We start from the raw sequence: 55189 nt of genomic DNA on the forward strand, positions 1-55189 counted from the left end.
TATCAGCACGCGCACCAGGTTGGCCTGCAACTGGCTCATGGCAGCTCGCTGATGGTCCAGTACAGATTAATGGAGCGCACCACTTCCACGAACTGGCGGTAATCCACGGGCTTGGTCATGTAGCCGGCCACGCCCAGGTCGAAGCTGCGCATCTTGTCCTGCTGCTCTTCGGAGGTGGTCAGCACGATCACGGGTATGCGGCGCAGCACCGGGTCCTGCTTGACGTTCTGCAGGAACTCGATGCCGTTCATGATCGGCATATTCAGGTCCAGCAGGATGATGCAGGGCTGCTCGCTGCCCGGTTCGCGCAGGTACTCCAGCGCGGCTTCCCCGTTTTCCATCGCCACCACGCGGTTGCTGACATGGACTTCCTTCAGCGCGCGCAGGATGGTCATCACATCGACCTGGTCGTCCTCGACCAGCAGGATTGGCTTGCTCGTGTTGTTCATCAGCTCTCTTTCTTCTTCGGCAGGGTGAAGTAGAAGGTCGTGCCCTGGCCCAGTTCGGACTCCAGCCACACCCTGCCCTGGTACATTTCCACAATCTTCTTCACCAACGCCAGGCCGACGCCGGTGCTTTCCACACGGTCGCGCGGCGCCAGCGTCTGGAACAGCTGGAAGATCCGTTCAAAATGGCGTTCCGCGATGCCGGGGCCGTTGTCGCGCACGTGGAAGCGCCACTGGCTGCCATCGTCGCGCCAGCCGACTTCGATTTCGCCCTGCGGCTTGTCCATATACTTGATCGCGTTCGACACCAGGTTGTGGAACAGCTGCTGGATGCGGGTCGGCTCGCCCGAAACCACCGGCATGCCGGGCATCACGCTGACCTGGATATGGGGTGGCACCGCCAGCAGGTCCACCACCTCGGCCACCAGTTGGTCCAGCCGGACCGGCACCACCGCTTCCTTGATGCGCCCCACGCGCGAATACTGCAGGATGCCGTCGATCAGCGCGCCCATGCGGTGCACGCGGTTGATCAGCAGGCGCATATGTTCCTTGCCTTCGTCGTTGAACTTGTCGGCGTAGTCGTGCGCCAGCCAGTCGGCCAGCGAACCGATGCCGCGCAGCGGCGCCTTCAGGTCGTGCGACACGACGTAGGCGAAATTGGTCAGTTCCTCGTTGGCGCTGGTCAGCTCCTGCAGCAGTTGCTGCGCCTTCTCTTCCGCCGCCTTGCGCTCGGTAATGTCGCGCACCAGGCCGGTGAACATGCGGCGCCCGCCCAGCCACATTTCGGTGACTGCCAGGTCCATCGGGAATATGCTGCCGTCGCGCCGCAGGCCCTGCACTTCGCGCCCCTTGCCGATGATGCGTTTTTCGCCGGTGGTGATGTAGTGGTGCAGGTAGCCGTCGTGCGCGTCGCGGTGCGGGTTGGGCATCAGGACCGAGACATTGCGGCCCAGGACTTCGGCTTCCGGGTAGCCGAACATGCGTTCGGCCGCCGGATTCACGCGCTCGATGATGCCATGCTCGTCGATGGTGATGATGGCGTCCACCGCCGTTTCGAAGATGGCGCGCATGCGCGCTTCGCTTTCCTGCAGCGCGCGTTCGGCCTGTTTGCGGGCGCTGATGTCGTGGATGGTGGCCATCACCATCGGCTGCGTTTCCTCGTCCTGCAGCGGCGACAGGCTGACTTCGACCGGGAATTCGGTGCCGTCCTTGCGGGTGGCGAACAGCTCGAAGCCGGCGCCCATGGCGCGCGGGTGCGGGCTTTCAAAATAGCTGCCACGCAGGCTGACGTGGCCCTGGCGGAAGCGTTCCGGGATCAGGCTCTCCAGCGTCTTGCCCTGCAATTCGCCGGGGCCATAGCCAAACAGGGTTTCCAGCGCCGGGTTCACCAGCAGCAGCACGCCGTCCTTGTCGATGATCAGCATGGCATCGGTGGCTGATGCCAGCAGCCACTGCAGGCTGCGTTCCGCAATCGTTGATTGAGTCAAAGCCGGGTCCTGGTGATTGTTAAATCCTGTCATCCTATGATTGTAGCGTCACTGGCGGCAAGGGGCCAAATACATGCCAATCAGAATAAATCCGGCAAACTTGACTTAGGTCAAGCGGTACTGGTGACGGGGCGCAGCTTGCCCGCTAAAGTGGCACTAAAAGCGGAGACGAACCATGCTACCTGAAGAAATTGACCGTTGGGCCACCGTCCTGCGCCAGCGGCGCGAGGTACTGTCGGGCCGCGACATCGCCGAAAGCGCTGCGATCGATGCCGCCCTGGAACGCCTGCAGGCGGGGACGTTCGGCCAATGCCTGCGCTGCGGCGCGGCGATTTCCGCCGGCCGGCTGCAGGCGCAGCCCAGCGCCGCTACCTGCCTGGCCTGCCAGGAACTGCAGGAACGCCAGCGCGCCTTCGTCTCCTTCACGGCGGTCTAACGCCATTTGCCGCGATACGGCTTGCAGGCCGGCCCCTGGCGTTCCGCCCCATTGCAGACGTGGCGGCGGCATTCCACCGCCCCCGGCTCGCCCGGCAGCGGGCAGCGTTTGAACACTTCCCAGTACAACGATTTTTCCGCGGCAGCCCGGCGCTGGCCGGCGCGCGGCTTGGACACCCTGGCCGTCTTGCCAGCCCTGGCCACCTGCGGCGCCCGTTGCGCGGTTTGCCGGCCGGCTTTGCGCCCCTCCACGCCGCGCTTCACTTTCGCTGTCTTCAACGCGGGCGGTGGCGGCGGCGCGGCGGCGCTGGCTGCGGTTGACGGCCCGGCCAGGACATCCGCTGGCACGGTGTGGGCCGGACTGCCGGCGGCCGCTTCCTGGCCCGGCGGCGCAGCGGGCGCGCCGGCTGCCGCGGGCGGCGGTGGCAGCAGCGTGGCGACGGCGGCCAAATCGCGCTCGACACCGATGCGCTGCGCCACCAGGACCGCGCCCCCAGCCAGGCACGCCAGCAAAGCGCCGCACGCCATCCAGAACACCGGCGCGCGCCATGCGCCTGGCTGGGGCGTGGCGGAATGCGCCGCAACAGGCTGCTCCTGGCTTTCTGTCTGTTCATTCATGCGCCGAAGATAGCAACAATTGCCGCGTCACGGCGCATGCTAAGATAGTTACTCGATTGCAAATGGGAACCACCCGGCATGAAAAGCTTTCGAAGCTTCTTCCGCGATCTCGGACTCCAGCGCAAGCTTCTGCTGGTGTCGGTCTTTACGACAATCGCGGCAATGCTGGTGGCCCTGCTGGCACTGGCCAGCTACGACGTCCTGGTCGCCCGCCCGCGCCTGGTGCAAGACCTGGCCGGACGCAGCGAACTGCTGGCCCTGAACCTGGACGCCGACCTGAATTTCGGCGACCGCAACGGCGCCACCCGCAAGCTGGACGCCCTGCGCAGCAGCCCCGACATCGCGCGCGCCTGCCTGTTCACGGCCGACCTGCGCCTGTTCGCCTCCTTCAACCGCTACGCGAGCGGCAGCCGGTGCAGCTGGCGCCCGGAATTTGACCGCCCCGGCCACCGCTTCGACGGCAATACGCTGTCGATGCTGTCGCACGTGCGCTTTGAGCGCGAAGTGGTCGGCCACCTCGTCATCGACTACGAGCTGGCCTCCATCTTCGTGCGCCTGCGGCAGTATGGCCTGGTGCTCGGCGTGGTATTCCTGGCACTTTTTTCCGGCGGCGTCCTGTACGCAACCGGGGTCCGGCGCCTGGTCACGCAGCCGCTGCTAGCACTGTCCGGCGTCGCCGACCAGGTCACGCGCGAGCAGCGCTACGACCTGCGCTCGCCGGTCGCCAGCCAGGACGAAGTGGGCCGCCTGGCCTCCGCCTTCAACACCATGCTGGCCACTGTCGCCGCGCGCGACGCCGCGCTGCGCCGCAGCCAGGCCTTGCTGAACAATATCGTCGAAAAGTCGTCGGCCGTGATCTACGTCAAGGACCTGGACGGGCGCTACCTGATGGTCAACCACAGCTTCCGCATGATCCTCCCGCCCGGCGCGCCGGAGCCGCTAGGCAATACCGACGAAGCCCTGTTCAGCGCGGAGATGGCGCACATGATGCGGCAAAGCGACCGCGCCGTACTGGCCAGCGGACGCGCTTCCAGCCACGAGGAAACCGCGCCCGGCATGGGTGACGGCGCGCGCACCTACATTTCCGAGAAGTTCCCCCTGATCGATGAATTCGGCCATATCTGGGCCCTGGGCGGCGTCTCCACCGACATCACCGAGCGCAAGCGCAGCGAGCTGGAACTGGAAGAGCTGGTCAACGTCCGCACGCGCCAGATCGCCGAAACCAACCGCGAACTGGCCGACTCCCTCGGCACCCTGCAACGCGCGCAGGACGAACTGGTGCGCAGCGAAAAGCTGGCCGCGCTCGGGTCGCTGGTGGCCGGCGTGGCGCACGAGCTGAATACCCCGATCGGCAACAGCCTGCTGGCGGTGAGCACCCTGCTCGACCAGAGCGCGTCCTTCGCCAATGCGGTGGAAAGCGGGGTCAAACGCTCCGAGCTGAACGCCTACATCGCAGACGTCAACAACGGCAGCCAGATTGTGCTGCGCAACCTGCACCGCGCCGTGGACCTGGTGGCCAGCTTCAAACAGGTGGCTGTCGACCGCGCCACCTCGCAGTGCCGCGAATTCCAGCTGGATGAACTGGTGTCCGAAATCCTGCTGGTGCTGATGCCAACGTTCAAAAAGTCCGGCATCCGTGTCAGCCACGACATCCCGCCTGGCATTGTGATGGCCAGCTATCCCGGTCCCTTCGGCCAGGTGCTGATCAACCTGGTGAACAATGGCCTGATCCACGCTTTCGAAGGCCAGGACGACGGCGAAATCACCATCACCGCCCAGGCCAGCGGCCCGGGCGCGGTGGCCATCACGGTGCGCGACAACGGAGTGGGCATTGCCCCGGAAAACATGGGCAGGATTTACGATCCCTTCTTCACCACCAAACTGGGGCGTGGCGGCTCGGGCCTGGGCCTGAACATCGTCTACAACATTGTCTATGGCGTGCTGGGCGGTCGCATCGACGTAAAAAGTGCCCTCGGAGAGGGCACCAGTTTCATCCTCACCCTGCCGGTGAAGGTTTAGTGGATTTCCAGCTTGCGGCTGCCCTGCTGCGCCTTCTTGGGCAAGGTCAGCTCCAGCACGCCGCCTTCATATTTGGCGCTGGCCTGGGCATCGTCAATATCGTGCTCGAGCAGGAAACTGCGATACTGCTCGCCGTAATAGCGCTCACTGCGCACGACGTTGCCGCCCTGCTTGTGCTCTTCGCTGCGCTTGGTTTCGGCGGCAATACTGACGCGGTTGCCGCTGATATCGACCTTGATGTCTTCCCGGTTTACGCCCGGCAGGTCGGCCCGCACCGTGTACGAGGTTTCATTCTCATGCACGTCGATGCGGATAGGCTGCTGCCCTTCCCCCTCCCGCATGACGTTTCCTAGCCGGAAATCGCGGAACAAATCCTCAAAATTGCGGAAGGGATCGAAACGGGCCAGTTCTGTGATGGGATCATAACGTCTCAGGTTAGCCATGGCTTCCTCCTTTCTCTTTGCATCAAACATGATAGTGCGGCCCGCCCCGCCTTGCCAGCGAATGCGTCAATCGGACGGCCGCCGGCCTTTGGCGCCACCTATGGCTCACCAATAAGGCGATTACCTCTAATACAACGACTTTTCTCATGAATAAATAAATGCTAGGCTCTTAATTTGCAAAAATTACATCGGAGTAGCAATGATCGTCGGTATCGACCTTGGCACCACCAACAGCCTGGTATCAGTCTGGCAGGATGGCGCGCCGCGGTTAATTCCCAACAGCCTGGGGGATTTCCTCACCCCGTCCTGCGTCAGCGTGGATGAAGATGGCAGCATCCTGATCGGCAAAGCGGCGCGCGAGCGCCTGCAAACCCACCCCACCCAAAGCGCGGCGGTCTTCAAGCGCCATATGGGCAGCAATATGCAGTTCACCCTGGGCGAGCGCAAGTTCCGCGCCGAGGAACTGTCGGCCCTGATCCTGCGTGCCCTGAAGGAGGATGCCGAGGCGGCCCTGGGCCAGCCGGTCACCGAGGCCATCATCACCGTGCCCGCCTACTTCTCCGACGCCCAGCGCAAAGCGACGCGCGCCGCCGGCCAGCTGGCGGGCCTGAAGGTCGAGCGCCTGCTGAACGAACCGACTGCCGCAGCCCTGGCCTACGGCATCCACCAGCGCGACCAGGAGACCCAGTTTCTGGTGTTCGACCTGGGCGGCGGCACCTTCGACGTGTCGGTGCTGGACCTGTTCGAGGGTGTGATGGAGGTGCGCGCCTCGGCCGGCGACAACTTCCTGGGCGGCGAAGACTTCGTCAGCCTGCTGATCGATGAGTTTTTCAAGCAGGCTTCCATCCCGGTCGCATTGAAGAACGACGGCCGCTTCATGCAAAGCCTGGTGGCGCAGGCCGAACAAGCCAAACGCAAGCTGAGCGACGCGCCGGAGGCGCTGCTGCAGATCCATCACGCCGGCAGCACCTATTCGATGCCGGTGAACGAAGCCGCCCTGGAGCGCATCGCCGCGCCGCTGCTGGCGCGCCTGCGCTCGCCGGTCGAACGCGCCCTGCGCGACGCCAACCTGCATACGGCCAGCCTGGACGCCATCGTGCTGGCCGGCGGCGCCACCCGCATGCCGATCGTGCGCCGCATGGTGGCGCGCATGTTTGGCCGCTTCCCGTCCTGCGACATCAATCCGGACGAAGTGGTGGCGCTGGGCGCCGCCGTGCAGGCCGGCCTGAAGATGAACGACGCCGCGCTGGACGAGATCGTGATGACCGACGTCGCGCCCTATTCGCTGGGCGTGGAAGTGTCCATGCCGCTCGGCCGCGACCAGTTCTCGTTCGGCCATTTCGACCCTATCATCGAACGCAACACCGTGGTCCCGGTGAGCAAGGTGAAAAACTACCACCCGAACAGCGATAAGCAGACTTCCCTGCGCATCAACGTGTTCCAGGGCGAGGCGCGCATGGTGCGCGACAATATCGCGCTGGGTTCGATCGACGTCCCCATCGCCCAGGTGGCCGGCCAGGACAACGGCGTCGACGTGCGTTTCACCTACGACGCCAACGGCCTGCTGCAGGTGGAAGCCACGGTCACCCTGACCAAAAAGACGCATACCCTGGTCATCGAAGGCAACCCGGGCGTGCTGACGCAGGAGGAAATCAAAGCGCGTTTCGCCGCCCTCTCCGAACTCAAGATCCACCCGCGCGACCGCATCGAGTACCGCACCATGCTGGCGCGCGGCGAACGCCTGTACCAGCAGCTGCGCGGTGAAGCGCGCGAGGAGCTGGGCCGCCAGCTGATGCAGTTCGAGCGCGCGCTGGAAGCGCAGGACGACCGCACTTCGCGCCAGGCATCCCGCAGCTTCCAGGAAGTACTCGAGTACTTCGAGCAGCAGAGCTTCCTCAACCTGGACGAGTAGGCGGCCGGTGGCATCGGATCATCATGCCCTGGCCCGGCTGGGACTGGAGCCGGGCGCGGGCAAGGACGCCATCCGGCGCGCCTACGCCCGCGAGCTCAAACTGATCGACCTGGAAGCGGATCCCGCCGCCTTCCAGCAGCTGCGCGAAGCCTACGAACAGGCGCTTGGCATGCCGGCACCGCCCACGGCAGCGGCAGCGGCAGAGCCCTGGGTCGGCGCCGCCGAGGAGGAGGCACAGGAAGCCTATGACTGGATGGTGGCGGCGGTGACCGTGATCGCCAATGGCCGCCGCGTGGCCGACGAAACGATCTGGGTCGACGAGCTGCGCGAGCAGCTCATGGAGCAGCAACCCGCCAGCATCGATGGCGGCTCGCACCTGGAGCGGGCGATCGGACGCTTGCTGTCCCAGGGCTGGAAGCCCGGCCACGAAGCCCTGCTTATCGCCGCGACCCAGCACTTCGGCTGGGAGGACAAGGGCAACTGGCCCAACCTGCACATTGCCGAGGCCTGGTTCGAGCGCTATATCCTGCACCGCCAGAGCGAAGTGCTGCGCGGCCCCCTGCTGCGCGTCATCCGCGACCTGCGCCAGACCCATGATCCCGACCCGGGCCGCCTGCGGCGCGACCACGGCTACCTGCAACACTTCGCCCGCTACTACGCCAACCTGGCCCCGGTGATCGTCGACGAACAGCGCTTGCTGCGCTGGCAGGAACTGGCGCAGCCGCTCGGACCCGCGCCCGATGTTTCGTGGGCGCCACCTGCGGGTGAAGACGAAGAGTCGCCTGTTTCCACGTTTTTCCGCATAGCGCTCGCGTTCATCGCCTTCGTTATGTGGATCGCCTTATATAATCAATCGCCGAACCAATAATGCGAGACAGTTTCCCCTTCCTTACCCGCCTTGGCTTGCGGCCCGACGCCGACGCCAAAGACATCCGCCGCGCCTACGCGCGCGAACTGAAAAAAGTTGACCAGGAGGCCGATCCGACCGGGTTCCAGGAGCTGCGCGAAGCGTACGAAATTGCGCTGAACTGGCACGCCCACACGCTGCACGAAGCCGCGCAAGCCGCCACCGCATCCCCACTCGCCGACGCACCAGCAGCCGACGCCACGCCCGATGCCGAGCCCGAGCCGCCAGCGGCGCCCGAGCCGCTGCCCGACGACCCCTATCACCTGTCAGACCAGGTGTTCCAGAAATTCACCAGCGGCGTCGCCCTGCTAGCCGAGCGCCAGGAAGTGCGCCAGCCGCTGTGGAAATCGGTCCTCCAGCAAAGCCTGGACGACGAGCGCCTGCTGAACCTGACCGCGCGCACCATCTTCGAAGCCCGCATCGCGCACGAACTTGCCTCCGGCTGGAAACCGGGCCACGAGACCTTGTTCGTGGTCGCCAACGACGCCTTCGAATGGGAACGCGACCGCCGCCGCATCCTGCAATTCGGCGAAGCCGGCGCCATGGTGAATCGCGCCATCGATGAATGGAAGCTGTTCGAATCGCTCCCGCCCGAATCGGTCACCACTTTCACGCAGCTGATCAACTACGTGCGCGCCACACCCGAGCCGCAAGGCAAAGCGGGCCGCAACGACCTGCTGATGTTCCACCAGATGGCGAGCAACGTCTACACCTGGCTGGCCATCATCATCGAACGCCAGACCCTGGAAAACTGGGGCAATGCGGCGCAGGAGGAAGCCCAGCGCCCGGAACCCGAGCCGGCAGCGTCGATGGAACCGATGCGCGTGGCGCCGGAACCCGCCGATAAGTCCGGCTGGGCAAAACCCGCCACGCTCTGGCCGCTGTTCTTCATCCTGTTCCTGCTGCTGCGCGCCTGCTTCAACATGGTCGAAGACGACAACCGCGCCCGCCGCCACGACCAGCAATCGAGCCAGCTGAAGCAGCTGCCTGCGCCCGCCAACGCAGACCAGCCCCCGGCCAGGCAGCAGGTGGACGAGATCCGCTCGCGCATCGCCTACGTTTGGCCCGCCAGCACGCCCGTCGGCAATTATGTCGTTGAATACGAGGTCTTCATCGACGCCAAGGGCAAGGTGCTGGGCATGAACCTGCTCCGCGGTTCCGGCAACAGGGACTACGACGCCGCGGTGAAGACGGCGATCAGCGAGGCGCCACCGTTCCCACGCGGGACCAGCACGGTGTTCCGCCTTAGCTACGGCACGGAGCTAAACAAGGCGGAAACTAAAGGCAAGCGCGCCACCAAAGAGCAGCTGCAAGCGGTGCAGGACGAGATCTTTTACGTCCCCGGCGCTACCATTGAGGATGGCGAACTCAAAGTGCGCTACGACCTGAAGCTGGATGACAACGGCAGGGTGATTGCGTTGAAGAAGCTGAAAGCATCCCGCGATCCGCTGTTCGATGAAGTCGTTGCCGACGCCTTGAAAGCAACGCACGCTTTCCCGCCAAGCACGCTGCGCAATTTCTCCGTCGAGTACTCGCGCAACGTCCATCGCCAATAACGGCGCCAGCGAACGCCTAGCGTGACAGCCTGACCGGCGTGATCTTGCGGATAAAGAGCAGCACATCCCAATTCACGCCCAACTCAGCGCCCGGTTGCACCAGGTACTCATAGCTGAACTGCGGCTGGCTGATCCGCGTTCCAGCCGTGAGGCCCAGCAGTTCGTGCTTTTCGCGCGCCAGCGACGCCTCCAGGCTGTCGCCCGGAATAGCCGGCAGCGGCAAAGGATTCATTGTCGCAAAATCAAGGATCTCGCCACCGGCGCCGCTGAACTGCACCACCTTGTAGCCAGCGCCCCAGCGGCGATGCATCACCTCCCCCGCCTGCAGGTTGTAAGGCGTGCGCTGGAAGCCGCGCGCCACGTGCACGGTATGCGCCCAGATCACGACCTTGCGGCCCGGGTACATGCGCTCGGCGAGCCAGATCGCGTTATCGCCCATCTGGTTATCGCGCAGGTAATCGTGGTCCGCACTCCAATAGCTGGTCGCCTGGGCTTCCACGCTCTTCACCACCTTGCACCAGAACGCGTTGCCGGAGAACGTGACCGGCGCAGCATCGGCCTGGCACAGCGACGACTTCAACGCGTCGGAATGCTGGCGGAAGGCCACCTGCTGTGCCGCCGGCGGCGGCGTACGCTGCATCTCCAGCAGCGGCTGCGCCAGCGCGGCATACTGCTCCCAACCCGCACCGGCGCCGAGCGCCGGCACCGCCTGCCGCAAATGCTGCTGCAGACGCGGCAACAGCTCGGTCTTGCTCAGTTCACCCGTATGCTGCGCATCGATGCCGCCCAGTGCCAGCGGTTTGCCCAGAGCACGCTGGCGGTCGACATACTGCAGCATGCCGCGCCCTTCGGCCGTGCGTGCGTACATGAAGAAGACATTCCCGGGCGCGATGTCGTCCAGCTTCTCGCCGCGTTCCACACGCTCCGCCAGGCGGGCCATATCGTAAAAGCCGCTCTCCAGCAGCAGCACATCGAAACCCATCTTCTGGTGCAGGAACTTGAGCAGCCGGGTTTTCAGCAAATACTCCTCGCGGCTGCCATGGGTCTGCTCGCCCAGCGCCACCACGCGCGCCGAACCGATCGCTTCCGCCAGCGGCTGCAGGTCGCTGAAATCCTCAGCCGCAGGCTCCACGCTGGAGATGGGCCACATTTTGGCCGGCGCCGCAAAGCTGGGGGCCATCAGCAGCGACCATGCGCAGGCCGCGGCAAGCTTCCGAATGTGCATTGCAATTCCTTGATGTCAAAAAGATCACTTTAACACCAATTGCATACCAATTAAAAGCCCACGGGCGCTAGGCCACGTCCGCGACAGCGATTCGCTCGAGGCGCCTCCTGCGTTCCGCCAACGGAGGGTGGGTGTCGAAGACGCTGATTCGCGCCTCCACCTCCTGGGTCAGTAAGGACAGGGCCGCGATCATCTCTTGTGGCGATGTCATGGCCGCGCCATCCCTGTCGGCAGCGAACTCGCGCTCGCGGCTATAGGCAAAATAGGCACCCTTCAGCCCGTTCAACAACAGATACTGCGCGGCGATCAACCCCACGGGCCAGGCCGCGAGCGGCAGCAGGCGCGCCAGCCCGGCGCCGGCGCCCTCGAACCCGCCACGCGCTTCCGGGAAGACGATCACCAGCAGCAGGACAAGGCCCGCCAACAATCCCAGCGTCAACAATGCCCCCTTCAGGACACTTTTCGATAACTCTGAAATCAGATGGGGGTAAAAATAGAGCGCGTCACTGAAAGCCAGGATGAAGGCCTTGCTCTTGGCGTCACCACTCCTGAGGTGGGCAATCTCGTGCGCGGCGATTGCCGCCAGCTCCCGGTCGCTCGCCCGCTCGGTCAGCGCCGTCGAAAAGGCAATCAGCGTGCGCTTGCCGAACACATTCGAAATTGCAAAAGCGTTGGGTTCGCTGCTGGGATAGATACCGATTTGTACGCCGCCATCCAGGTACCTGGCGAGCGGTGCCAGACGCAGCCGCACCTCATCGCTTGTTAGCACCCCCTGTCGGTCAATCTCCCGGCTGACTGCGTCGTGGAAGTACCGAAAACTGACTGCGCAGGGAAAGGCAACCGCAATACACAAAAGGAGGGCCGGTGGCTGCCACGATACGGCAAAGCCAAGATTGTGGCTGAGCGCTAGGAAGGCGGACGTCAGGATAAAGATTGCCCACAGCGCGGCAATCCCATACTTCGCAAACTTTGCGTAATAGTTGACCATGCGGGACGGTTGAAGAATACACGGTGATGCCTCAACTATAACTCAGGCCCAAAGCGCGATTCGGGCAGGCCAACCGCATCGGTGATGGGTAGCGAGAATACGCCGCCGGCATAGCGTTCCGGCACCAGCAGGTCGACCAGTGCACTGGTAACGAACAGCTCATTCAGCTTCCTGCCGCCGAAGGCAGGACAGGTCGGCTGGCTGACCGGGACGGCAATGGCCCGTTCAACGCTGCCATCGGGCCGGTAGCGCACAATGCGCCCTGCGCCCCATTCGGCATTCCACAGGAAGCCGTCGGCGTCGATCAATGAACCATCAGGCTCGCCGCCGCCTGGGGGCAAGCGGGCGAACTCGCGCTCACCGCTCACCTGCTCGCCATAGTCGCAGCAGCATATGGCGCCGCCCAGCGAATCGCAGAAGTACATGGTGTTGCCGTCCGGGCTGAAGCAGATGCTGTTGGCGATGGCCACCGGCTGCAAAGGCAGCATTTCCAATTGCAGGTCATGGCCCAGGCGGTAAAAACGGCCAATCGGCGCGCGCCCTACGGCTTCGTTCATGGTGCCAAAGACAAAACGTCCCTGGCGGTCGCATCGTCCGTCGTTCAGGCGGATGCCATTGCCGGCCGCTTCCACCTCGACGATGGTCATGACTTCGGCTTCGGCGATGCTGAACCACGCCAGGCGGCTTTCCAGTCCCAGCAAAAGGCGGCCGTCGTTGCCCGTCAGGGCGAAGGACGCCAGCCGCTCCGGCATGTCCCACTGCTCGCAAGCGCCCGTTCCGGGTGCGAAGCGCCATAGTTTGCGGCCCAGGATATCGGTCCACCACAGGCGCTGGGTGCGGTCGCACCAGACGGCGCATTCGCCGAGCACGTTTTGGGCATCAACTATCAGTTCCACAACTACCTCCAGTTATCCAGTGCGTAAAGCGCCGACATGCTGCTCGGCACGCCGGGCCGGCAAACCAGCTGCGGGAAAGATGCGTGGTTGGGAGCGTCCGGGAACTGCTGCGGTTCCAGGCAGAGTCCCGCGTGCCGCTCGAAGACGCGGCCCTGCCCCGCCAGCGTGCCGTCCAGGTAATTCCCGCTGTAAAACTGCATTCCCGGGCTATCGGTATAGATTTCCAGCCGCCGCCCCGAGACCGGCTCCGTCAGGCTGGCATGCGGGCCGGGAATCCCGGCCAGCACGAAGTTATGGTCGTATCCTCCGGCCAGCACGAGCTGCGGATCATCGCAACACAAGCCGCTGCTGATACGGCGCGACAGGCGGAAGTCGAACGGCCCATTGGCCACGGGCGTCCTTGCCCCTGTCGGGATCAGGTCGGGCCGCACCGGCAGGTAATGCTCGGCATCGATGCAGAGCTCATGGCCCAGGACGTCGCCGTGGCCGGCCAGGTTGAAGTAGCTGTGCTGGCTGATGCTGAACAGTGTGGCCTGGTCCGCCACCGCCTGGTACATGCAGCGCAGCGCGCCCGACGCCAGCAATTCATAAGTCACCATCACCAGCAGGTTGCCCGGGTAGCCGCCCTCGCCGGCAGGGCTCAAACGATACAGGTTCAGGCGCGCCGAAGCGGCGGTTGCACCGCCATGTGCCTGCCAAAGCTGTTTGCTGAACCCCGCCGCGCCGCCGTGCAGGTGGTGCTCGCCTTCATTCTGGTCGAGCTGGAACCGCCGTCCATCCAGCGCAAAGCGGCCACCGTCGATGCGGTTCGTAAAGCGTCCGACCAAGGCGCCCATATAGGACCGGTCGCGCTCATAGTCCTGCAGCGTATCGAAGCCAAGCACGATGTCGATTTCCTTCCCATCCCCCGCCGCCAGCGTCCAGCGACGGATGATGCAACCGTAGTCCAGCACCTTCAACTGCATGCCGGCCCCGTTGTCCAGCGTGTACTCGTGGACGGGTGCGCCATGGGCCAGTTCACCAAAAACACGTCCGCAAACGGAGGGCCTCATCACGCTCGCCACGCGGCCAGCAGTTCCCGCGCCCGGCTCTCCAGCTCCGCCGGCGGCAAGCCCGGCTCGTACAGGCGGCCGCCAATGCCGACGCCATCGGCGCCGGCGCGCCGCCAATCGCCAAGATTGCCAGCGCTGACGCCGCCCACCGGCCACACACGCGCCTGCGGCGGCAATATCGTCTTCACGCTGCGCAAACCGAGCGGCCCCAGTGCTTCGGCCGGGAACCATTTCACGGCATCCGCGCCTGCCGCCAGCGCCGCCAGCGCCTCGGTCGGCGTGGCAACGCCCGGCATCGCCAGCATGCCGAGCTCCTTGGCCCGGCGTACCACGTCGGGATTGAAGTTCGGCGCGATCACCACGCGCCCGCCATGCTCGTACACGCTCTCTACCTCCTGCACCGAAAGGATGGTGCCGCCGCCCACCAGCGCATCCGCTGGCTTCATGCCGTCGATGATGCAGATGCATTCCAATGCACCGGGGCGGTTCAGCGGCACCTCAAGCAGGCGCAAGCCGCTCCGGAACAGGGCTTCCGCCACGGCCGGCGCCTCGGCCGGCGTCAGGCCGCGCAGTATTGCCACCAGGGGTGGCTGGAAATCGTCGATATTCATGGTGCTTGCACCTCCAGGAAGCGCGCCAAAGCGGCGCAGTATGCCTGCCCTGGGTCGATCAGTTGGGTTGAGTAGCCGAGCATTTGCGCCACTTGCAGGTAAGGCCCCTCCAGTCCCGGCGCAGCGATCAGCCGCAGCACGGGCAACGTATCGGCGCCGGTGCCCGCGCGCCGCGCGGCAAACTCGGTGCCGATCAGGAGCCCGCTCACGTAGGAGCGGGTGGAGGCTGCGGGGGCGTCGCCGCTGACAACCCGGGCACGCGCCTCGAACAGAGTGTGCGACAAGGCGTCCGCACGCTGCGCTCGCTCGGCGCCCGCGCGCAGCGCCTGGGCGTCTTCGCTTTCATCCATCAGCGGCGCCAGGGTCCCGCCGCTGCGCAGGGCGGCGAACAGCTCGCCGGTGATGAAGGTGGTCAGGCGCTGGATGACGCCTCCCGCCAGTTCCACCCACTTGCTGTGGGTGCCCGGCAGAACGTACAGGCCATCGCCATGGCGCAGTTCCAGCGCGCCAAACAGCTGGGTCTCTTCGCCGCGCATCACGTCCACGCTGCCATGGTCGCGGTAGCAATAGCCGGGGACGATGAAGCAGCCCGGCGCTCCGGCCACCGGTACCAGGGTTTCGGGCAGGCGCGGCAAGGGCACGCTATGGTCAAGGTAGGCTACCTCCTGCCATCCCAGCGCACTGCCCACCATGCCCGACATGACGACCGGGACCTGGGCATCCACGCCCATCTCCGCCCGCAGTTCCTGCAGCGCTTCGGCGAAACGGCCGCGCGCGGCCAGCGCGCCTTGTCCATCCTCATGCTGGCGCACTGCCTTGCCATCGGCGCCCACCAGGTAGGCGCGCCGGTTGCTGGTGCCCCAGTCGATTCCCAGCAGGAGGGACTGGGCTACCACTCCGCCACGCTGCCATCGGCATGCCGCCACAGCGGATTGCGCCAGTCCGGCGCGGCGCGGCTTGCCTCGATGACCCGTTCTTCGTTGATCTCCACACCCAGGCCCGGCAAGGGCAACGGTTCGATATAGCCCCCGTCCATGCGGAAGTCGGCGGCGTTGTGCACATAGTCCAGCAGCTCCGCACCCTGGTTGTAGTGGATACCCATGCTCTGTTCCTGCAGCACAGCGTTGTACGACACAAAGTCCACCTGCAGGCAGGCCGCCAGCGCCACCGGCCCCAAAGGACAGTGCGGCGCCAGCGTCACGTCGTAGGCCTCGGCCATGGCAGCGATGCGCAGGCACTCGCTGATGCCGCCGGCATGCGACAGGTCGGGCTGCAGGATCGCCAGCCCGCCCTGCTCCAGCACCCGTTTGAATTCGAAGCGCGAGTACATGCGCTCCCCGGCAGCGAGCGGGATGCTGGTCATATCCGACAGGCGGCGGTAATACTCCGCCTGCTCGGCCAGTACCGGTTCCTCCACGAACAAGGGACGGTAGGGTTCCAGCTCCCGCAGCAGCGGCTTGGCCATCGGCCAGGCCACCCGGCCATGGAAGTCGATGCCGAACTCGATCTCATAGCCGAACACCGAGCGGATGCCGGCGATGCGCTCCACCGCCGCATCCACCGCGCGCGCGCTGTCCAGCATCGCCAGCTCCTCGGTGCCATTCATCTTGAAGGTGTTCAGGCCCAGCGCCTGCAGGGTCTGGATGCCGGCCACGATGTCGGCCGGACGGTCGCCACCGACCCAGCTGTAGATCTTCATCCGGTCGCGCACCAGGCCGCCCAGCAACTGGTAGACCGGCACGCCCATGGCTTTGCCCTTGATGTCCCACAGCGCCTGGTCGATGCCGGCGATCGCACTCATGAACACGGCGCCGCCGCGATAAAAGCCGCCACGGTACATGGCTTGCCACAGGTCGTTGATGCGCGCCGGATCGCGCCCCAGCAGGAGTTCGCCCAGCTCGTGCACTGCGGCTTCCACTGTACGCGCACGGCCTTCGATGACCGGCTCGCCCCAGCCGCTGATCCCTTCATCGGTGTCAATCTTGAGGAACATCCAGCGTGGCGGCACGCGGAATGTCTGGATCTGTGTGATCTTCATGACCACCCCGCATCGACAATGTATTCCTGCCCGGTGCACATGGCGCCGTCGTCGGAAGTGAGGAACAGCACCAGCGCGGCCACGTCGGCCGGCATCAGGCTGGTCTGCAGGCACTGGTTGCGGCGGATATCCTCCTCCGCCGCGGCATCCACCCACAGGGCAAGCTGGCGCTCCGTCATGACCCAGCCCGGCGCCACGGTATTGATGCGGATGCCATCCCGCCCCAGTTCGCGCGCCAGGCCGCGCGTCAAGCCGGTGGCGGCCGCCTTGGCCATGGCATATGCCGGGTAGCCCGCGCTTTTGATGTGCCAGCCGATCGAGCCCATATTGATAATGGCGCCCCCGCCATGGCGCCGCATGGCCGGCACCACCGCCTGGCAGGCGAACAGCATGGAACGCTGGTTGATGGCGGTCAGCCGCTCCCACTCCGCCGGCGTGATGGCCTCCAGCTGGTGGCGCTGGTCATTCGCCGCATTGTTCACCAGCACATCAACATCGCCCATCTTGGCGGCGAAATAGGCGATGGTGGCCTCCAGCGAGGTCAGGTCGGTCAGGTCGCAATGGCGGAACAGCGGGGCCGCCAGTCCGGAGGCTTTCATGCGCGCGCATAACGCTTCCGCATCGTCGGCCGCGATATCGAGGAAGGCGACCTGCGCCTGCTGGCGCAAGAAGGCCAGCACCAGGGCCGCGCCAATCCCGGTGGCGCCGCCGGTGACCAGCACCCGCTTGCCGGCCAGGCTGGGGTAATGTGCCCATTTGCGTTCCATCGCCCCTCCCGTCATGAAGCGCGCGGCGCCACCCGGCTCGCCTTGTGCGCCACCTGTTCCGCCACCCGCTTGCCGGCGAGGAAGGCATGGTCGGAGTTGTAGTACTCCCACTCGCTGTAACGCCCGGCCAGGTAGATATCGTGCTGGGCCAGCCAATCGCGCACCGTAGCCACGTTCCGCGCCCGCTGGTGGTCGTACACCACATAGGCCACCGGCATATCGACCTGGTTGGCCACCAGGACGCGGTCGTCGGCCCGCATGAAGCCGACCTTGATCGCGTCGTCGATGCAGCGCTGGATCAGCGCCTCGCCGTCCAGCGGCAGCGGCTTCCAGGGCGAATAGGAAATCTCGCAAGTGAAGCCGAAGCCGCCGGGCGGGTTGCAGCCCGGGCTGGCATTGCCCTGCACGAAGATGCGGTGGAAAATGCTGTCCTCCGGATAATAGATCCAGTGCTTATCCGTCACATCACTGCGCGCAATGCCGATGTTCACGCAGCGGATCGAAATATGCCGCAACCCGCGCGCCGCTTCCCGCACTTCGGGCGGTGCCGCGACGCCGATCAGCTTCACCAGTTCCGGCAGCGGCATGGTGCTGACCAGCTTTTCATACTGGAAGCGGCGGCCATCGGCCAGGGTCACCACGTGTTCGTCCGGCAGCACCTGCGCCACTTCGGCCTTGAGTTCGACCTTGCCGCGGATCAGCGGCAGGAAGCCGTTCATCAGCGCCTGGAAGCCGCCCTGCTTGGGATAGCCGAAGCGCGCATTGGGCCCCATCGGGCGCGGTACTGGCTGCAGCGCACCGTCGATGATCTCAGCCAGGTCGGGCAGTGGCACCCGGCCACCGAGCCAGGAGGTTTCCATCTCGCTGAGCGGCACGGTCCACAGTTTGCGGTTGTAAGGAATGGCGAAGTGCTTGGCGATGCCCGCTCCCCATACCTTGTAAATGAACTCCTCGAAGCTCTGCGTGCGGCCCTCGCGTGCCACGGCGCTCGCCTGCGCCGCTTCGGCGCTGCCGTCGGCGCAGCAATCCTCAACGGGCGTGCTGGCGCAGGACCCGGCCGCCGGCTCGCCGTAGCGGGCATCGATGGCGCCCAGGATGCATTCCTTGATGACGTCCGGCGGCAAGCCGTACAGCGCACCCTGGAAGGGGTAGCGCGTGTATACGTTCTTGCTGTAGATCCAGGCCTCGCGCATCTGCCAGTGCTGGTTGTCGCCCAGCAGTTTGTCGTACAGCTCCAGCACGTATGGATCGTTGGAGAACATGATATGGCCGGCATGGTCGAAGGTGAATCCGCCGTCCTGGATCGAACGGCACCAGCCGCCGACCGTCGCGTTGCGCTCCAGCAGCAGGTTGTCCGGGCCGATGTGGTAGGCAGCGGACAGGCCCGTCGGGCCGCCGCCGATCACAATGCTGCCGTAACGCTGCCCGCTGGCGGCGGCACGCAGGGGATTAACCTTGGCGCCGGTGGCCGAGCCGCCGCCCGAAGCGCGTTCCGCCTCGCCCTGCGCTGGCGCATCATCCACAAGCGCGCCCTTCCCCGCCAGCCGCGCCGCCTTGCCGCCCGGCGGCGTGCGGTCGATCAGCTCGCGCATGCGGTCAGCGGTCGTATCCCAGGAGGTGCGCGCCACCACCTCGCGCATGGCCTGCGCCATGGCGGCGTCTTGGCCAGGCGTCTGGGCCAATGCTGCCTCGCAATGGGCGATGAACTCGTTGTGGTCATGGCCGATGGCGACGATGGCGCCGTACGGCTCCTCCACGTCGCGGATCGCCGTGCTGACGATCGGCAGTTCGGCTGCCATGTACTCCAGCACCTTGGTCGGGCTGATGTAGCGCGTCGCCTCGTTCAGCGCAAACGGCAGCAGGCAGACATCCCAGCCGGCCAGGAACTGCGGCAGCGCCTTATATGATTGCTGGCCCAGGTAGTGCACGTTCTGCCGCTGCGGCAGCGAGGCCGGATCGATCTTCACGATCGGCCCCACCAGCACCACCTGCCACTCCGGATGGGCATCGGCGATATCGGCGATCAGTCCGGCGTCGAAGCGCTCATCGATCACGCCGAAGAAGCCCAGGCGCGGACGCGGGATGCTGGTGTGCAGCGGATGGCCGTTGTTGCGGTCCAGCGCCTGTTCGAAATGCACCGCATCCACGCTACTCGGGAAGCAATGCGCATTGCCGTGGCGCGAACGCTTCGCTTCATACAGGCTGGGCCCACCGGTAAACACCAGGTCGGCGATATTCAGCAGCGCCGTCTCGCGCTGCAGCAATTGTTTGGGCGGATTCTTGAAGGCGCTCAGCTCGTCCATGCAGTCATAAATCACCAGCGAAGGACGCAAGCCTTGCAGCAGCGGCAGCGCCATCGGCGTATAGAACCACACCAGCACATCCTCGCCGTCCGGCGCCAGGGCCGACACCAGCGGTTGCAGCAGCGGGATCTGGTCGTCATGGAAGCCGACCGCCTGCACCGGCGTATGCGGCTGGCAGACCGTCAGGTTGGGCGCCGGCCGGGAAGTCACCATGCGTGCCTCCCCCTCCTCAAACACCGGCTCCTCGACAAACACCACCTTGTAATACTTGGCAAGGCGGGTGAGCAGGTGCTGGGGACGCTGGAAGACGAAGTCCCAGCGCAGGTGGCAAAAAACGATCAAGGTTTGCATAGTATTCTCCTCGGTTTGGCATAGTTGGTCGGTCAACCGTATCGATTGACGCAGAGCGGTGGCATACGGGGCAACAAGTACCCGGGCGAGCGGGTCCGGACCCTCGCGGTCCAGGTCCCACAAGCCGCTGCGATGCCAGTGGTCGGCGTTGTCCCAGTCCGGGCGGTCAATGGCGGGATAGACGCAGATGCCGCACACCTCAGCCCCCTGCTGGTGCGCCATGGCGACCTGCTCCGCCATTTCCCGGATCCACACGCCGCGGCCACTGCCGACGTGACTGGTTTCGGCCAATAGCACTGGCCGGCCGTAACGCTGGTGCAGTTCCAGCAGGATGTCGTGCAGGGGACGCCGGCGCGGATCGTCCAGGTGCCACCACAGGCGCAGGTTGGTGCCGCTCTCCCACTGGTTGCTGTGGTAGTAGTTGCCGCCGACAAGATCCAGGTAGCGCGGATGGCCGCCCAGTTCCGGCTCCACCCGCCCGCACAGCATGTCCAGAGCCTCGAACTGCGAAGCGCTCCAGCCGGCCGCCTGGGCCGCCCAGTCGGGCCGGTCCTGCGGGGCGATCACGTGGATCAAAGGGTCGCACTGGAAGAAGCGCGCGCCAGGCGAGATTTCGCGGATGGCGTCGATGGCCGCGACGGACGCGCGCACCAGCTGCCGCTTGCCCAGTTCGCCCGCATGTTCGTGGTACATATTCCGGCAGCGGAACATGTGCACCGACAGGCCCCATGCCGTGAACGACAGCTCGTTGATCGGCGAATACACAGGTTCATCGCCCAGCCAGGGCGCCAGAAAGCGCGCGCAGGCCTGGCAGAAGCGCACGAAGCGCGGCACGAAGTCGTCGCTGTAGATGTCGACATCGTCCGGCCAGCCATAGTGGCAGAAGGTCCAGCAGGTCTGCAGGCCCAGCTCGCGCGCCGCCTGCAGGCGGGGCAGCAAAGGCGAGAAGTCGAACTGGCCGTCGCGCTCCACCAGGCGCCAGCCTATCGACTCGCGCACGGTGCGGATGCCGAACTGCGCCAGCAGCGCATAGTCCTCGCGCGCGCACTGCAGGTGGCCGGTGACCAGGTTCATGTCCTGCGGCTGGCCCGCGTGGTTGACATGGTCCGCGCCCTCATACCCTACCTGCCAGAAGGTTTCGAAGGGATGGCAAGGTGGCTTCAGCACGGCACACCTACTGCACATTGCGGGTGGCGGCGCTGATCTGTTCCAGCGGGATCTTGGGCGTGCGGTCGGCGTTCAGGAGGCCGTTGGTCTCCTGGAAGGTATCGGCGAACTGGGTATAGCAGAAGCCGCTGAACATCACCGTCTCATTCACCACTTTCAGCAAGGAGCGATAGTGTTCAAGGAAAGCCTCCGCCGTGTTCTGGCGCGAGTAGCCCCAGGTGTGGTGGGCCGGCGCATTCGGGTCGAAGGCAATGCCGCCGAATTCGGTCAGCACGATGGGCTGGCCGCGGTGCGGGAAGCCGTCCAGCGTCAGGATGCGGCCGCCGGGGCGGCGCTGGTCGAACAGGGTGCGCACGGGGTCGGTGACCTCATAGCGCTGGCGGACTTTTTCCGGATCGGGATCATAGTCATGGATGCCGAGGATGTCGGTGGCCGACGCTTCCCAGCCATCGTTGCCTATCACCGGCCGGGTCGGGTCCAGCATGCGGGTCAGGTGGTACAGCGCCTCCACGGCATTGCGATGCGCCTGCACGGCCGTCAGGTTGGGTACGCCCCATGATTCGTTGAACGGCACCCAGACGATCAGGCTGGGATGGCTGTAATCGCGTTCGATCGCTTCCGTCCACTCGTGCAGCAGGCGCGTCATGGCGCGCGCCGTGAAGGCGTAGGCCGAGGGCATTTCCTCCCAGACCAGCAGGCCCAATCGGTCGGCCCAGTACAGGTAGCGCGGGTCTTCGATTTTCTGGTGCTTGCGCACGCCGTTGAAACCCATCGCCTTGGCCAGCTCGACGTCGCGCCGCAGGTCGTTGTCGGACGGCGCCGTCATCAGGCTTTCCTCCCAATAGCCCTGGTCCAGTACCAGCCGCAGGTGGTAGGGACGGCCATTCAGCATGAAGCGGTCGCGGTTGATCGAGACCGAGCGCATGGCGGTATAGGAACGTACCCGGTCCAGCACCTGGTCGCCGCAGTACAGCGTGAGTTCGGCATCCAGCAGGGTTGGGCGCTCCGGGCTCCAGAGGATTTCGTTGCGCGAGTCATCGATGCCGGGGTCCGACAGGGCGATCTTGCGGTTCGCCTCCTGTCCCACCAGCAGGTAGCTGTCGGCGGCCAGCAGTTTTTCGCCATGCCAGACACGCACCTCCACCGCCAGGCCCGGACACACGTCACCGCCCGCCAGCACCTCGCAGCCCAGCTCATAACCGTCGAAAATCGGGGTCCAGCGCAGGCGCCGGATATAGGTGGCTCCAACGTTTTCCAGCCACACGGACTGCCAGATGCCCGTGGTGCGCGGATACCAGATCGAGTGCGGCTCGCGCTGCCAGTCCTGCTTGCCGCGCGGCTTGGCCAGGTCGGCCGGGTCGTCTTCCACATACACCACCAGGGTCTGTTCGCCATCCACCAGTTCGTCGGTGATATCGGCCATGAACGACGTATGGCCGCCCTCATGTTCCGCCACCATATGGTTGTTGATCCATACCCGCGCCTGGTAATCGACGGCGCCGAAATGCAGCAGTGTGCGCTGGCCGCGCTCCTCCACCGTGAAGCGGCAGCGGTACCAGCAAGCGGAATGGAAGTCGGTGTCGCCGATGCCGCTTGCCGCCGACTCCGGTGCGAACGGTACGCGGATGCGGCGCGACCACGGGATCGGGTCACCAGGTAAGCTGAACTGGTGCTCGTCATCAAACTCAAACTCCCACTCGCCATTCAGTGACTGCCATTGTTCGCGCACCAGCTGCGGTCGCGGGTATTCAAAGTCGCCCATTGTCTCGCCTGCCCAAATTGAGTTTTCGTCGGGCCATCGTAGCAGCGCACCTGCTTCAGGGCGCTCACGATACGAACCGGAAAATGTTTGTGAAAATCGCATACACCCTTTAACTACCGAATGTATTCGAGGCGCAACTTCCACCGGTTAGCATGCAAGCCGCTCAGCGCGATTCCGGCGCCAGCCCGACCACACCAGCCTGGCGCTGCTCGCTGGGAGAAGCCATCACACGGCGGATGATCGCCAACGGCACGCGCCGCTGCAGCAGGAAGCGATAGGCCACGGACGGCCCGGCAATGCCCTGGACTGCCAGGCCGTGCTCGATCACGGCGGCAGTCTGGACATCAGTGCGAAGATTGGTTCTGGTCCACGTTGACATAAGGCCTCCACTTCGGGGCAACCTGGCCAGCAGGCATGGCATCGATCTCTTCCTTGCGCGCCTCCATCTGGCCGCCGAGCACAGCCAGGTCCAGCTTTGCTGCGCGCGCCAGCAGGAACATCCCACCCTCTTCTTCCCTCACATGATGGGCCACGTACTCGCCCAGCACCCTCACTTTGGCATCGTAAAGTTCGTCGCGCGAGTCCATCTGCCCAAGCTGCGACAACAGCGCCTTTACGGAGGCGTGTTCGACCTCAGCCTCGTCCAGCTGGCTTTCGCTGTCACTCACCGCTTCGCGCAGGGCCGGATAAAAGATCTCTTCCTCGATTGCAGCGTGGCGCTCAAGTTCCCGGAAAATGCGTTCGACCAGCTGCCGCTTGCCGGCGAAGGCGCGCGGCCCCAGCGCTTCATACTCCGTAAACATTGCCCTGGTGTAGGCGTGGTCCTGCATAAGTAGCTTAAGTGCATCCATAACTTCCTCCTCTGCCTGATTGCGATACAAGGATGCGCCGTGAATGCACACCGGGTATGTGCGCCTTGCCACACGCGCGCCATGAACGGCGGCGACTTCTTTTGCCGCCATGTGCTAACGTCGGCGCATCATGAAGGAACCCGACCAACCCACCCGGTTCGAGCGCCTGATGGCGCTGCAGGACGCGGTCTTCAGCGAATGGACTTCACGGGTGCGCAGCGATGTGCACCGCTCCGAAGCCGTGTCCACGGCCGTCCTGATCGATACACTGCCCATGTTCTACCGGCACCTTGCCGCGCTAGCGACCGGGGAAGCGTCCACCTACGACCGCTCGACGCTCGCGACCGAGCACGGCGGGGAACGTGCCCGGCTGACCGGCTTCGACGCCCACTCGGTGGCGCACGAGCTGCACCTGTTCCGCTCCGTGGTGCATACCATCTGGCGGCAAGCCAGTGTGCAACTGAGCGAAGTGGAAGTGGAGCGCGTCAATAATGCAATCGATGTCGCGACACGCGACACCATTGCCGGCTTCATGCTGGCACAGGCAAGCTTCCGCGAGCAGTTCTTCGCCGCGTTGACGCATGACCTGCGCACGCCGATCGGTACGGCCTCCATGGCGGTCGAACTGATTGGCGAAACGCGCGACGCCCACCGCGTCCGCGTTCTGGCCCAGATCATTGCCAAGCAACTGACGCTGATGCAGAAGATGGTGGATGACCTGCTCGATACGATGGTCGCCCACGCCGGCACGGCCAAGCGCTGGAATTCGCCGAGACCGACCTGCGCGCATTGAGCGAAGACGTAGTCGCCAACGCGGTCCTGACATCGGAACGCGAGATCACCCTGAGCGGCGAGCGGACGGTCGGCATGTGGAGCGAGCCGGCCCTGCGCCGCGCCATGGAAAACCTGCTGAACAATGCAATCAAGTACAGCCCGCCGGGCACGCCAATCCAGGTTGAGATCAGCTGTTTCGACGGCAGGGCCGCCTGGAAGGTCAGCAACCAGGGCAACGCCATCCCAAACGACCAGATAGAAGGTCTGTTCCAGCTGTTCCGCCGGGTCGAATTCAAACATCCGCAAGGCGTGACCGGCTGGGGGATTGGCCTGCCCTACGTGCGCAGCGTCGCCGAACGCCACGGCGGGAGCGTGATCGTGGCCAGCAATGAGCAGCAGACTTCCTTCGCCATCGACATTCCGCAAGATCCGCGCCCCGTCCTCGGCGCTGCCGCGGCGACAGGGAGCAACGGCCAGTCCGATCAAACCCAAAACCAAGGAGGCAGCAATGAATGACGCAATTGATGCAAGCGAGCACCTGACAGACTGGTTGCGCAACGCGCACGCCATGGAGCAGCAATCCGAAGCAATGCTGAAAACAATGGCCGACAGGCTTGAGCACTACCCCGACCTGCACGCGCGCACTGTCGAACACCTGAACGAAACCCGCTGGCAGCGCGAACAGCTGGAAGGCTGCCTGGAGCGGCTGGGCACCAGCCCATCCACCTTAAAGGACATCACCGGCAAGCTCATGGCGTTCGGCGAGAGCGCGGTCGCCATGATGTCCAGCGATGAAGTCGTTAAGGGAGCGATGGGGGCATATGTATTCGAGCACATGGAAATCGCCAGCTACACTGTGCTGATCCGCGCCGCCGAAGCGGTCGGCGACCAGCAGACCAAGCTCGTCTGCGAGCAGATCCTGCAGCAGGAGGTGGCGATGGCGGACTGGTTGCTGCAGCACTTGCCCAGCACAACCAGTCATTTCCTGTCGCGCTCAGCTCGGCCGGGAGTTAAGGCTAAGAACTAACATCCGGGCGGCGGGCAGCACGGTTGCCGGCGCCAGCGGCGGTGCCTCATCGGTTTCGGCTGGCCAGGTCCCGCATGAACTGATTGAATTTCGCCGGCTCCTCGAATGGAATGAAATGGCCGGAGCGTTCAAACATCAGCACCTCCTTATGCGGAGCCTCAATCTGGTCGAAGTATTTACGCGCCAGTTCCCATGGAGTGTTGTAATCGGACCGTCCAAGCAGGAAATAAACGGGGACAGCGAAGCTGCGTGCGGTACGCGGGAGGTCGAGGCCGAGCAGCTCTGGCCAGAGGATCGCCAGCGAAACCGCCTCCCCCTCCGCACCGTGGGCATTGCGATACAACGCTGCTTCCTCCGAACTGACCCCGGCAAACAGCTTCGCTGAGTTCATGTCGCCATAAAACACACCACCATAGTGGAGCAGCCAGGCACGCTGGGCTTTCAGGTCTTCCAGGCCCTTCTGTCCGGCGGACGGATAGTTGTGCCGAAGACGTTCCAGCTCACGAATCGCCTTGGCGTTTCGGTCCTTGTGCGCCTTATCGAGGACAAAAGCCAACGAGGCCCTTTCGTTCTCGACCGTATTGGTCATCTGGCCGACACCGACGTAGGCATAAAAGTCCCCCGGATAATCCCGCGCCAGAAGCGTTCCAAGCACTGTCCCCCACGAATGGCCGAGCAAGAAAATCTTGTTGCGCCCAAAGCGTTGTTTCAGCAGGCTCACCAACTCGTGCGCATCGGACGCGAGCTGGCTGATGCGCAGCGAAGAAGCTGGCATTTGGGGGTCGTATGAAAGCCCCGCCCCGCGCTGGTCCCAGTTCACAACGACAAAATCACGCTCCAGGTCGCGGTTATAGCTGCGGAACAAGAGAAGTTCGGAAAAGCCCGGACCGCCGTGCAGGATGAGCAGGAGCGGTTTGCTGGTGTCCGCCCCATGGATGCCGATCATCTGCTCCACCCCGCCAAGCCTGACTTTCTCCATCGACGAAATGCCACCTGCGGAAGCGAAGCTGGCCAGCATCAGCCCAATCAAAAGAACAATCGCACGCATGATCCATCCTTAACCGGAAATCGAACCAGCGCAGCTTAACGGGAAATCACAGGCATCCGCTTCCTGGAACGTGACCAACGGTAGAAATCGAGGACGAACGGAACAGGCATGCACACCCGCCGGCCACCCGCGCACGCTTGCGCAGTACGTCCGGGTAGACGGCGCCCGTCACGCGTGGCTCTCCAGCCGCGCCAATGTATGGCGCGCAATCATCAGCTCCTCATTGGCGGGCACCACCCACGCCGCCACCCGGCTCTCGGCCGTGCTGATGCGGAACGCGCCGCCGGCTTCCGCGCGTGCGCTCCCGGCGGCCGCGTTTAACGTTGCGTCCAGTTCCACGCCCAGCCATGCGGCGTCGCGGCAGATTGCAGCGCGCACGCGGGCACTGTTCTCGCCAATCCCGCCCGAGAAGACGAGCGCATCGAGTCCGCCCAACGCCGCGGCGAGCGAACCAAGCTCGCGGCCGGCGCGATACGTGAACAAATCAATCGCCAACTGCGCACGCGGATCAGCACTCGCCTCGAGGGTGCGCATGTCCGGCGAGATGCCCGACACGCCCAGCAAGCCCGATTCCTGGTACAGCAGCTTCTGCACCGCCGCCACATCCATGCCCAGTTGATCCACCAGGTACAGCACGACGCCGGGATCGAGCGCGCCGCAGCGGGTGCCCATGGGAAGGCCGTCGATGGCAGTAAAACCCATGGAACTGGCGACGCTGCGCCCACCCGCCATGGCGCACATGCTGGCGCCATTGCCCAGGTGTGCCGCCACCACCCTCGCACTGGCCAGCGCCGGATCGGCCAACGGCAAGCAGTACGCGATATGTTCATAGGACAAGCCGTGGAAGCCGTAGCGGCGCACACCCAGGCTGGTAATCGATTCCGGCAGCGCGAACGCCTGGGCCAGGGCTGGCTGGCCGACGTGGAAGGCGGTGTCGAAGCAGCCCACCTGCGGCACGCCCGGCGCCAGCGCCGCCACCGCGCGCACCGGCGCCAGGTTGTGCGGCAGGTGCAGGGGCGCCAACGGCGCAAGTGTTTCCAGATAGGACAGCGCCTCGTCATCCAGCAATTGCGGGCCACTGTAGCGCACCCCGCCATGCACGATGCGGTGCCCGATGCCGCGCACCCGCAGGCCCTGCAGGTGGCCGCCAGCGAAATCGATCAGGAAAGCCATGGCGGCGTGGTGGTCGAGCGGCGCGTCGGCCCAGCTGCGTTCGCCCACCACCGCACCCTGGAAGTCCTGTGCGCTGAACCGGGTGGTACCCCGGTACAGGTTCTCCACCTTGCCTTTCAAGCTGGGTAGCAATGCCGGCCCAACGAACAGCGTGAACTTGATACTCGATGAACCCGCGTTGATGACGATAATACAGTCGGCCGCCTCCAATACTCAGCCTCCCAGTATCCGCGCGCCGTCCAGTTTACGACGCGCCACCAGCACTGCCACCGCGCACGAGGCCAGCCGCGCCGCAACCGAGTCGGCGCGGCTGGTGAGGATGAGCGGCACGCGCGCGCCCAGCACAATGCCGGCCGCGGCCGCGCCAGCCATGAAGGTGAGGCTTTTGGCCAGCATATTGCCCGCTTCCAGGTCAGGCGCGACCAGTACATTGGCGCGGCCCGCCACGTCGGAAACAAGGTGCTTGATGGCGGCCGCGCCGGGGTCGATGGCATTGTCCATGGCGAGCGGTCCGTCCAATACGGCCCCGGTGATCTGGCCCCGGTCGGCCATCTTGCACAGCGCGGCCGCGTCGATGGTTGATGGCATCTTGGCGCTTACCGTCTCAACCGCTGCCAGGATCGCCACCCTTACTTCGCCGAATTCCAGTACGTGCGCCAGGTCGATCGCGTTTTGTACGATGTCGGCCTTCTCGTTCAGCGTGGGTGCGATATTGATGGCCGCATCGGTGATGATCAGGGGCGCGCTGCGGCCCGGGACTTCCATCACGAAGCAATGGCTCAGCCGGCGCGCTGTGCGCAGGCCAGTATCGGCCGCCACCACGGCGGCCATCAGTTCATCGGTGTGCAGGCTGCCCTTCATCAGGGCGGCAGCCTTCCCTTCCCGCACCAGCTGCACCGCGCGCGCCGCCGAGGCGTGGCTATGTTCGGTATCCACCAGTGGCAGCGCAGCGATATCCAGGCGCGCCGCCTCGGCCGCGCTGCGGATCCGCTCGCCCGGTCCGACCAGGATGGGCTCGATCAGACCAAGACGGGCCGCGTCCAGCGCCGCTTCCAGCGCATACGCATCGCAGGGGTGGGCCAGCGCCACCGCAACCGGGCCGGCCTTACGCGCGGCCGCAATCACGCTTTCATAATGCGGGTATTGATCCTGCCCAATTTCCACGGGAACTCCATGTGATTTTTGGCAATCTTAGCAGTAAAATTTGGTAAAAGTCATTAATCTCCTATCGCGCCGCAGAATGTCATATGACATCTAAAACGATTCGCACCCTGCTTGCTCTCGCCCTGCTGGCATTCAGCCAGCTTTGCTCCGCGTTGCAACCGCCTTCGCCGCCGTCCCAGGCTGCCGCACCTGCCGCCTCACTCGCATTGGGCGGACGGACGATATTTACCTTCCGCTCGACGCTAAGCGGCTATCCGCCACAGGAGCGCGCGGATGCAGCCGAGCGGCGCCTTGAACGTGCACTTGCGCAGAATGGCCCGCAACGCCCGAGCATCCGGTCGATCAGCGAAGGCACGCAGGTACTCCTGGATGGCTCGCTGCTGTTCCTGATCGCCCCGGGCGATGTCAATTCCCTTGCCGGCGACACGCCGGAGCTCCTGGCGCAAGAGAGTGCCGCCCAACTCGAGAAGGCGCTCCAGGAGCGCCGCGAGCAGCACAGTCCGCGCTATATCGCGCAGGCGCTTGGCCTTTGCGCCGCGGCGACCGTTGCACTCGCGCTGATGCTGTGGGCCCTGGCCGCGATCAGGCGTCACTCGAATCGGCGGCTGGAAGCAGTGCTCGGGCGCCGCCTCGCGCGGGTCAAGGTGCACAACGTGCGGGTGCTCGACGCGGCACACCTGATCCATTTCTCGCGCAGGACGTTGGACATCCTGGCCTGGCTGGCCGCGCTTCTCGGCGCCTATATCTGGCTGGCCTTCGTTTTAGCCAGAATCCCCTTTGCCCGGATCTGGGGAGAACGCCTGCAGCAATTCCTGTTCGACACGGCAATTGGCCTGGCGACCAGCGCCGCGAATGCGGTCCCCGGCCTGGTCATCGTAGTGATCATCGTGCTGCTGGCCCGGCTTGCCACCGCAACGCTCGCCTCTGTTTTCAAGCGGATTGAAAGTGGTGAACTTCAGTTTGGCTGGCTGGATTGTGATACGGCGGTCCCGACGCGCCGGCTGGCGGTGGTTGTGATCTGGCTGTTTGCCCTTGCAATGGCATATCCCTACCTTCCCGGCGCGCATACCGCCGCCTTCCAGGGTGTAACCGTGCTCGCGGGGCTGATGCTGTCGATTGGCGCATCGAGCATCGTCAGCCAGGGAGCATCCGGACTGATCCTGATGTACACGCGGGCCTTGCGCAAAGGCGACTATGTGAGCATCGGTGATGTGCAGGGGACCGTCGTCGAGCCGGGGATATTCGACACCCGCTTGCGTACCGGGATGGGAGTCGACGTGGCCATGCCAAACGCCTGGGTCTTATCGAATACGATCAAGAATTATTCTCGTGCCGTGCCGGGCGCCTTTGTGCTCGATACAACCGTGACGATCGGTTATGACACGCCCTGGCGGCAGGTGCACGCGATGCTTGAGGAGGCAGCCAGGCTGACGGACGGCATTGCAGCGGAGCCCCGCCCCTACGTGATCCAGTGCGCGCTGTCGGACTTCTACATCGAGTACAAGCTCATCTCGTGCTCCACCCTAAGTTCACCCGGCACGCGTGCCGAACTATTGAGCCGCCTGCATCAGAACGTGCTCGACGTCTTCAACCGCGAAGGCGTGCAGATCATGTCGCCGCATTTCATGCAAGAACCGCTGCATCCACAGACCGTACCGCCTGATCGCTGGTACCCGGCACATTCCCTTGCGTCCGGTACGCCATCGGAAGTCACGATGAAAGAGTAAATTCTTGGTAATATTGCAGAAAGACATTTCATTGCTAAAGGTATCCAATGCTCTCCAGATATGTCCTGGCGCTTAACGCCCTTCTCTTTTGCGGCACACTCAGCGCAGCGGCACCTTACGAGGGGCGCATAAAGGGCGCCCAGACGGCGGAGTACACCGTTCAAGCAAAAGCCGGCCAACAGCTGGGCGTTACACTGAAGTCCAGCAACCGTTCCGCGTACTTCAACGTGCAGGCGGCCGGGGCCGAAGAGGCTGAATTCATTGGCTCGATTAAAGGGAACCACTATGCAGCCACTGTCCCCTCTGATACCAGCTACCGCGTCACCGTCTACCTGATGCGAAGCGCGGCGCGCCGCAATGCCACCGCAGACTACCGACTCCAGATTGACCTCAAATGAAACTCTATCTTGGACTGATCTCGCTCGCGCTGGCGGGCTGTACTTCCATGCGCGCCAGCACGCCGCCGGCGCCACAGCTGTTGCGCGACGGAGTAGTGCTCGAGCGCTCCTTGCCTGCCGAACTGCCAGCGGAAAGTACGCCCTTCCCCGGCAGCCAGATGGTCCTGGTATCGACCGATAGCGCGGCGGGACTGCTGGTCCCCGTACCCTTCGTAACCGATGTTGTGATGTCTGCGGTACATAAGCAGGATGCCCGCTCGTTAGGCGCAAGCCTGAAAGCACTGGACCCATACCAGACGATGGCAAAAGCCATGGGTGGCAGCGCCATGCTGAGTGCGGACGGCAAAGGCGTGGCCTTGCGCCCTCTGGCGTACCTGGTCGACTGCAGCGATGCGCAGTACCGCCTGGCGATGGTGGCGCGTATCGACACGCCCCAGTGGATGGGGCGCTACATGACGCACCTGTCCACCACTTTGCCGCGCTCCGCGCTGCATGGCGAAGACCCGGCACTGGCCGGCAAGCTGCAAACCGAAATGGGGCAAGCCGCATCCATCCTCCGCAGCATGCTTGAGCGCGATGCGCGCGGCGAGTTGAGCGCGGTGCTGTATCGTGCCGATGTCGGTAGCTACCACCTGGCTTGTTCCACGATTTCGGGCGTGCTGTCGCCAAAGCTCATGCTCGCGCGCAATGCGGAGGTTGTCGAGGACGCCGCCGACCACATCATCGTACGCGTCATGGGCGATCCAAGCCATTCCGGGCCGACCGGCGGCCTGCTATACGGAATGCACTATCTGCGCAAGGACCAGTTGCATACTTTAGAGCGTAAGGCGCCATGACGCGGTTGCCGCTGACGGTATCAAACTCCCTGCTGATCCTGGCGGCCTGGCTGTTGCTGACCGTGGGGGTTGGTCAATGGCTTTCGCCAGGGCCACAGCAGGCGCTTGCGGATACCGTCACGAACGGCATCGGGCTACCGTGGGTGCTGGCGATAGTGCTGCTATGCGGCGTGATCAAGGTCCACGGCGATCCTCGCGCACTGGGCCTTCGCGCGCCACCGCAGGCGGTCTCGTGGCGTCTCGTGTGGCTGCCACTAGCCTATGCCAGCGCGATGCTGGCGCTCGACATGCTGAATGGATTGCCGCCACAACGCGTGCTGGTCTTCGTCGCCATCAACACCGCCCTCGTTGGACTTTCAGAAGAGTTGATGTTCCGGGGTGTGTTGTTCACCGGTTTCCTCTCCCGCTTCACCATCTGGCCAGCGATGTTGCTGTCATCCGCAGTCTTTGGTGCGGCGCACGCACTCAACGTGTTCACCACTGGGCTATGGGATGCGGCACTGCTGCAGTCCGTTTGCGCCTTTCTGCAAGGATTCGGCTATCTTGCCATCCGCATACGCACGGGATCGCTGTGGCCGATGACGCTCGTCCATGCCATGTGGGACTTTTCCCTGATGAGCGCTGCCTTGGCGCCGCGCTCCGAAACCAGTGCGCCGGCAAATGCGGCCCTGTTCGGCCCCATCCTGATCGCCCTTCCCCTTTTTTTGTATGGCTTGTACCTGATGCGCGGGCATTCCGCCCGCGTGCAACTTTCGACGGAGACGAAACGATGAGCGTTATTGTTGCGATCTTGATGACGATGGCCGCCGCTGCCGGTGACCAGGGCGAGGAACCACGCGGGGATGACCTGCAGCTGGTGTGTTACGGCGGGGCGCAAAAGACGACCACTCAGGTGAACAGTGGTTTTGAATGGGACGCCGACCAGCACAAGTATGTTCCGAAGATGCGGGTCGAAACGGGAAAAGACAGTTTTGAGGCGGCAGTCAATGTATCGATTCACAATGAGCGTGGAACAATCAAACTGCCGAAAAGCCTTGTTCCGCCGATCAATTCCGGCGCCAATCCCGATGGGTGGCCCATTGATGACCTGATCGTCGGACACAACCAGATCCGCGGAAAGTTCCGCTTGAACGCGCTGAATCAGCCGACCTTGTCGATTGACCGGCGCACGGGCGTCATGACGATCGAAGGACTCATCAAATTCACCGGCCGCTGCGACGCCGACGAGGGCCACCGCCGCTTCTAGGAGACCTTGCCCGCAAGCCCTCCTCCCCACGCCAAACAAAAAAGGCTTGCGACCGGAATCGCAAGCCTTTATTTGATGAATTCTGGTGGGAAGTGCAAGTTTCGAACTTGCGACCCCTGCAGTGTGAATGCAGTGCTCTACCCCTGAGCTAACCTCCCGAAGTGGCGCTATTATAGACTAGGGGTGCGCCAAACGCAAGTTCCCTTCACTGCCTTGTCCAGGCCGTCGAGGAATTCCGCGTGGGCGGCGGCTTCGGCCTCGCTGGCGCGCAGGACGGTGACCTCGGCCAGTGCGATTTCGCCGATGTCGATGCCGCCGCTCGATTGCTCGATCACGATATCCATGCCCAGGCTGTTCTGGCCGCGCGTCATGGCCAGGTACACGTCTGCCAGCAGCTCGGCGTCCAGCAGCGCGCCGTGCAGCTTGCGGTGGGCGTTGGAGATGCCGAAGTGTTCGCACAGCGCGTCCAGCGAGTTGCGTTTGCCGGGGCGCATTTCCTTGGCCTGGACCAGGGTATCGATCACGCCGTTGATGTGGGAATCGAAGGTCGGCAGCTTGAGCATGCCGAATTCGTGGTTCAGGAATCCCAGGTCAAACGGGGCGTTATGGATGATGACTTCCGCATCCTTGATGTACTCGCGCAGCTCCTCCACGATTTCGTGGAAGCGCGGTTTGTCGCGCAGGAACTCGGTGGTCAGGCCGTGCACTGCCAGCGCGCCCTCTTCCGAATCGCGCTCCGGATTAATGTAGCGGTGGAAGTTATTGCCCGTCAGTTTGCGGTTGTAAAGCTCAACGCAGCCAATTTCAATGATGCGGTTACCCTGTTTCGGGTTAATGCCGGTGGTTTCAGTATCAAGGACAATTTGACGCATAGATCTTCGCGATGGGGTTTTGTAGCAAGCTGAGCAGTATAACAGGCCTTATTTCCGGCGCACCGATTCCACGCCCAGGTTGGCCAATTGGTCGGCGCGCTCATTGCCAGGATGACCATTGTGGCCGCGCACCCAGCGCCAGTCGACGCTGTGCAGGGCCTGGGCGGCGTCGAGCGCCTGCCACAGGTCGGCGTTCTTGACCGGCTCCCTGGTGGAGGTTTTCCAGCCACGCGCCTTCCAGCCGTGGATCCATTCGCTGATGCCCTTCTGGACGTACTGGCTGTCGGTGTGCAGCACCACTTCGCACGGCCGCTTCAGGACCTTGAGCGATTCGATCACTGCCGTCAGTTCCATGCGATTGTTGGTGGTATTCAGCTCGCCGCCGAAAATTTCCTTCTTAGCCTCACCCGCTACCAGCAGCGCGCCCCAGCCGCCGGTGCCGGGATTGCCCTTGCATGCACCGTCGGTAAAAATCTCTACTTTATCCATCGAGTCTTTCTTTGTGTTTGTTCGCCGCCGGCACTGCAACCGGTGCCGTGGCGGTTTTCTGCTTCCAGGCCGGGCCGATCAGGCGCATGCCTTTGACGCGTTTGATGGCCTGCACCATATACACTGCGCCGAAATACGGCCAGTATTTGGCGCCGGCCTTGTCCATGAAGCCGTAGCGCGCCAGCCAGCGCTCGGTGCGGCAGGCCGGGGCGTAACAGCCCAAATGGGTGTGGCTGACGCCCATATTCAGCAATTTTAGCCAGTCTTTGATGCGCGGCATGGAAATGAACTCGCCGGCCTTGGGCAGGTAGTGCGATCCGGTCAGGCGCCCTGTCAGCTGGCGCAGGCCCCACAGGCTGGCGGGGTTGAATCCGCAGACGATCACCTGGCCCTCGGGGATCAGCACCCGCTCCACTTCGCGCAGCACCTGGTGCGGTTCGGCCGAGAATTCCAGCACATGCGGCAGCACCACCAGGTCCATGCTGTTGGACGCGAACGGCAGCTCCACGCTGTCCAGCGTAACCGCGACGGCGCGGCCGGCGCCGGACTGGCGCGGATGCAGGCGGATATCGGCCAGCCACTGGTGCGGCATGCGGTTGGCGGCCAGCGCGTCGATCTGCGGCATGCCGATCTGCACGGCGTTGAAGCCGAAGATGTCGGCCACCATTTTGTCCAGGCATTGCTGCTCCCAGGCGCGCACGTAAGCCCCTGGCGGTGTTTCCAGCCATTTGTCGAACGCTATAATGGATTCGTCCGATGTTGCGCTATCCATGCATTCCCTTTGATTGAGCCCATGAGCAAACCTGTTTCCGTCCTGACCGTGCCCGCTTTCCGGGACAATTACCTGTGGCTGGTCCACGATGGCCGCAATGCGGCGGTGGTCGATCCGGGTGACGCGGGGCCAATTCTTGCTGCTTTGCAGGAACATGGCCTGACGCTTACCGCCATTCTACTCACCCATCACCATGCTGACCACATCGGCGGTGTGCCGGCCCTGCTGGAGCGTTTCCAGGTACCGGTCTTCGGGCCGCGGCATGACGGTATCCAGGCGGTCACCGTGCCGCTGGGGGAAGGCGACCAGCTCACGGTGCCCGGGCTGGACCTGGCGTTGCGTGTGCTGGATGTGCCGGGCCATACGCGTGGGCATATCGCTTATGTGCGCGATGGGGATGAGCCGTGGGTATTCTGCGGCGATACCCTGTTTGCCGGCGGCTGCGGGCGCCTGTTTGAGGGCACGCCGGGGCAGATGGTGGAGTCACTGGGCAAGCTGGCTTCGCTGCCGGAAGCTACCAAGGTGTTCTGCGCCCATGAATACACCTTGTCGAACCTGCGCTTCGCCTGTGCGGTGGAGCCGGGGAATGCGGCTTTGCAGGCGCGTGTGGCGTCGGATTCGGCGGCGCGGGAACGCGGTGTGCCGACAGTTCCCAGCACCATCGGCGTGGAGCGTGCAACAAATCCGTTCCTGCGTTATCGTGAGCCTGAGATCGCGGCACAATTGCGCGCAGCCGGCAAATTGCATGGCGGGGAGCCTCCCGTTGCGGTATTCGCCGCGCTGCGCGAGTGGAAAAACAACTTCTGACAAGGAGAGTTATGCAATCCGTTCGCATGTACGTTGACCCTATCAGCCCTTTCGTGTGGCTGGCCACCAAGCAGATCGCCCGTATCGAGGCGGCTGGCGTGCAGGTGGAGATGGTGCCGGTGCTGTTTGCGGCCATGTTGAACCATCATGGCCTGGTTGGCCCGGCGGAGGTGCCGGCCAAGCGGGTGCTGACGTTCCGTGACGTGATGCGGCAGGCGGATGCGCAGGGACTGGCGTTTGCGGGCCCGCCGGGACATCCTTTCAATCCTTTACCGATGCTGCGCATGGCGACGGCCATCACCGGGCGCGTCGAGCGCATCGCCTTTGTATCGGCGGTGATGGCGGCGTGCTGGGAACAGGGGCAGGATGCGCAGGATTTCGGCATGCTGGCGCGCGTGGCGCGCGATTGCGGGCTGGATGGGGAGGCGCTGGTGGCGGCCGCTTCTTCGCCGGAGGTGAAGGCGGAGCTGGCGCGAAATACGGAGCAGGCTATCAAAGAGGGTGTCTTTGGCGTGCCCAGCTTCGTATTCGAAGGAGAGCTGTTCTGGGGCGCCGACCGGATCGACACCCTGCTGCGACGGATTGCCGGGCACCGTATCGACGAAGCGCGGCTGCAGGAGTTCCTGGCGCGCGCCCCGCTAGCCTCGCGCCAAAACCGCTAAGCCAGGGGTCAGACCCTTGGGTCTGACCCAGGTTTACCGGGTTCCCGGTTCAGATCTCCTCGTACAGCGGCAGCGTCAAGAACTCCTCAAACGCCTCCGAAGTCGACATCTTCTCAAAGATCTGCGCAGCACGGTCATAAGCCGGCGTCGCCCCATCAGGCGCGGCTGCCTTCACCTTCGGCAATTCCTCAGGAATCATCGCCCGCACCATCTCCGCCGTCACCTTGCGGCCGTCCTCCAGCACGCCCTTGGACGAACGAATCCACTGCCACACCTGCGAACGCGAGATCTCCGCGGTTGCCGCATCCTCCATCAGGTTATGGATCGGCACGCAGCCGTTGCCATTCAGCCAGCTGCCCAGGTAGTGGATGCCGACGTTGATGTTGTAGCGCAGGCCCGCTTCAGTGATCGGCGCTTCCGGCTTAAAGTCCAGCAGTTCGGCCGCAGTAACTTCCACGTCTGGACGCTGCTTGGAGATCTGGTTCGGCGCATCGCCCAGCACCTTCTTGAATTCGCCCATGGCCAGTTCCACCAGGCCCGGGTGCGCCACCCAGCCGCCGTCGTAGCCATCGGTCGCATCGCGCGCCTTGTCGTTGCGCACGCCGCCCATCGCCACCTCGTTCTTTTCCGGATCGTTCTTGATCGGGATCAGCGCCGCCATACCGCCGATGGCCGGGGCATTGCGCTTGTGGCAGGTCTTCAGCAGCAGCAGCGCGTAGGCGCGCATGAACGGCGACGTCATGGTGACCTTGGCGCGGTCGGCCAGGCAGAAGTCCTTGTCCAGCTTGAATTTCTTGATGCAGCTGAAGATGTAGTCCCAGCGGCCGGCGTTCAGGCCGGAGCTGTGTTCGCGCAGTTCGTACAGGATTTCATCCATCTCGAAGGCGGCCAGGATGGTTTCGATCAGCACGGTGGCTTTGATCGTACCTTGCGGCAGGCCCAGTTCGTTCTGGGTCATCACGAAGATGTCGTTCCACAGGCGCGCTTCCAGGTGCGATTCCATCTTCGGCAGGTAGAAGAATGGACCGGCGCCGCGTGCCAGCTGCTCTTTCGCGTTGTGCACCATGAACAGCGCGAAGTCGAATATGCCGCCGGAGACGCGCTTGCCGTCCACGGTCACGTGCTTTTCGTCCAGGTGCCAGCCGCGCGGACGCACCACCAGGGTGGCGGTCTTTTCGTTCAGCTTATAGGACTTGCCGTTCTGTTCCAGCGAGATGGTCTTGCGGACGGCGTCCTGCATATTGATCTGGCCGGAGATCTGGTTATCCCAGTTCGGGGTGTTGGAATCCTCGAAATCGGTCATGTAGGAGTCGGCGCCCGAGTTCAGGGCGTTGATCACCATCTTGCGGTCGACCGGGCCGGTAATTTCCACGCGGCGGCATTCCAGCGCCTTAGGGATCGGCGCGATCTTCCAGTCACCGTTGCGGATATGCGCAGTCTCGGGCAGGAAATCCGGACGCTCGCCAGCATCCAGGCGCTTGGCGCGCTCGACGCGCTTGGCCAGCAGTTCCTGGCGGCGCGGTTCGAATTCGCGGCTCAGCTTGGCAACCAGCGCCAAGGCTTCAGGGGTCAGCACACGCTCGAAACCGGGCTTGATTTCGCCTGTGATTTGCATGCCTGCCGGCAGAGTAATGCTCATAGTCTTTCTCCGTTAGATGATTAGTGTTGTGATTTAATGTTTTCCAGTATATTGACTAAAAACATAGTGAAACAAGACTAAAACGCATATCATCTGTGCGTTTTAGTCACAAATGAGCTAGCATGGATCAATTCAAGCAAATTTCCACCTTTGTCGAGGTGGTCAACCGCGGCAGCCTCTCAGCGGCGGCGCGCGCGGAAGGCATCGCCCCAGCCGTGATCGGGCGCCGGCTCGATGCGCTGGAACACCGCCTCGGCGTCAAGCTGCTCCAGCGTACCACGCGCAAGCTGGCGCTGACGGACGAAGGCACTGCCTTCCTTGAGGATTGCCAACGCATCCTCGCCGAGCTTGAATCGGCGGAAGCTGCGGTGGCTGAGCGCAGCGCGCGCGCCACAGGGCATCTGCTGATCTCGGCCCCGGCCGGCTTCGGCCGCCAACACGTGGCGCCACTGATCCCCTCCTTTGTAGCGGAGCATCGTGACGTCACGGTGACACTGAACCTGAACGACCGCGTGGTGGATTTGATTGGCGAAGGGGTGGATGTGGCGATCCGCATCGCGTCGCTATCGGATTCCAACCTGGTGAGCATGAAGCTGGCGGACAACCACCGCGTGGTGGTGGGCACGCCGGCCTACCTGAAGCGGCACGGCGTGCCGAAAACGCTGGAGGACCTGGCGCGGCACAACTGCATGACCATCAGCAGCGAAGGCAGCCAGCGCGGATGGACCTTCCGCCAGGGCGACAAAAACGTGACGCTGAAGATCTCGGGGAATATGAGCTGCAACGACGGCGCGGTGCTGCACGATTGGGTGCTGGCCGGCAAAGGCCTGGCCTGGCGCTCAATGTGGGAAGTGGGCGCCGATATCGAGGCGGGCCGCCTGCGGCCTGTGCTGGAGCAGTATTCGGCGCCGGGCAACGACATTTACGCCGTGTTCGCCCAGCGGCGCCATCTGCCGTTGCGCATCCGCGCCTTCGTCGATTTCCTGCGCCGCACCTACGCCCAGCCCGGCTACTTCCACCGCCGCTGACCACGGGCCCCGGTGTATGGGCAAAAAAAAATCCTCGGATTCCGAGGATTTTTTATCGTTTGATCCGGTCTCGATTACAGAGGCTGGATGTTCGACGCCTGCTTGCCTTTTGGGCCGGAGGTCACGTCGAAGGATACGCGTTGGTTCTCCTGCAGCGACTTGAAGCCGGTGCTCTGGATAGCCGAGAAGTGAGCAAACAGATCTTCGCCGCCTTCGTCAGGGGTGATGAAACCAAAACCCTTAGCGTCGTTGAACCATTTTACGATACCAGTTGCCATTACAATTCCTATTACAGTTAAATGAGCTTGCGCCCGTGATATCGTTTGAACCCAGTAACCTGAATCAAAACGATCCCGCATTATACCGAAATACCTGTTAAAAACACGTGAGTAAGAAAATATATTCACGTTTGTTCCAACAGCTCTCGTACATGTGTATGTAACTATAGACAAGATTTATCAAACTTGTTTGATAAATATCAATCGTGCGCAGCAAACTTTTCGCGGCGAAAATCCTTGTCGGCCCATTGCAACAGGGCTTGCACGGCAGTTTCAATACCGTCCCAGGGAGCGCCGCTTTCCATCACACCGCGTACCATCTGTTCGATGCGGCGCGCTTCGTCGCCCAGGGCGTGCAGGCCGAATGAACCGGCAGAGCCAGCCACACTGTGCAGTGCATGGTGGAGCTGTTCGACATTGGCGGGGGTGCGGCCGGCCTCGACGCACAGCGTGAGGCCGTCACGGATGGCCGCCATGCGTTCGGGAACGCTGGCGGCGTACTTGTCGCGCAGGGCTTGCAGCCGATCCTGGAAAGCGGGGTCGACTGGCGTAGCCATGGCTTACTTGGTGCCGAAAATACGGTCGCCTGCGTCGCCCAGGCCGGGGATGATGTAGGCGTGCTCGTTCAGGTGGGAGTCGAGCGAGGCGCAGAAGATCCTCACGTTCGGGTGCGACTTCTGGAACACTTCAATGCCTTCCGGTGCCGCGACCAGGGCCAGGAAGATGATCTGGTCGTCGCTGACGCCGCGCTTTTTCAGCACATCCACGGCGTGCACGGCGGAATTGCCGGTTGCCACCATCGGGTCGCACAGGATGAAGGTGCGGTCGGCCAGGTCCGGCAGGCGGACCAGGTATTCCACCGGCTGGTGGGTGTCCGGGTCGCGGAACACGCCGATATGGCCAACGCGCGCCGATGGCACCAGGTTCAGCAGGCCATCGCTCATGCCGACGCCGGCACGCAGGATAGGCACCACAGCCAGCTTGCGGCCGGCGATCACCGGGGCCTGGATGGTTTGCAGCGGGGTTTCGATCTCGCGCGTGGTCAGCGGCAGGTCACGGGTGATTTCGTAGCCCATGAGCAGGGTGATCTCTTTCAGCAGCTCGCGGAAAGTGCGCGTGGACGTCGATTTGTCGCGCATGTGGCTGAGCTTGTGCTGGATCAGCGGGTGGTCGGTGATGAACAGGTTCGGAAAGCGCGGATCTTGTTTCATATATTTATTGAATGGAATCAGTTTGTAGGCGGCATTATCCCAGCCTCAGGCATTTTCGACCAGCGCCCGCTGTAGAATGGCTTCACAGTTAGTGCCTGCCGGCAACCTTCCGTAAGCGCCGCCCGGTTCGCGCGCCAGCCGCGTGGCGACGAAGGCGGAGCTGACAAAGGCTGGCGCGTAGCGCAGCAGCAGCCCGGCCTGGATCGCCAGCACCAGGCGCTCGGCAAGCAGGCGCGCGCCGTATTCGTCCTCGCGCGCTTGCGGCAGGTCGGCCAGCAGCTGGCTGGTGAAGCGCACATACTCGGGGTCGGCGTGGCTGCCCTCCCCCAGTTCCGCGGCCAGCACTTCCTGCGCCTGGCTCGATTTCGACAGCGCACGCAGCAGGTCCAGGCACATCACGTTGCCGGAGCCTTCCCAGATCGAATTCACCGGCAGCTCGCGGTACAGGCGCGCCAGCGAACTCTCTTCCACGTAGCCGCTGCCGCCCAGTACTTCCATCGCTTCGGCGCCGAAGCCGGGGCCGCGTTTGCAGATCCAGTATTTGCCGGCCGGCGTCAGCAGGCGCGCCAGCAGCGCCTCCGACGGATTGTCGGGGTGGTCGAAGCAGCGCGCCAGGCGCATGGCGAAGACGGTGGCCGCTTCCGATTCGAGCGCCAGGTCGGCCAGCACATTCTGCATCAGGGGTTGCTCGGCCAGCGGTTTGCCGAAGGCGCTGCGGCGGCGCGCGTGGTGCAGCGCCTGCGTCAGGGCGGCGCGCATGATGCCTGCCGTGCCCAGCACGCAGTCGAGGCGGGTGTGGTTGCCCATTTCCAGGATAGTGGGCACGCCGCGCCCCAGCGCGCCCAGCTGCCAGCCATAAGCACCGGTGAACTCGACTTCGGAGGAGGCGTTGGATTTGTTGCCGAGCTTGTCCTTCAGGCGCTGCACGCGCACCTGGTTGCGCGTGCCGTCCGGCAGGAAGCGCGGCACCAGGAAGCAGGTCAGGCCTTCGCCATCGACCTGGCCCAGCACCAGGTGGGCGTCGCATTGCGGCGCGGAGAAGAACCATTTGTGGCCGGTCAGGCGGTACACGGGTTCGCTGTCGGCGCCGAACAGTGCGCGCGCTTCGCTGGCTGGCACGGCTTCGGCGCGCGTGGTGTTGGTGCGCAGGTCGGAGCCGCCCTGCTTTTCCGTCATGCCCATGCCGATCAGGGCGCCGCGCTTCTGCTCGATGGGCAGCGGGCTCGGGTCGTAGACGCGCGACAGGATCTTGGGCAGCCAGCGCGCTGCCAGCCCGGGGCTCTGGCGCAGCGCCGGGACGCTGGCGTAGGTCATGGTGACCGGGCATTGCGAGCCATTCTCCACCTGCCCGAACAGGATGTAGCGCGCGGCGCGCGCCACCTGGGCGCCATGGTGCGGGTGCTTGCCTTCCCACGGCGAAGCATGGGCGCCCGAAGCAATCAGCTTTTCCATCAACTGGTGCCAGGCGGGATGGAATTCGATCTCGTCGATACGGCGGCCGCTGCGGTCGAAATTGTTCAGGACAGGCGGGTGCGCATTAGCTTGCCGCGCCAGTTGCTGCATGGCCGAGGTGCCCAGTTCCGCGCCCAGTTCCATGAGCGAGGCCATGGCATACGCCCCGCCTTCACGCTCCAGCGCTTCACGCAAGGCGCTGTCGCAGGTGAACAGGTTCACGTTCTCGAACGGTGCAACCTGGTTGAAAACCTCGTGCGTGTCGAAACGGTTCATTTCGCTCTCCTCGGCTTCCTCTGTAACGCGAGGCTAGCGCAAACTTTCAAAGGTAGCAAGGTGCAGCAGTGCGGAAATATTGCTTAATAAAGCATCAAATTTCCGTCAATCTAAACCGAAACTGATCTGGGGCAACAAATTTCCTAAAAACATGCACTAATGTTGTCGTTTTTCATGTAAAACATGAGCTTTAAGTGTTACATTTCTCTCTGGTTACGACCTGAAAGAAAGAATCGAGCGCAACAATGCTTTCCAGCTCCCCAACAGTGCCCTTACCGACGTCGCATCATGAGGCCAATATCCTGCTTGAGGAAGCTGGCGATGTCGTGTTCCGGCTCAACCTGATGGGGCAAATCCTGTTTGCCAGCCAGCGCAGCATCAACCTGCTCGGCAATGGCAGGGAACTCGAAGGCCTGCCTTTCCTGGCCCTGGTCTGCGACCTCGATCACGCGGCGCTGAAGTCCGCCCTCTCCGAATCCATCCAGGCGCGCGGCGCCAACCGTGCGGAAGTCCGCCTCAAGACGCCCGACCAGGAAATCTGTTTCGAACTGCGCGTCAGCAGCTACACCACCGGCAACAAGGCCTATGAGCTGCTGGTGGTCGGGCGCGACATGACGGCGCAGCATGCGACCGAAGAGCGGCTGCGCCACATGGCCACCCACGATGGCCTGACCGAACTGCCGAACCGCCTGCTGCTGACGGACCGCCTGCGCATGACCATCGCCCAGGCGCGCCGTTCCGGCCAGGGCTTCGCGGTGGCGACCATTGGCCTGGACAGCTTCAAGAAAGTGAACGATGGCCTCGGCCATCCGGTCGGCGACGCGGTGCTGAAGATGGCGGCCGCGCGCCTGCGCAAGACTTTGCGCGACAGCGATACCCTGGCGCGGGTCGGCAGCGACGAGTTTGTCGCGGTCCTGCCCGGCACCTACAACGAGGCCCAGATCAAGCTGGTCACGGGCCGCCTGCTGGCCACGCTGCAGTCGCCGTTCGAGGTGGAGCAGCACACCATTTACGTCAGCGCCTCGCTCGGCGTGTCGGTCTATCCCGAACATGCGGAAGACGAAGTGCGCCTGGTCGCGCTGGCCGATGCGGCCATGTCGCGCGCCAAGGAAACGGGCAAGGCGCGCTGCGTGGTCTACAGCCAGCGCCAGAGCGGCCCGCCGGAGCACGACATCTCGCTCGAAGCGGCCATGTTCCAGGCCGTGCGCGAAGGCGAGTTCCTGCTGTACTACCAGCCGATCGTCAATTCCGGCACGCGCGAGATCGAGGGCTTCGAGACCCTGATGCGCTGGAAGCACCCTACCCTGGGCATGGTCCCGCCGGGGCGTTTTATCCCGATCGCGGAAACCAATGGGCTGATCAACCTGCTCGGCGCCTGGGCGCTGAAGTCGGCCTGCGTGCAGCTGAAGCAGTTCCAGGAAGTGGCCAAACGGTCGCTGTATATATCTGTTAATATCAGCCCGCGGCAGTTCCGCAACGATAAATTCCTGGATGTACTTGATGATGCGCTCGCCTTTTCCGGCCTGCCTGGTGAACAATTGGTGTTAGAAATTACTGAAGGCACGCTGATGATCGATCCGGTGCATGCCGAGATCATCCTGTCGAAAATGGCGGAGCGCAAAGCCCGCATCGCAATCGACGATTTCGGCACCGGATATTCCTCCCTGTCCTACCTGAAGCGCTTCCCGATTTCGGTACTGAAGATCGACCGCACCTTCATCCGCGACCTGCCAGGCTCGGAAAAGGACGGCGCGATCTGCAACGCCGTGCTGGACCTGGCCAAGCACCTGGACCTGTCCGTGGTGGCGGAGGGTGTGGAGACCGAAGAGCAGCTGCAGTACATTGAAAAGCGCGGCTGCCAGTACGTGCAAGGCTTCCTGACCGGCCGTCCAATGGCTGCGCACACCGCGATGGCGGCGCTGAAAGAGCGCACTTACGCGGCGCTGATGCCTGAGCACCAGGCAAACGAAGACGCGCGGCAGGTGCTGCAATGAGTGCGCTGGGCAAGCAGACCTTGGCCACCTTGTGGGAGCGCACGCGCCTGCAGGGCGATATGCCGGGCTTCGCCAAGGCGATCACGTCGATCCTCGGCGCTATGCGCGGCGAGGATGAAAAAGAATTCGATATGGCGCGCACCGTGCTGTCGGACCCGGTCCTGACGCAGAAGGTCCTGCGCCTGGCCAATAGCGGCATGTATTCCGCGTTCGGCCAGCATATCAACACCGTCAGCAAGGCCGTACTGGTGCTGGGCACCGAAGCGATCGGCCACCTGGCCCTGGGCCTGAAGCTGATTGAAGAACTTTCCGTGGTGTCGCCCGATTCCGGCCTGGCCCATATCGAAATGGAAAAGGCCGTCCTGGCCGGCATCGTGGCGCGTGAGGTTTCGGCCTCGGCCGAAAGCCGCCACGGCGAGGAAGCCGTGGTCTGCTCCATGCTGCATACGCTGGGCCGCATGATGGTGACCTTCTACATGCCGGAGCGCTGGACCGCGCTGCAGCAGGCCACCGGCGCCGGCAAGGAAGATGCGGCGGCCGAGGAGATGCTGGGACTGAGCCTGCAGGATATCGGCCGCGCAGCCGCCCTGCACTGGGGCCTGCCGGCCAACCTGATCCAAGGCATGCGCACGCTGGAACCGCCGGCGGACGACGCGCCGGTGGAAGCGCTCAGCCATGAAGACTGGGTGGCCGGCGTCTCGACCATGTCCTCCATCTGTGCTGGCGCGCTGTGGCATGACAGCGAGGAAGGCGCGGAGGAAGTGCGCCGCATCACGGCGCGCTATGCGGGCATGATCGGCGTCAGCACCGACAAGCTGGCGCAAGCCATCGAGCAAGCCAAGGTGGTGGCGGCCACCGACCTGTCGATTGCGCCGCTGTCGAAACCGGCGGAACGCCGCGCCAAGGCGCTGGCGCAGACCCGCCAGCGCGCCGCCGGCAACAATATCCTGCTCAGCGGCCTGTCCGATATGCGCGACTCGCTGGACACGGCCAGCCCCGGCCAGATGGTGTCGATCGCGCTGGAAACCGTGTTCAAGGGCCTGCAGTTCACGCGCGCCGTCGCCTTCGTGCGCAACCGGCGCGAGGGCAAGTACGCCGCCCGCATGTGCCTGGGCGAAGGCGTGCGCGAACACCTGCCGCTGATGCAGTTTGCCGATGCCTACGAGCCGAACGTGTTCCACGCGGCCCTGAGCAGCGACCGCGTGATCTTCATCGAGAATGCGGCCGACCCGAAATTCGCCGCCAAGCTGCCGGCCTGGTGGCGCGACACGCTGAGCGATGCGCGCAGCTTCGTGATCCTGCCACTCTGCTCCAACGGCCAGCCGACCGGTTTCATGTACGGCGACTGGGACGACTCCTTCCCGGCCATCCACCTCAGCCCGACCGAGTTCTCGCTGCTGAACGACATCCGGACCACGGTGATGAAGGCGGCCGAGCGGCGCCACCAGATCGACAGCGTCAACCGCGCTGCCTGATTATGCCGCGCCGGCCTGGCGCTGCCAGCGGTAGCTCAGCGCCGCCGCCAGCGCGCCCAGCGCCACCAGTCCCGACGCCACGAAATAGATCGACTGCGGGCCCGCCGCCTGCCAGGCCTGGGTCAGCCCCAGGCTGCCCGCCGTAGCCCCGATGCCATACGAAATGCTGATGTACAGGGCCTGGCCGCGCGCCTGCAAAGCGCCGCCGAACCAGCGCTGCATGGTCTGCACCGACGCCGAATGATGCAAGGCAAACGTGGCCGCATGCATCACCTGCGCCGCCACCAGCAGCACCAGCGTATGCGGGGCCGCACCGATCATGGCGAAACGCACCACGCCGAAGACGAAGCAGGCAAACATCAGCTTCTTCGCGCCCCAGCGCCTGAACAGCGGTGCCTGGAAGTAGAACAGCAGCACTTCCGCCACCACGCCCACCGACCACATCAGGCCTGTCACGGTTTTACTGTAGCCCTGCTTTTCCAGGTACAGCGAGTAGAAGGTGTAGAGCGAGCTATGGGCCGCCACCATCAGCGCGGTGGAAGCGAAGAAGGCCAGCACCTCCTTGCGGCGCAGGACCGCCAGCAAGGCCGGCGGCTTGCCGGCATGCTGCATGCGCGGCACTTCCTGCAGGCGGAAGGCGGCGCCCAGCACGCACACCAGCAGCACGGCGCAGAACCATACCAGGGCGCCGGTGCCCTGCCAGTCCATCAGGAAGGACGACAGCATCACCGTCACGATAAAGCCGATCGAGCCCCACAGGCGTATGCGGCCGTAGTATGTAAGGTCGCCGCGCATTTCCGACACCATCAGCGCCTCGCAGATCGGGCCCTGGGCGCTGGTAAACAGGTTGACCAGCACCATGGCGGCGAAGAAGTGGGCGAAGGTGGAGCCGAAGATGAAACCGGAGAACGTGACGAGCGCGGCGGCGCCGGTCAGGCGCAGCACGAACACGCGCCGTTCGGAATGGTCCGCCACATAGCCCCAGACATTGGGGCCGAAGATGCGCAGCACCTGGATTAGCGACATCAGCACGCCGATCTCGGCTACCGACATCCCCCTACCCTGGAAATACAGGCTGGCGTAGGTGGAGAAAGTACCGGCGTAAGCGTAATAACAGAAGAGGAAAAGCGCGAACCCGAAAGCCTGGGCGGGGATCACGCTTTACTGATGTCCGGCGTGGCTACATTGACGTCGCCGCATTGCGCGCGGTGCATCAGCGCGTGGTCGATCAGGACCAGGGCCAGCATCGCCTCCGCAATCGGCGTGGCGCGGATGCCGACGCAGGGGTCGTGGCGGCCGAAGGTTTCCACCATGACCGGGTTGCCATCCTTGTCGATCGAGCGGCGCGGAGTGCGGATGGAGGAAGTCGGCTTGATGGCGATCGACACGGTGATGTCCTGGCCGGTCGAAATGCCGCCCAGAACGCCGCCGGCATTGTTGCCGACGAAGCCTTGCGGGGTCAGTTCGTCGCCGTGCTCGGAACCGCGCTGCGCCACACTGTCAAAGCCGGCGCCGATCTCAACGCCCTTCACGGCGTTGATGCCCATCATGGCGTACGCGATGTCGGCATCGAGCTTGTCGTAGATAGGCTGGCCCAGGCCGACCGGCACATTGCGCGCCACCACGTCGATGCGGGCGCCGATCGAATCGCCATCCTTGCGCAGGGCATCCATATAGTCTTCCATGCGCTCGATCAGGGCCGCGTCGGAGGTGGCGGCGAAGAACGGGTTGGACGGCACGTGTTCAAAGCTCTCGAACGGCACTTCGATCTCGCCCAGCTGGCTCATGCAGCCGGCGAACTCGGTGCCGTACTTCTCTTTCAGCCACTTCTTGGCGATGGCCGCGGCGCCCACCACCGGGGCGGTCAGGCGCGCCGAGGAACGGCCACCACCGCGCGGGTCGCGCACGCCGTACTTATGCCAGTAGGTGTAGTCCGCATGGCCGGGACGGAAGCTCTCGGCGATGTTGCCGTAGTCCTTGCTGCGCTGGTCCTCATTCTTGATCAGCAGCGCGATCGGGGTGCCGGTGGTGACGCCCTGGTACACGCCCGACAGGATCTGCACCGTGTCCGGCTCCTGGCGCTGCGTGACATGGCGCGAGGTGCCCGGCTTGCGGCGGTCCAGCTCCGGCTGGATGTCCGCCTCCGACAACGCCAGGCCCGGCGGACAGCCGTCGATCACGCAGCCGATCGCTGGACCATGGGATTCGCCAAAGGTGGTAACGGTGAACAGCTTGCCAAAGGAATTGCCGGACATGATGGAGTGCGAAAGTGACTGGGGAAACTCCCCATTCTAACCGGATATGGCAAAACACGCAGGAAGTAGCTTTTTTGGCTACAACTATGGCTAAACTATCACACCGCTATTCGTTAACTCTGTGGAAAGTGTTTTAATGGTCGTTCTCAGGAACAATTCGCTATATACTAAGTTGTAAGAACACCGAGTCCCCTTGGAGAAGCGACACATGCCCCCTTCGATCACGGCGCCAGATGGCGGCCACGACGATCAGGATGATCTGGTTTTCTTAGAAGAGCATTCGGCTCAGCCAGCTCCCACCACACAGCGCAATGTCTGGCGCGTGATGATTATCGATGACGACGAAGACGTCCATTCGACGACCACGTTCGCCCTCGGCAACCTTGACATGCAGCACCGCCCACTGGAGTTTGTTCACGCCTTTTCCGCCGCCCAGGCGCGCGAGATGCTCAAGCACGAACAGGAAATCGCCGTGATCCTCCTCGACGTGGTGATGGAGCAGGATGACGCCGGTTTGCACCTGGTACGCTATATCCGCGAAACGCTGAAGCTGGCCGATGTCCGCATCATCCTGCGCACCGGGCAGCCCGGCTACGCGCCCGAGATCGACGCCATCCGCGACTTCGACATCAACGACTACAAGACCAAGTCGGAGCTGACCCGCATCAAGCTGTTCACCACGGTGACCGCCGCGATCCGATCCTATGAACAGATCCGCAACATCAACGAGAGCCGGCGCGGCCTGGCGCGCATCGTCCACGCCAGCACCGAGCTGATGGCGCTGCACGGGGTGCAGAATTTCGCCTCCGGCGTGCTGTCTCAGATCGGCGAGCTGCTTGGCCTGCCGGCGCACGGGGTGCTGTGCGTGCAGGAGTGCCCGGATGCGGGCTGCCACGAACTGGTCGTGATGGCGGCCACCGGCAACTACCACCACGTCTCCAGCGGCTCCCTGATCATGAACGAGGATGCGCGCGTGCACAAAGCCATGGAAGAATGCCTGGCGGCGCGGCGCAATGTGTACAGCGACAGCACCATCGCCCTCTACTTCGCCGGCAAGGCAAGCCGCACCTTCGTCGCCTTCCTGGACGTGGAGCGCGCCCCGAGCGCGCTGGAAGAAAGCCTGCTGGAAGTCTTCTGCAGCAACGTCGCCGTGGGCCTGGACAATGTGGAACTGGTGTCGCACCTGCATACGGCGGCCTTCTACGACAACCTGTCCAAGCTGCCCAACCGCACGCGCCTGATCGAAATCCTGGATGCCACCCTGGCCGGGCCGGCCAAGCAGGACGCGACGCTCTGCCTGGTGGACCTGGACCACTTTGCCGAAACCAACGACGCCCTGGGGCACGAGTTCGGCGACCTGCTGCTGTCGGCGGTCGCGGCGCGCCTGCAGAACAACCTGGGCAAGCAGCTGACCGTGGCGCGCATCGGCGGCGACATCTTCTGCGTGCTGGGCGATGCCGGCCAGGTCAATCCGCCGAATATCCTGGCCCTGTTCTCGACCGCCTTCAGCATCGACGGGCAGGACGTGCAGCTGTCCGCCACGCTCGGCCTAGTGCGCCTGTGCGAACACGATGGCAGCGGCGCCGATGCGCTGAAGGACGCCGACATCGCGCTGAAACGCGCCAAGAGCCAGCAACGCACCGGCCACTTCTACTTCTCGCGCAGCATGGGCGTGGAGATCCGCGAACGCGTGCGCATGATGCACGCCCTGCGCACCGGTTTCAGCCAGAACCAACTCTTTGTTGTCTACCAACCGCAGGTCGACCTGGGCACGCGCCGCCCGATGGGCGCCGAAGCGCTGCTGCGCTGGCAGACGCCGGACGGCAAGTTCGTCTCGCCCGACCGCTTCATCCCGATCGCGGAGTACTCCGGCCTGATTATCGATATCGGCGAGTGGGTGATGCGCACCGCGATGCAGGAGCTGGTCGCCTTGCGCGCCGCCGGCCACACCGAATTCACCATGTCGATCAACGTCTCGCAGGTGCAGTTCCGCCACCCGCACTTCCTCGACACGCTGCGCAACGCCCTGCACGACACCGGCGCGCCGCCCGAGTATGTGGAGCTGGAAATCACCGAATCGATGGCGATGGAAGAACCGGACATGCTGATCAAGATGCTGGCGCAGATCAAGCAGACCGGCGTCACGATTGCGATCGACGATTTCGGCACCGGCTTCTCCTCGCTGTCCTACCTGCAGCGCCTGCAGATCGACCGCCTCAAGATCGACCGCGCCTTCGTCACCGAGATCACCAACTCCGCGCGCGGCAGCAGCATTGCCGAAATGGTGGTGCAACTGGGCCGCAACCTGGGCCTGGCGGTGATCGCGGAAGGGGTGGAGGACGAACGCCAGGCGCAGATCCTGCATAACCTGGGCTGCCCGCTGGGCCAGGGCTTCCTGTTCGCCCGCCCGATGACCGGCGAAGCCCTGTCAGGCTGGCTCAGCAACGACGCGCTGGCTGGCGTCGCTTAGAAAAAATGGGGACGAAAAAATAGGGACGTACCCCATTTTTTTGAAGTTCAAAAAAATGGGGTACGTCCCTATTTTTTTGTCCCCATTTTTTTTTAGTTTTCCGACTTCTCTTCTTCCTCCGCCGGCCAGTCGCGGATGTAGGCCTTCAGCATGCGGTTTTCGAAGCTTTGGGCTTCCAGCACGGCGCGGGCGACGTCGTAGAAGGAGATCACGCCGAGCAGGGTCTTGGCGTTCATGACCGGCAGGTAGCGGGCGTGCTTTTCCAGCATGATACGGCGTACTTCATTAACTTCGGTGTCCGGGGTGACCGTGATCGGGTGGTCGTCCATGTGCTTGCGCACGGTGCCGCCGCCGACCGAACCCTGGTTCGAATGCAGGGCTTTCAGCACCTCGCGGAAAGTGAGCATGCCAACCAGGTCGCCATATTCCATCACCACCAGGGAGCCGATGTCTTTTTCGGCCATCGTGTTGGCAGCTTCCACCAGCGGCTGGTCCGGCGTGATCGTATAGAGGATGTTCCCTTTGACTTGGAGAATTTCGGAGACTTTCATTTTGGGCCGTCCTGTCCTTGGTGATTATGGTTTTATTGTAAGCCTTACCATCGAATTTAGCGTATGCCAAGTGAAAAATCCAGTTTTGGATTAATCAAGACGCAACAGTATTCATAGTATAAATAACACGATAGCATGTAGGACATGACCAAGCCAAACTATCCCTGTTTCGACACCCTCGCCCTGCATGCCGGCACAACGCCCGATCCCGCCACCGGCAGCCGCGCGGTCCCCATCCATTTCACCTCGTCCTTTGCCTTCCGCGATTCGGACCATGCGGCGGCTCTGTTCAATATGGAACGCGCCGGCCATGTCTATTCGCGCATCTCCAACCCGACCAATGCGGTGCTGGAGGAGCGCATGGCGGCGCTGGAAGGCGGCGTGGCGGGTATCGCTACCGCCAGCGGGCAAGCGGCCATGCACCTGGGCCTGGCGACCATCGCCGGCGCCGGCTCGCACATCGTGTCGTCGCGTGCGCTGTACGGCGGTTCGCATAACCTGCTCGGCTACACGCTGCGCCGTTTCGGCATCGAGACCACTTTTGTCGATCCGCGCGACCCGGATGCCTGGCGCGCGGCCATCCGCCCCAACACCAAGGTGCTGTTCGGCGAGACGCTGGGCAATCCCGGGCTCGACGTGCTGGATATCCCGGCCATCGCAGCCATTGCGCACGAGGCGCACCTGCCCTTGATGGTCGATGCGACCTTCACCACGCCCTACCTGCTACGGCCTTTCGAGCATGGCGCCGACCTGGTATTCCACTCGGCCACCAAGTTCCTGTGCGGCCATGGCACGGCCATCGGCGGCGTGCTGGTCGATGGCGGCACCTTCGACTGGCAGGCCGCCTACAACGCCACCGGCCGCTTCGCCGAGCTGTGCGAACCCTATGACGGTTTCCACGGCATGGTCTTTGCCGAGGAATCGACGGTGGCGCCGTTTGCGCTGCGCGCGCGGCGCGAGGGCCTGCGCGACTTTGGCGCGGCCATGAGCCCGCACAATGCCTTTGCCATCCTGCAGGGAATCGAAACGCTGGGCGTGCGGATGGAGCGCCACGTGGCGAACACGCGCCGGGTGGCGCAGTTCCTGGCGGCCCATCCGGCGGTGGAATCGGTGGTCTATCCCGAACTCGACACGCATCCGGACCATGCGCTGGCCGCGCGCCTGCTGCCCAAAGGCGCGGGCGCGGTGCTGTCCTTCACGCTCAAGGGCGACCGCGCGGCCGGCAAGCGCTTTGTCGACAGCCTGAAAGTGTTCTCGCACCTGGCCAACGTGGGCGATGCCCGTTCCCTGGTGATCCACCCTGCTTCCACCACCCACTTCCGGGTACCGGCCGCGCAGCTGGCGGCGTCCGGCATTGCGGAAGGCACAATGCGCCTGTCGGTCGGGCTGGAGGATGCCGACGATTTGCTGGAAGACCTGGCGCGCGGGCTCAAAGCTTCGCAGAAAGGGGCTTGAGCATGATGTTCGGCGATGCTTACTGCTACACGGGCGGCAAGGTTTTCGATCCGGCGCTGCCGGCCGTGGTGTTCATCCACGGGGCGCAGAACGACCATTCGGTGTGGGCGCTGCAGTCGCGCTACCTGGCGCACCACGGCTTCGGCGTGCTGGCGGTGGACCTGCCGGGGCATGGGCGCAGCGCCGGCCCGGCCAGGCGCAGCGTCGAGGAGATGGCGGCCTGGCTGCTGTCGGTGCTGGATGCGGCCGGAGCCCGGCAGGCGGCCCTGGTTGGGCACAGCATGGGCTCATTGATCGCACTGGAGGCGGCACAACAGGCGCCGGAGCGGATTACGCGCCTGGCGCTGCTGGGCTGCACCTATCCAATGAAGGTGTCGGACGCTTTGCTGGACGCGGCCCTGCACGCGGAGGGCGACGCGATCGACATGGTCAATATCTGGTCGCACAGTTCGATGGCGCAGAAACCGTCCTGCCCGGGGCCGGGCTTTTCGGTCATGGGCATGTCGAAGCGGCTGATGGAGCGCATCTCGGCGCAGGGCGAGCCGGGGCTGTTCCATACCGACTTCACCGCCTGCAACGCCTATGCCAACGGCGATGCGGCGGCGGCCAGCGTACGCTGCCCGGTGCAGTTCATCTTTGGCGGCAAGGACATGATGACGCCGCCGCGCAGCACCAAGGCGCTGCTGGCGGCGCTGCCGGGGGCGCAAACCGTTACCGTCGATGCCGGCCACCAGATGATGGCCGAGCAGCCGGACGCCGTGCTGGACGCGCTGGCGGCCTTCCTGCGTTGAGGCGTGGCCGCGTCAGGCGGCCGCGAAATGTTCGGCCAGGCTGACGCCGAGTCCCGATTCGACCGCCGTTTCCACCTGGCGCGCCAGGATGGCGGCATCGCGACTGGCGGCGCGGTCGAGTTCATCGTCCGAATCGGACAGCACGCCGGCGTTCAGCGACATGCCGCCAAAGACAAACAGGCGGTACACGTCGGCCACGGTGACCTTGTTGACGTTGGCCAGCAGCACCCAGTTGTCGGCCCCTTCGCTGACACGCTTGCCGAACTGCACGCGCGGCGGCGGCTTGATCTTCACCTTGGCCACCCAGCCCGGCGCCAGCATCCGCTCCAGCAGCGCATCCATTTCGTCGAAGCCGAGGCGCGTGCGCCCGCGCATCTCGGCGGCGCTGACCGCGGCGTTGTCGCCCCGCTCGCGCGCTTCATGCAGTACGCGCAGCACGGCCATGGCATCGACAAACTCGCCGCCCGGCACCGCCTCGTGCCACCAGCGCTCGTACTTCACCACCGGCAGGGCCGCAGTGAGCAAGGCGCCCAACAGGGTAATCAGCCAGGAGACGTAGATCCACAGCAGGAACAGCGGCAAGGCCGCCAGCGCGCCGTAGATTTTGGAATAGGTCGGCACCTGGGTGATGAAGACGGCAAAACCGCGCTTGGCCAACTCAAACGCCACCGCCGCCAGCGCGCCGCCGCACAGCGCATCGCGCCAGTCCACCATCCTGTTCGGTACGACAATATAGAGCAGCGTGAACGCCACTGTCGTCAGCAGTATCGACAGCAGGGTATAGAAGACGGGCCCCGTCACGGCGCCAATCAGGTCGCTGGTGGCGTCGAAGATATGGGCGGACAGCGACAGCGAGACGCCCACCAGCAGCGGCCCCAGGGTCACCAGGGCCCAGTACACCAGCACCCGCCGCACCAGCCGGCGCTCGTTCTTGACGCGCCAGATGCGGTTGAAGGCGCGCTCGATCATGCTCAGCATCGCCACGGAGGTCAGCACCAGCATCACCGCGCCCACCGCCGACAACCTTGTTGCCTTGGAGGCAAACATGGTCAGGTAGCTCAGGATGGTGTTGGAAATCGCCTTCGGCATCACGCTCTTGATGAAATACGCTTCCAGCGCGGTGCGGAAGGTGTTGAACATCGGGAAAGTCGTGAAAATAGCCAGCGCAATGGTCAGCACCGGCACCAGGGCGAACACGGTGGTGAAGGTCAGGCCGCCGGCCACCTGGGGCAGGCTTTCCTCGCGCAGCCGGCGCCGGCCAAACTGCACCAGGTCGCGCAACTCACTCCAGGACAGGGCGCGCAGCTCGGCCACGCCACGGGTGCAGGCGCGCGCAACATTGGAATATAGGGATTTTAAAACCATCTGTTATTGTTGTTGATCTTTATGCTACTCGGTAAAGGGCCATATAATAGCGCTGATGAACCGAACTAACCTCACAATTCTTGTTTTGTATTATTCCCGGCACGGCTCCGTGCGCAAACT

54 protein-coding genes and 1 tRNA gene (2 of these 55 only partly in view) are annotated in these 55189 nt (G+C 63.9%); 22 read left to right on the forward strand and 33 right to left on the reverse strand.

All coding sequences use genetic code 11. The annotated features are described in order from the left end of the window. The 3 genes in view from ACE3TQ_RS05890 to ACE3TQ_RS05900 are tightly spaced (each overlapping or abutting the next) and all read right to left on the reverse strand, a layout consistent with a single transcriptional unit that may run on beyond the window. Positions 1–39, reverse strand: partial view of a response regulator gene (locus tag ACE3TQ_RS05890; protein WP_374581037.1) — the start only. 1080 nt of this gene lie to the left of the window's left edge; only the first 39 of its 1119 coding nucleotides appear in the window; its start codon is at positions 37–39; its stop codon lies off the left edge, out of view. Beyond that, a complete protein-coding gene (locus ACE3TQ_RS05895; protein ID WP_374581038.1) occupies positions 36–449 on the reverse strand; it encodes a response regulator in 414 nt (137 codons plus the stop codon). The genes ACE3TQ_RS05890 and ACE3TQ_RS05895 overlap by 4 nt, the downstream gene beginning before the upstream one ends. Then, positions 449–1933 carry a PAS domain S-box protein gene (locus tag ACE3TQ_RS05900; protein ID WP_374581039.1) on the reverse strand — a complete coding sequence of 495 codons (1485 nt, stop codon included), beginning with the start codon at positions 1931–1933 and terminating at the stop codon, positions 449–451. Before ACE3TQ_RS05900 ends, ACE3TQ_RS05895 begins: the two co-directional genes overlap by 1 nt. Before the next feature lie 175 nt (positions 1934–2108). Here ACE3TQ_RS05900 and ACE3TQ_RS05905 point away from each other — a divergent pair, with 175 nt between their 5' ends. After that, entirely contained in the window at positions 2109–2369 is a 261-nt protein-coding gene (locus tag ACE3TQ_RS05905) for a TraR/DksA family transcriptional regulator (protein WP_374581040.1), read from the forward strand. On the opposite strand, the gene ACE3TQ_RS05910 is transcribed toward ACE3TQ_RS05905, so the two are convergent. Beyond that, positions 2366–2986, reverse strand: coding sequence for a hypothetical protein (locus ACE3TQ_RS05910; protein WP_374581041.1), 621 nt, complete (start codon positions 2984–2986; stop codon positions 2366–2368). The two genes, ACE3TQ_RS05905 and ACE3TQ_RS05910, sit on opposite strands and share 4 nt — an antisense overlap. A 78-nt stretch (positions 2987–3064) precedes the next feature. Here ACE3TQ_RS05910 and ACE3TQ_RS05915 point away from each other — a divergent pair, with 78 nt between their 5' ends. Beyond that, a complete protein-coding gene (locus ACE3TQ_RS05915; RefSeq protein ID WP_374581042.1) occupies positions 3065–5005 on the forward strand; it encodes an ATP-binding protein in 1941 nt (646 codons plus the stop codon). Here the strand turns inward: ACE3TQ_RS05915 and ACE3TQ_RS05920 are convergent. Continuing rightward, positions 5002–5448, reverse strand: coding sequence for an Hsp20/alpha crystallin family protein (locus tag ACE3TQ_RS05920; protein WP_374581044.1), 447 nt, complete (start codon positions 5446–5448; stop codon positions 5002–5004). The genes ACE3TQ_RS05915 and ACE3TQ_RS05920 overlap by 4 nt on opposite strands. Before the next feature lie 199 nt (positions 5449–5647). On the opposite strand from ACE3TQ_RS05920, the gene ACE3TQ_RS05925 reads away from it, so the two are divergent. Genes ACE3TQ_RS05925 through ACE3TQ_RS05935 form a run of 3 tightly spaced genes read left to right on the forward strand, consistent with a single transcriptional unit; the run spans position 5648 to position 9823 of the window. Beyond that, positions 5648–7360, forward strand: a complete 1713-nt coding sequence (locus ACE3TQ_RS05925; protein WP_374581046.1) for a molecular chaperone HscC — start codon at positions 5648–5650, stop codon at positions 7358–7360. A 7-nt stretch (positions 7361–7367) separates the two neighbouring features. Next, positions 7368–8228 (forward strand): hypothetical protein, encoded by an 861-nt coding sequence (locus ACE3TQ_RS05930; RefSeq protein WP_374581047.1) that lies wholly within the window; start codon positions 7368–7370, stop codon positions 8226–8228. Continuing rightward, on the forward strand, positions 8228–9823 hold the full coding sequence (locus tag ACE3TQ_RS05935) for a TonB C-terminal domain-containing protein (protein WP_374581048.1): 1596 nt from the start codon (positions 8228–8230) through the stop codon (positions 9821–9823). Before ACE3TQ_RS05930 ends, ACE3TQ_RS05935 begins: the two co-directional genes overlap by 1 nt. A 16-nt stretch (positions 9824–9839) precedes the next feature. Here ACE3TQ_RS05935 and ACE3TQ_RS05940 read toward each other — a convergent pair whose 3' ends face one another. The 12 genes from ACE3TQ_RS05940 to ACE3TQ_RS05995 form a co-directional block, all read right to left on the reverse strand. Continuing rightward, positions 9840–11048: an erythromycin esterase family protein gene (locus ACE3TQ_RS05940; protein ID WP_374581049.1), complete on the reverse strand. Its 1209-nt coding sequence runs from the start codon at positions 11046–11048 to the stop codon at positions 9840–9842. 67 nt (positions 11049–11115) lie between these two features. Continuing rightward, complete coding sequence (locus tag ACE3TQ_RS05945; protein ID WP_374581051.1) at positions 11116–12036, reverse strand: M48 family metalloprotease; 921 nt, start codon at positions 12034–12036, stop codon at positions 11116–11118. A 35-nt stretch (positions 12037–12071) separates the two neighbouring features. Further along, a complete protein-coding gene (locus ACE3TQ_RS05950; RefSeq protein ID WP_374581052.1) occupies positions 12072–12932 on the reverse strand; it encodes an SMP-30/gluconolactonase/LRE family protein in 861 nt (286 codons plus the stop codon). A 2-nt stretch (positions 12933–12934) separates the two neighbouring features. Beyond that, positions 12935–13984: an aldose epimerase family protein gene (locus ACE3TQ_RS05955; RefSeq protein WP_374581053.1), complete on the reverse strand. Its 1050-nt coding sequence runs from the start codon at positions 13982–13984 to the stop codon at positions 12935–12937. After that, entirely contained in the window at positions 13984–14595 is a 612-nt protein-coding gene (locus tag ACE3TQ_RS05960; RefSeq protein WP_374581054.1) for a 2-dehydro-3-deoxy-6-phosphogalactonate aldolase, read from the reverse strand. Before ACE3TQ_RS05960 ends, ACE3TQ_RS05955 begins: the two co-directional genes overlap by 1 nt. After that, positions 14592–15491, reverse strand: a complete 900-nt coding sequence (locus ACE3TQ_RS05965) for a 2-dehydro-3-deoxygalactonokinase (RefSeq protein ID WP_374581055.1) — start codon at positions 15489–15491, stop codon at positions 14592–14594. The genes ACE3TQ_RS05960 and ACE3TQ_RS05965 overlap by 4 nt, the downstream gene beginning before the upstream one ends. Next, positions 15485–16633: a galactonate dehydratase gene (dgoD, locus tag ACE3TQ_RS05970; RefSeq protein WP_374581056.1), complete on the reverse strand. Its 1149-nt coding sequence runs from the start codon at positions 16631–16633 to the stop codon at positions 15485–15487. Before dgoD ends, ACE3TQ_RS05965 begins: the two co-directional genes overlap by 7 nt. After that, positions 16630–17400, reverse strand: coding sequence for an SDR family NAD(P)-dependent oxidoreductase (locus ACE3TQ_RS05975; protein WP_374581057.1), 771 nt, complete (start codon positions 17398–17400; stop codon positions 16630–16632). Before ACE3TQ_RS05975 ends, dgoD begins: the two co-directional genes overlap by 4 nt. Before the next feature lie 11 nt (positions 17401–17411). Beyond that, on the reverse strand, positions 17412–21221 hold the full coding sequence (locus ACE3TQ_RS05980) for an FAD-dependent oxidoreductase (RefSeq protein ID WP_374581058.1): 3810 nt from the start codon (positions 21219–21221) through the stop codon (positions 17412–17414). 7 nt (positions 21222–21228) lie between these two features. Then, positions 21229–22983, reverse strand: coding sequence for a glycoside hydrolase family 2 protein (locus tag ACE3TQ_RS05985; protein WP_374581059.1), 1755 nt, complete (start codon positions 22981–22983; stop codon positions 21229–21231). A 163-nt stretch (positions 22984–23146) separates the two neighbouring features. Beyond that, positions 23147–23311 carry a hypothetical protein gene (locus ACE3TQ_RS05990; RefSeq protein ID WP_374581060.1) on the reverse strand — a complete coding sequence of 55 codons (165 nt, stop codon included), beginning with the start codon at positions 23309–23311 and terminating at the stop codon, positions 23147–23149. Positions 23312–23327: 16 nt separating this feature from the next. After that, a complete protein-coding gene (locus ACE3TQ_RS05995; protein ID WP_374581061.1) occupies positions 23328–23834 on the reverse strand; it encodes a hemerythrin domain-containing protein in 507 nt (168 codons plus the stop codon). 130 nt (positions 23835–23964) lie between these two features. Here ACE3TQ_RS05995 and ACE3TQ_RS06000 point away from each other — a divergent pair, with 130 nt between their 5' ends. From ACE3TQ_RS06000 to ACE3TQ_RS06010, 3 genes are read left to right on the forward strand one after another with little or no spacing between them, the layout of a single operon-like run. Then, the gene (locus tag ACE3TQ_RS06000; RefSeq protein ID WP_374581062.1) at positions 23965–24627 is read left to right on the forward strand and encodes a histidine kinase dimerization/phospho-acceptor domain-containing protein; all 663 of its coding nucleotides are present in this window, start codon (positions 23965–23967) and stop codon (positions 24625–24627) included. Continuing rightward, positions 24624–25124 (forward strand): sensor histidine kinase, encoded by a 501-nt coding sequence (locus tag ACE3TQ_RS06005; RefSeq protein ID WP_374581063.1) that lies wholly within the window; start codon positions 24624–24626, stop codon positions 25122–25124. Before ACE3TQ_RS06000 ends, ACE3TQ_RS06005 begins: the two co-directional genes overlap by 4 nt. Then, positions 25117–25635 (forward strand): ferritin-like domain-containing protein, encoded by a 519-nt coding sequence (locus ACE3TQ_RS06010; protein WP_374581065.1) that lies wholly within the window; start codon positions 25117–25119, stop codon positions 25633–25635. The genes ACE3TQ_RS06005 and ACE3TQ_RS06010 overlap by 8 nt, the downstream gene beginning before the upstream one ends. Positions 25636–25681: 46 nt before the next feature. On the opposite strand, the gene ACE3TQ_RS06015 is transcribed toward ACE3TQ_RS06010, so the two are convergent. The 3 genes from ACE3TQ_RS06015 to ACE3TQ_RS06025 all read right to left on the reverse strand — a co-directional run bounded on the left by ACE3TQ_RS06015 (position 25682) and on the right by ACE3TQ_RS06025 (position 29020). Next, the gene (locus ACE3TQ_RS06015) at positions 25682–26683 is read right to left on the reverse strand and encodes an alpha/beta fold hydrolase (protein ID WP_374581066.1); all 1002 of its coding nucleotides are present in this window, start codon (positions 26681–26683) and stop codon (positions 25682–25684) included. A gap of 168 nt (positions 26684–26851) precedes the next feature. Further along, positions 26852–28066 (reverse strand): acetate/propionate family kinase, encoded by a 1215-nt coding sequence (locus ACE3TQ_RS06020; protein WP_374581067.1) that lies wholly within the window; start codon positions 28064–28066, stop codon positions 26852–26854. Between the two features lie 3 nt (positions 28067–28069). After that, on the reverse strand, positions 28070–29020 hold the full coding sequence (locus ACE3TQ_RS06025) for a phosphate acetyltransferase (protein WP_374581068.1): 951 nt from the start codon (positions 29018–29020) through the stop codon (positions 28070–28072). Between the two features lie 83 nt (positions 29021–29103). Here ACE3TQ_RS06025 and ACE3TQ_RS06030 point away from each other — a divergent pair, with 83 nt between their 5' ends. From ACE3TQ_RS06030 to ACE3TQ_RS06050, 5 genes are read left to right on the forward strand one after another with little or no spacing between them, the layout of a single operon-like run. Then, complete coding sequence (locus tag ACE3TQ_RS06030; RefSeq protein WP_374581069.1) at positions 29104–30747, forward strand: mechanosensitive ion channel family protein; 1644 nt, start codon at positions 29104–29106, stop codon at positions 30745–30747. 47 nt (positions 30748–30794) lie between these two features. Further along, complete coding sequence (locus tag ACE3TQ_RS06035) at positions 30795–31145, forward strand: hypothetical protein (protein ID WP_374581070.1); 351 nt, start codon at positions 30795–30797, stop codon at positions 31143–31145. Then, positions 31142–31981, forward strand: a complete 840-nt coding sequence (locus tag ACE3TQ_RS06040; protein WP_374581071.1) for a hypothetical protein — start codon at positions 31142–31144, stop codon at positions 31979–31981. The genes ACE3TQ_RS06035 and ACE3TQ_RS06040 overlap by 4 nt, the downstream gene beginning before the upstream one ends. Then, positions 31978–32754, forward strand: coding sequence for a lysostaphin resistance A-like protein (locus ACE3TQ_RS06045; RefSeq protein ID WP_374581072.1), 777 nt, complete (start codon positions 31978–31980; stop codon positions 32752–32754). The genes ACE3TQ_RS06040 and ACE3TQ_RS06045 overlap by 4 nt, the downstream gene beginning before the upstream one ends. Further along, positions 32751–33227 (forward strand): hypothetical protein, encoded by a 477-nt coding sequence (locus tag ACE3TQ_RS06050; RefSeq protein WP_374581073.1) that lies wholly within the window; start codon positions 32751–32753, stop codon positions 33225–33227. Before ACE3TQ_RS06045 ends, ACE3TQ_RS06050 begins: the two co-directional genes overlap by 4 nt. 83 nt (positions 33228–33310) lie before the next feature. Here ACE3TQ_RS06050 and ACE3TQ_RS06055 read toward each other — a convergent pair. The 4 genes from ACE3TQ_RS06055 to ACE3TQ_RS06070 all read right to left on the reverse strand — a co-directional run bounded on the left by ACE3TQ_RS06055 (position 33311) and on the right by ACE3TQ_RS06070 (position 35360). After that, positions 33311–33385, reverse strand: a tRNA-Val gene (locus tag ACE3TQ_RS06055). A 12-nt stretch (positions 33386–33397) separates the two neighbouring features. After that, complete coding sequence (gene dnaQ / locus ACE3TQ_RS06060) at positions 33398–34099, reverse strand: DNA polymerase III subunit epsilon (protein ID WP_374581074.1); 702 nt, start codon at positions 34097–34099, stop codon at positions 33398–33400. A 48-nt stretch (positions 34100–34147) separates the two neighbouring features. Beyond that, positions 34148–34588 (reverse strand): ribonuclease HI, encoded by a 441-nt coding sequence (gene rnhA / locus ACE3TQ_RS06065; RefSeq protein ID WP_374581076.1) that lies wholly within the window; start codon positions 34586–34588, stop codon positions 34148–34150. Beyond that, positions 34581–35360 (reverse strand): class I SAM-dependent methyltransferase, encoded by a 780-nt coding sequence (locus tag ACE3TQ_RS06070; RefSeq protein WP_374581077.1) that lies wholly within the window; start codon positions 35358–35360, stop codon positions 34581–34583. Before ACE3TQ_RS06070 ends, rnhA begins: the two co-directional genes overlap by 8 nt. A 21-nt stretch (positions 35361–35381) precedes the next feature. Here ACE3TQ_RS06070 and gloB point away from each other — a divergent pair, with 21 nt between their 5' ends. Further along, positions 35382–36167 carry a hydroxyacylglutathione hydrolase gene (gloB, locus tag ACE3TQ_RS06075; RefSeq protein ID WP_374581078.1) on the forward strand — a complete coding sequence of 262 codons (786 nt, stop codon included), beginning with the start codon at positions 35382–35384 and terminating at the stop codon, positions 36165–36167. Between the two features lie 11 nt (positions 36168–36178). Continuing rightward, the gene (locus ACE3TQ_RS06080; RefSeq protein ID WP_374581079.1) at positions 36179–36829 is read left to right on the forward strand and encodes a 2-hydroxychromene-2-carboxylate isomerase; all 651 of its coding nucleotides are present in this window, start codon (positions 36179–36181) and stop codon (positions 36827–36829) included. A gap of 49 nt (positions 36830–36878) precedes the next feature. Here ACE3TQ_RS06080 and aceB read toward each other — a convergent pair whose 3' ends face one another. Beyond that, entirely contained in the window at positions 36879–38468 is a 1590-nt protein-coding gene (gene aceB, locus ACE3TQ_RS06085; protein WP_374581080.1) for a malate synthase A, read from the reverse strand. Between the two features lie 122 nt (positions 38469–38590). Here aceB and ACE3TQ_RS06090 point away from each other — a divergent pair, with 122 nt between their 5' ends. Next, positions 38591–39496, forward strand: a complete 906-nt coding sequence (locus ACE3TQ_RS06090) for a LysR family transcriptional regulator (protein ID WP_374581081.1) — start codon at positions 38591–38593, stop codon at positions 39494–39496. Between the two features lie 74 nt (positions 39497–39570). Here the strand turns inward: ACE3TQ_RS06090 and ACE3TQ_RS06095 are convergent, their stop codons facing one another. From ACE3TQ_RS06095 to ACE3TQ_RS06110, 4 genes are all read right to left on the reverse strand, one after another. Beyond that, complete coding sequence (locus tag ACE3TQ_RS06095) at positions 39571–39774, reverse strand: cold-shock protein (protein WP_130314543.1); 204 nt, start codon at positions 39772–39774, stop codon at positions 39571–39573. 200 nt (positions 39775–39974) lie between these two features. Then, the gene (locus ACE3TQ_RS06100) at positions 39975–40331 is read right to left on the reverse strand and encodes an Hpt domain-containing protein (protein ID WP_374581083.1); all 357 of its coding nucleotides are present in this window, start codon (positions 40329–40331) and stop codon (positions 39975–39977) included. 3 nt (positions 40332–40334) lie between these two features. After that, positions 40335–40985, reverse strand: coding sequence for a uracil phosphoribosyltransferase (gene upp / locus ACE3TQ_RS06105; RefSeq protein ID WP_374581084.1), 651 nt, complete (start codon positions 40983–40985; stop codon positions 40335–40337). 45 nt (positions 40986–41030) lie between these two features. Further along, positions 41031–42713, reverse strand: coding sequence for an isovaleryl-CoA dehydrogenase (locus ACE3TQ_RS06110; RefSeq protein ID WP_374581085.1), 1683 nt, complete (start codon positions 42711–42713; stop codon positions 41031–41033). Positions 42714–42958: 245 nt separating this feature from the next. Between ACE3TQ_RS06110 and ACE3TQ_RS06115 the strand changes: the two genes are divergently transcribed. Together ACE3TQ_RS06115 and ACE3TQ_RS06120 are read left to right on the forward strand one after the other, a co-directional pair. After that, positions 42959–44707, forward strand: a complete 1749-nt coding sequence (locus tag ACE3TQ_RS06115) for a putative bifunctional diguanylate cyclase/phosphodiesterase (protein ID WP_374581086.1) — start codon at positions 42959–42961, stop codon at positions 44705–44707. Further along, a complete protein-coding gene (locus tag ACE3TQ_RS06120) occupies positions 44704–46182 on the forward strand; it encodes an HDOD domain-containing protein (protein ID WP_374581087.1) in 1479 nt (492 codons plus the stop codon). Before ACE3TQ_RS06115 ends, ACE3TQ_RS06120 begins: the two co-directional genes overlap by 4 nt. Here the strand turns inward: ACE3TQ_RS06120 and ACE3TQ_RS06125 are convergent, their stop codons facing one another. After that, positions 46183–47340, reverse strand: a complete 1158-nt coding sequence (locus ACE3TQ_RS06125; protein WP_374581088.1) for an MFS transporter — start codon at positions 47338–47340, stop codon at positions 46183–46185. It lies immediately after the preceding gene. Continuing rightward, on the reverse strand, positions 47337–48437 hold the full coding sequence (aroC, locus tag ACE3TQ_RS06130; RefSeq protein WP_374581089.1) for a chorismate synthase: 1101 nt from the start codon (positions 48435–48437) through the stop codon (positions 47337–47339). The genes ACE3TQ_RS06125 and aroC overlap by 4 nt, the downstream gene beginning before the upstream one ends. A gap of 208 nt (positions 48438–48645) precedes the next feature. On the opposite strand from aroC, the gene ACE3TQ_RS06135 reads away from it, so the two are divergent. Beyond that, the gene (locus ACE3TQ_RS06135) at positions 48646–50907 is read left to right on the forward strand and encodes an EAL domain-containing protein (protein ID WP_374581090.1); all 2262 of its coding nucleotides are present in this window, start codon (positions 48646–48648) and stop codon (positions 50905–50907) included. Positions 50908–50999: 92 nt separating this feature from the next. Here ACE3TQ_RS06135 and ACE3TQ_RS06140 read toward each other — a convergent pair whose 3' ends face one another. After that, positions 51000–51458 (reverse strand): CBS domain-containing protein, encoded by a 459-nt coding sequence (locus ACE3TQ_RS06140; protein ID WP_342114631.1) that lies wholly within the window; start codon positions 51456–51458, stop codon positions 51000–51002. 144 nt (positions 51459–51602) lie between these two features. Here ACE3TQ_RS06140 and ACE3TQ_RS06145 point away from each other — a divergent pair, with 144 nt between their 5' ends. After that, positions 51603–52913, forward strand: a complete 1311-nt coding sequence (locus ACE3TQ_RS06145; protein WP_374581091.1) for an O-acetylhomoserine aminocarboxypropyltransferase — start codon at positions 51603–51605, stop codon at positions 52911–52913. A gap of 2 nt (positions 52914–52915) precedes the next feature. After that, the gene (locus ACE3TQ_RS06150; protein WP_374581092.1) at positions 52916–53704 is read left to right on the forward strand and encodes an alpha/beta fold hydrolase; all 789 of its coding nucleotides are present in this window, start codon (positions 52916–52918) and stop codon (positions 53702–53704) included. 12 nt (positions 53705–53716) lie between these two features. Here the strand turns inward: ACE3TQ_RS06150 and ACE3TQ_RS06155 are convergent, their stop codons facing one another. After that, on the reverse strand, positions 53717–55069 hold the full coding sequence (locus tag ACE3TQ_RS06155; RefSeq protein ID WP_374581093.1) for a YihY family inner membrane protein: 1353 nt from the start codon (positions 55067–55069) through the stop codon (positions 53717–53719). Positions 55070–55124: 55 nt separating this feature from the next. Between ACE3TQ_RS06155 and wrbA the strand changes: the two genes are divergently transcribed. Beyond that, positions 55125–55189 carry the start of an NAD(P)H:quinone oxidoreductase gene (wrbA, locus tag ACE3TQ_RS06160; protein WP_374581094.1) on the forward strand. 541 nt of this gene lie beyond the right edge of the window, so 65 of the gene's 606 nt are visible here — the first part of the coding sequence; it begins with the start codon at positions 55125–55127; its stop codon lies off the right edge, out of view.

The sequence above is a fragment of the Pseudoduganella sp. genome, from assembly GCF_041914865.1.
Classification (GTDB): Bacteria; Pseudomonadota; Gammaproteobacteria; order Burkholderiales; family Burkholderiaceae_D; genus Rugamonas.

Excerpts from the sequence above, each read along its gene's own strand:
- ACE3TQ_RS05895 (WP_374581038.1), bottom strand. The coding sequence starts at position 449 with ATGAACAACACGAGCAAGCCAATCCTGCTGGTCGAGGACGACCAGGTC.
- ACE3TQ_RS05905 (WP_374581040.1), top strand. The coding sequence starts at position 2,109 with ATGCTACCTGAAGAAATTGACCGTTGGGCCACCGTCCTGCGCCAGCGG.
- ACE3TQ_RS05910 (WP_374581041.1), bottom strand. The coding sequence starts at position 2,986 with ATGAATGAACAGACAGAAAGCCAGGAGCAGCCTGTTGCGGCGCATTCC.
- ACE3TQ_RS05915 (WP_374581042.1), top strand. The coding sequence starts at position 3,065 with ATGAAAAGCTTTCGAAGCTTCTTCCGCGATCTCGGACTCCAGCGCAAG.
- ACE3TQ_RS05920 (WP_374581044.1), bottom strand. The coding sequence starts at position 5,448 with ATGGCTAACCTGAGACGTTATGATCCCATCACAGAACTGGCCCGTTTC.
- ACE3TQ_RS05925 (WP_374581046.1), top strand. The coding sequence starts at position 5,648 with ATGATCGTCGGTATCGACCTTGGCACCACCAACAGCCTGGTATCAGTC.
- ACE3TQ_RS05935 (WP_374581048.1), top strand. The coding sequence starts at position 8,228 with ATGCGAGACAGTTTCCCCTTCCTTACCCGCCTTGGCTTGCGGCCCGAC.
- ACE3TQ_RS05940 (WP_374581049.1), bottom strand. The coding sequence starts at position 11,048 with ATGCACATTCGGAAGCTTGCCGCGGCCTGCGCATGGTCGCTGCTGATG.
- ACE3TQ_RS05945 (WP_374581051.1), bottom strand. The coding sequence starts at position 12,036 with ATGGTCAACTATTACGCAAAGTTTGCGAAGTATGGGATTGCCGCGCTG.
- ACE3TQ_RS05955 (WP_374581053.1), bottom strand. The coding sequence starts at position 13,984 with ATGAGGCCCTCCGTTTGCGGACGTGTTTTTGGTGAACTGGCCCATGGC.
- ACE3TQ_RS05960 (WP_374581054.1), bottom strand. The coding sequence starts at position 14,595 with ATGAATATCGACGATTTCCAGCCACCCCTGGTGGCAATACTGCGCGGC.
- dgoD (WP_374581056.1), bottom strand. The coding sequence starts at position 16,633 with ATGAAGATCACACAGATCCAGACATTCCGCGTGCCGCCACGCTGGATG.
- ACE3TQ_RS05975 (WP_374581057.1), bottom strand. The coding sequence starts at position 17,400 with ATGGAACGCAAATGGGCACATTACCCCAGCCTGGCCGGCAAGCGGGTG.
- ACE3TQ_RS05985 (WP_374581059.1), bottom strand. The coding sequence starts at position 22,983 with ATGGGCGACTTTGAATACCCGCGACCGCAGCTGGTGCGCGAACAATGG.
- ACE3TQ_RS05995 (WP_374581061.1), bottom strand. The coding sequence starts at position 23,834 with ATGGATGCACTTAAGCTACTTATGCAGGACCACGCCTACACCAGGGCA.
- ACE3TQ_RS06000 (WP_374581062.1), top strand. The coding sequence starts at position 23,965 with ATGAAGGAACCCGACCAACCCACCCGGTTCGAGCGCCTGATGGCGCTG.
- ACE3TQ_RS06010 (WP_374581065.1), top strand. The coding sequence starts at position 25,117 with ATGAATGACGCAATTGATGCAAGCGAGCACCTGACAGACTGGTTGCGC.
- ACE3TQ_RS06015 (WP_374581066.1), bottom strand. The coding sequence starts at position 26,683 with ATGCGTGCGATTGTTCTTTTGATTGGGCTGATGCTGGCCAGCTTCGCT.
- ACE3TQ_RS06030 (WP_374581069.1), top strand. The coding sequence starts at position 29,104 with ATGACATCTAAAACGATTCGCACCCTGCTTGCTCTCGCCCTGCTGGCA.
- ACE3TQ_RS06035 (WP_374581070.1), top strand. The coding sequence starts at position 30,795 with ATGCTCTCCAGATATGTCCTGGCGCTTAACGCCCTTCTCTTTTGCGGC.
- ACE3TQ_RS06040 (WP_374581071.1), top strand. The coding sequence starts at position 31,142 with ATGAAACTCTATCTTGGACTGATCTCGCTCGCGCTGGCGGGCTGTACT.
- ACE3TQ_RS06045 (WP_374581072.1), top strand. The coding sequence starts at position 31,978 with ATGACGCGGTTGCCGCTGACGGTATCAAACTCCCTGCTGATCCTGGCG.
- ACE3TQ_RS06050 (WP_374581073.1), top strand. The coding sequence starts at position 32,751 with ATGAGCGTTATTGTTGCGATCTTGATGACGATGGCCGCCGCTGCCGGT.
- dnaQ (WP_374581074.1), bottom strand. The coding sequence starts at position 34,099 with ATGCGTCAAATTGTCCTTGATACTGAAACCACCGGCATTAACCCGAAA.
- rnhA (WP_374581076.1), bottom strand. The coding sequence starts at position 34,588 with ATGGATAAAGTAGAGATTTTTACCGACGGTGCATGCAAGGGCAATCCC.
- ACE3TQ_RS06070 (WP_374581077.1), bottom strand. The coding sequence starts at position 35,360 with ATGGATAGCGCAACATCGGACGAATCCATTATAGCGTTCGACAAATGG.
- gloB (WP_374581078.1), top strand. The coding sequence starts at position 35,382 with ATGAGCAAACCTGTTTCCGTCCTGACCGTGCCCGCTTTCCGGGACAAT.
- ACE3TQ_RS06080 (WP_374581079.1), top strand. The coding sequence starts at position 36,179 with ATGCAATCCGTTCGCATGTACGTTGACCCTATCAGCCCTTTCGTGTGG.
- aceB (WP_374581080.1), bottom strand. The coding sequence starts at position 38,468 with ATGAGCATTACTCTGCCGGCAGGCATGCAAATCACAGGCGAAATCAAG.
- ACE3TQ_RS06090 (WP_374581081.1), top strand. The coding sequence starts at position 38,591 with ATGGATCAATTCAAGCAAATTTCCACCTTTGTCGAGGTGGTCAACCGC.
- ACE3TQ_RS06095 (WP_130314543.1), bottom strand. The coding sequence starts at position 39,774 with ATGGCAACTGGTATCGTAAAATGGTTCAACGACGCTAAGGGTTTTGGT.
- ACE3TQ_RS06100 (WP_374581083.1), bottom strand. The coding sequence starts at position 40,331 with ATGGCTACGCCAGTCGACCCCGCTTTCCAGGATCGGCTGCAAGCCCTG.
- upp (WP_374581084.1), bottom strand. The coding sequence starts at position 40,985 with ATGAAACAAGATCCGCGCTTTCCGAACCTGTTCATCACCGACCACCCG.
- ACE3TQ_RS06110 (WP_374581085.1), bottom strand. The coding sequence starts at position 42,713 with ATGAACCGTTTCGACACGCACGAGGTTTTCAACCAGGTTGCACCGTTC.
- ACE3TQ_RS06115 (WP_374581086.1), top strand. The coding sequence starts at position 42,959 with ATGCTTTCCAGCTCCCCAACAGTGCCCTTACCGACGTCGCATCATGAG.
- ACE3TQ_RS06120 (WP_374581087.1), top strand. The coding sequence starts at position 44,704 with ATGAGTGCGCTGGGCAAGCAGACCTTGGCCACCTTGTGGGAGCGCACG.
- aroC (WP_374581089.1), bottom strand. The coding sequence starts at position 48,437 with ATGTCCGGCAATTCCTTTGGCAAGCTGTTCACCGTTACCACCTTTGGC.
- ACE3TQ_RS06135 (WP_374581090.1), top strand. The coding sequence starts at position 48,646 with ATGCCCCCTTCGATCACGGCGCCAGATGGCGGCCACGACGATCAGGAT.
- ACE3TQ_RS06140 (WP_342114631.1), bottom strand. The coding sequence starts at position 51,458 with ATGAAAGTCTCCGAAATTCTCCAAGTCAAAGGGAACATCCTCTATACG.
- ACE3TQ_RS06145 (WP_374581091.1), top strand. The coding sequence starts at position 51,603 with ATGACCAAGCCAAACTATCCCTGTTTCGACACCCTCGCCCTGCATGCC.
- ACE3TQ_RS06150 (WP_374581092.1), top strand. The coding sequence starts at position 52,916 with ATGATGTTCGGCGATGCTTACTGCTACACGGGCGGCAAGGTTTTCGAT.
- ACE3TQ_RS06155 (WP_374581093.1), bottom strand. The coding sequence starts at position 55,069 with ATGGTTTTAAAATCCCTATATTCCAATGTTGCGCGCGCCTGCACCCGT.